Source organism: Enhygromyxa salina, assembly GCF_002994615.1.
In the GTDB taxonomy this organism is placed as follows: Bacteria; Myxococcota_A; Polyangia; order Nannocystales; family Nannocystaceae; genus Plesiocystis; species Plesiocystis salina_A.
Genome location: NZ_PVNK01000148.1, coordinates 57,672 through 115,342, shown reverse-complemented (window position 1 = coordinate 115,342; position 57,671 = coordinate 57,672). Strand labels below are relative to the sequence as shown.

Sequence of the window (57,671 nt, the reverse complement as noted above, 5' to 3'; positions counted from 1 at the left end):
CCTGGCGCAGGCCTCGATCGAGCGTCGAAACACCGGCGACTGATCGAGCAGCTCCCTGGCCATGCCGACCCACTGCGCGCCCTGGCCGGGGAACACGAACACGACCTTGCCGCCCGGGTTGACGCGGCCGTCGACGTAGGCGGCGTGGGGGACACCGCGCGACATCGCGTCGAGCGCAGCCTCGAGCTCGGCGGGCTCGGAGGTCACGATGCAGGCGCGATGCTCGAACTGTGAGCGGGTCGTGGCCAGGGAGTAGCCGAGGTCGACGAGGCGCGGCGTGTCGGTCTCGAGCCGCTCGCGCAGACGCTGGGCCTGGCCCCGGAGCGCGTCGGGGCTGCGGCCCGACAGCGGCACGAGCACCGGCTCGGCGAGCGGCTCCGCGGGCGCGGGCGCGGACCCGGACCTGGGCTCGTCCGCGTCGGTGGGGGCCGCGGGGGGCTCTTCAATGATCACGTGGGCGTTGGTGCCCGAGATCCCGAAGCTCGACACGCCCGCCCGGCGGAGGCCGGCCTCGGGCTGCGGCCACGGTCGCAGCTCGTCGACGATCTCGACCGGCAGCTGATCCCACTCGACCAGGGGGTTGCGCGGCTTTGTGTGGATCGTCGGGGGGATCGCGTCGTGGCGCAGCGCGACGATGACCTTGGCGATACCGGCGAGCCCGGCGGCGAGCTCGAGGTGACCGATGTTGGTCTTGATCGCGCCAAGCATCAGCGGCCGATCCGGCGGACGCTCGCCGAACACCGAAGCCAGCGCCTGAATCTCGATCGGGTCGCCGACCTTGGTCCCGGTCCCGTGGCACTCGACGTAGTCGACCTCGGCGGGGTCGAGCTCGGCGCGGGCGAGGGTGGCGCGGAGCACCTTTTGCTGGGAGCTGCCGTTTGGGACGGTGATGCCGCTGCTTTGACCGTCGTGGTTGATCGCCGTGCCCCTGACGATGCCGAGGACGTTGTGGCCCTTGGCTCGTGCCCGCGACAGCCGCTCGAGCGCGACCACGACCACGCCCTCGCCGCGCCCGTAGCCGTCGGCGTTGGCGGAGAAGGTCTTGGACCGCCCGTCGGGCGCCGACGCGCGCATCTTGGACAGCGCGATGAACACGTCCGGCGCGGCCATGACCTGGACGCCGCCGGCGAGGGCGACCTCGCACTCGCCGTCGAGGATCGCGTTGCAGGCGAGATGCATGGCGACGAGCGAGGAGGAGCAGGCCGTGTCCAGGGCGACCGCCGGGCCCTGGAGGCCGAGGTGAAAGGCGAGGCGGCCGGCGGCGAAGGAGGCGTGGGTCCCGAGCACGCCGTAGGCGTCCGCGCTCTTCATCGGGTTGAGCAGGCCGTAGTCGCCGTAGCCGGCCCCGACGAACACGCCCGTCGCGGAGTCGATCAGCGACGAGGGCACGATCCGCGCGTGCTCGAGCGCCTCCCACGAGGCCTCGAGCAGGAGGCGGTGCTGAGGATCGATGTTCTCGGCCTCGCGCGGGCTGATGTTGAAGAACTTGGGATCGAAGAGATCGATGTCGTCGATGAACCCCGCCTCGCGCACGTAGGACTTGCCGAGCGCGTCGGGGTTGGCGTCGAACACCGAGTCGAGGTCCCAGCGGTCGGCGGGCACCGGTCGGATCGCGTCGACCTCGTCGACGAGCAGGCGCCACAGCCCGTCGAGGTCGCGCACGCCCCCGGGCAGGCGCAGGCCGACGCCGACGAGCGCGATGGGATCGTCGGTCGTGCGCAGGCGCGGGCCAGGGGCCGAGGGGCTCGGCCCGGCGGACACGCCGGACAGCTCGTCGATCAAGAAGTCGCGCAGGCGCAGGGAGGTCGGGTGGTCGAAGGCCAGGGTCGCGGGCAGGCCGAGCCCGAGCTTGGCCTGGAGGCGGGCGCGGAGCTCGACGGCCATCAGCGAGTCGAGGCCGAGGTCGGCGAACCCGCTGTCGGGTCGCAGGGGCGCGGACGAGGGCAGCCCGAGGACCCCCGCGGCCTCGTCGAGGACGAGCTCGAGCACCCGCTGCGCGCGGTCCTCGGGGCGCATCGAACGCAGCTCGGCGGCGAGGGACTCGGGCGGGCGCGGCGAGGGGTCGGGCTCGGAGCTCGGCTCGGGTTCGGAGCTCGGCTCGAGGCCCGCGCTGTCCGACCCGGACGCGGTCGAGCTCGCGTCGATCCAGTAGCGCTCGCGGGCAAAGGCGTAGGTCGGCAGCTGCACGCGACGCGGGGCGTAGGGGGCGAAGAAGGCTCGCCAGTCGATGTCCACTCCCTCGCAGTGCAAGGCGCCGAGCGCCGCGACGAGGGTCTCGAGCTCGGGCTTGTCCTTGCGCAGCGAGGCGATCAGCGTCGTCGAGGTCTGGCGGTCCTCGGGCACGCACGCGGCGGCCATCGAGGTGAGCGCGCCGTGGGGCCCGAGCTCGAGCAGGACCGAGGCGCGGAGCTTGGCGAGGGTCCGGACGCCGTCGAGGAAGCGCACGGTGCCGCGAACGTGGCGGCGCCAGTAGCTCGGGTCACACAGCTCGGCGCCGACGACCTCGCCGGTGAGGTTCGAGACGACCGGCACCCGCGGCGGTCGGTACTCGACCGACGCGGCCACGCGCTCGAAGGCGTCGAGCAGCGTGTCCATGCGCCGGGAGTGGAAGGCGTGCGAGACGTTGAGCGCTTTGGTCTTGCGGCCGAGCCCGGCGAAGTGTGCGGCCACGGCCTGGGCCGGCTCCTCGTCGCCTGAGATGACCGCGGAGCTTGGACCGTTGAGCGCCGCGATGTCGACGCTCGGGTGGTCTCCGAGGTGCTCGATGAGCTCGGCCTCGGAGGCCTGAATCGAGACCATCGCGCCGCCGGCCGGGAGCGCCTGCATCAGCCGAGCGCGGGCCGCGACGAGCTTGCAGGCGTCGGCGAGGGAAAACACGCCGGCGACGTGGGCCGCCGTGATCTCGCCGAGCGAGTGCCCGAGCAACAGGTCCGGGACCACGCCCCAGCCTTCGAGCACGCGAACCAGCGCGACCTCGATCGCGAACAACGCGGGCTGGGTGTACTCGGTTTGATCGAGCCGCCGCGCGTCGTCGGTGCCGGCGTCCGCGAACACGACCCGGGCCAGGGGTTGATCGAGCAGGGGATCGAAGGCGGCGCAGACCTCGTCGAAGGCGGCGCCGAACCCAGGCAGCGCGGCGTGGAGCTCGCGGCCCATGCCCGGGCGCTGGGCCCCCTGACCCGTGAACAGCAGCGCGAGCTTGGCCGGGGCCTTGACGAAGCCGCGTCGCTGAGCGCCGCCGCGCTCGAGCGCGAGCGGCAGCTGCGAGGCCGGGACGAACATGCGGTGCTCGAAGTGCGAGCGGGTCGTGGCCAGCGAGAACGCGAGGTCGAGGGCCGACGCCTCGGTCGTGGCGAGGTGCTCGCGCAGTCGCGTGGCCTGGAGGTCGAGCGCGAGCTCGGACCGCGCCGACAGCAGGATGGGCAGCTCGGCCGGCGGCGCGACAGGAGCCGCCACGGTCGGCTCGGGCTGGAGCTCAGGCGGGCCTTCGAGGAGCACGTGGGCGTTGGTGCCCGACAACCCGAAGGACGAGACCCCCGCGATGCGTCGGCCGTCGATCGGCGCCCACTTCGTGGCTTCGCGGAGCAGGGTCAGCGGGGTGTCGTTGACGTTGATGCGCGGGTTGAGGTGGCGCAGGTGCAGGTTCGGGGGGAGCTGTCCGTGCTCGAAGGCCAGCAGCACCTTGATGACTCCGGTGACCCCGGCGGCCGCTTCGAGGTGACCGATATTGGACTTGACCGCGCCGAGCCAGACCTTCGAGCCGTCCTCGCGCGGGGCGCCGAGCACGGACTTGAGCGCCTCGACCTCGATCGGATCGCCCAGCGAGGTGCCGGTGCCGTGACACTCGACATAGCCGACCTCGCGGGCCTCGACCTGCGCGAGCGCGAGGGCGTCGCGGAGCAGGGCCTCCTGGGCGCGGACGTTGGGCGCCGTCAGGCCCGTCGAGCGGCCGTCTTCGTTGATCGCCGACCCGCGGATCAGGCCAAGAATTGTGTCGCCGTCGCGCTGGGCGTCGGCGAGTCGCTTGAGGACCACGAGCCCGCAGCCCTCGCCGCGCACGAAGCCGTTGGCCGCGGCGTCGAAGGCCTTGCAGCGGCCGTCCGGCGACAGGGCCTGGGTGTACGACAGGCTGTGCGTGGTCTTCTCGGACAAGATCAGGTTGACGCCGCCGGCCAGCGCCAGATCCGAGTCGCCGCTGCGCAGGCTCTGGCATGCGAGGTGGAGCGTGACCAGCGAACTCGAGCACGCGGTGTCCACGGTGATCGCCGGGCCCTGCAGACCCAGGACGTAGGACACGCGACCGGCGGCCGTGCTCATCATGTTTCCGGTCGTGTCGTAGGCGCCGCGGGCCAGGCCGTCCAGGCGGTGCTCAACCCGATCCTTGTAGTCGAGCGTGCACAGGCCCACGAACACGCCGGTCTTGGTCCCGCGCAGGGCATCGGGGAGCTGCCCGGCGCGCTCGAGCGCCTCCCAGGCGACCTCGAGCAGGAGGCGCTGCTGGGGGTCGAGAGGCAGGGCCTCGCGCGGCGCGATCCCGAAGAAGGCCGGATCGAAGCGATCGACGTCGTCGAGCAGGCCGCACCAGCGCGGGACGCCGTCGGGCCACGGCCCGATCAGGCGCTCGTCGGGCAGCTCCCGGATCATGTCACGACCCTCCATGAGGGTGAGCCAAAAGTCCTCCGGGGTCGGACCGCCGGGGACGCGGCACCCGACCCCGATCACGGCGATCGGAGCTCGCTCCTTGGACTCGAGCTCTGCGACGCGCTTTTTGAGCTGACGGACCGCGACGAGCGCGCGCTGGGTGATCTTGTCGACATCAGACATCGATGATGCCCTCCAATCCCTCGAGCTCTTCGAGGAGCAATGCGGCGGCGGCCTGGTCGCCGAGTTCGAGCGTGGTCTGGTCTTCGGCGCCCTCGTCGGCCTCGCCGTCCTCGCTCGCGTCGCCGCTCTCGGCGAAGCTCTCGGCGAGGAACTCGGCGAGCGAGCGCGGCTCCGGGTAGGTCCAGATGGCGGTCGACGGCAGCTGGACGCTGGTCGTGAGCTCGAGGCGGTTTCGCAGCTCGATGCCCATCAGGCTGTCAACGCCGAGCTCGGCGAAGGGCGTGGCGGGGTCGAGCTGGGCCGTGTCCATCCGGATGACCCGCGCGAGCTCGTCGAGCACGAGGTTGAGCAGCAGCTTGTGTCGCGCGGCCGGGCTCGCGGCCTCGAGCTGGGCGAGGAGCTCGCTGTCGGCCTCGCCGCCCGAGCGAGCGTCCTCGGCCAGGAGCTGCTCGAGGTAGGGCCAGCTGGCCGCCTCCGGATAGAACTCGACCCACTGGTGGACATCGAATGGGCAGGGCGCGACCTGAGTGAGCGAGCTGGACACGAGCCGCCCGAACAGCTCGACACCCTGGGCGGGGCTGAGCTCGGTGATCCCGCGACCGCTCATCCGCGCGCCACGAATGTCCGCCGCCGCGGCGAGGCCGACCTCGGAGAACACGCCCCACCCGAGTGACAGGGCCGGCAACCCGCGGCCAAGCCGATGGTGAGCGAGCGCGTCCAAGAACGCGTTGGCGGCGACGTAGTTGGCCTGGCCGGGGCTGCCGAGCAGCGACGCGGCCGAGCTGTAGAGCACGAAAAAGTCGAGCTCGAGCTCCGCGCTGAGCAGGTGCAGGTTCCAGGCGCCGGCGACCTTGGGCGCCATGACCCGCTCGAAGCTCTCGACGTCTTGGTGGACCAGCATCGCGTCGTCGAGCAGCCCCGCAGCGTGGACGATGCCGCGCAGGGGCAGCTCGGCGGGGAGCTCGGCGATGATCTTGGCGAGCGCCGGGCGATCTGCGACGTCGACGGGCGCGACGCTGACCCGGGTGCCCGCGGCCTCGATCGCGGCGATCGCCTCGCGCTGTTCGTCGCGCGTGACCCCGCGACGGCCGAGCAGCACGAGGTGTCCGGCGCCCTGATCGGCCATCCACCGCGCGAGCGCGAGCCCGAGGCCGCCGAGGCCACCGCTGATCAGGTAGCTGGCGTCGGCCGAGAGCGTCGGCTGGCTCGCGTCGATCTCGACGGCGATCACCGGGGGCTCGGGCTCGTCCGTGGTCAGCACGAACTTGCCGATGTGGCGGCCGCGGCCCATCTCCCAGAACACGTCCTGGGCCTCGGACAGCGGCGCGTCGCGGTGCGGCAGCGGGGTGAGGGTGCCGGCGCGGAGGTGTTCGAGGACCTCCTCGAAGACCTCGCGCACGCGCGCGAAGGAGTGAACGATCATCTCGCCGACGTTGACGAGGGTGTAGCTGAGGCCGCGGGCGAAGGGCCGCAGCGCGAGCTCGGCGTTGGCCAGGGCGTCGCGGAGCCCGAGGTCGACGTAGCGGCCACCGGGTCGGAGCAGCTCGATGCTCTTGCGCATCAGGTCGCCCGAGACCGCGCCGATCACCACGTCGACGCCCTCGCCCCTGGTCCAGCGCGCGAGGTCGGTCGCGAAGCAAGCCGAGCGCGAGTCGGACACGTGCTCGATGCCCTGCTCGCGCAGCCACGCGCGCTTGGCCTCGGTGCCGGCGGTCGCGTAGATCTTTGCGCCGACGTGTCGGGCCCACTGGAGGGCCGCGAGCCCGACCCCGCCCGTCGCCGAGTGAATCAGCACGCGCTCACCAGCGCGGAGGCGGGCGACGTGGTGGAGGCCGTAGTAGGCGGAGATGTGGACGATCGGCAAGGTCGCGGCGTCGGCCGTCGAGACGCCGTCGGGGAGCGCGAACACGTGGCTGGCGTCGAGCACGATCCGGGTCGCGTAGGCGTCGTCGGTGAGCGCGACAACCCGCTGGCCGAGCTCGAGACCCTCGACCTCTGGGCCGACCCGGACGACGGTTCCGGCGCACTCGAACCCGAGGCGCACGCGATCGGAATTCCCGCTCGGTGAGACGATCGGCGGTACGACGCCGGTTGCGAGCAGCACGTCGCGAAAGTTGACCCCGACAGCCTCGACCGCGACCTCTGCCTCGCCCGGCGCGAGGGCGTTGGGCTCGAAGGCGACGAGGCGCAGCGAGTCGAGGGAGCCGGGGCGCTCGACCTCGAGGCGGTAGGGCTCACCCTTGGCTCGACGCCGCTGGTAGCGGGCCGGCGCCGGGAGCTCGGCGTGTCCGAGGCGGGCCGCGAGGCGGGTCGGGCCGCGCACGACGATCTGATCTTCGTCGGTGTTCGAGACCGCGAGCGCGGCGAGGCTGGCGAGCTCGTCGTCGTCGTCGAGCTCGCCGAGGTCGACACGCAGCGGTCGCAGGGCCCCCTGCTCGGACCGGATCGACCCACCGAGGCCCCAGACCAGGGCCTGTTCGGGGCGTGTCGCCGCGCGGGTCGGCGCCTGGGCGCGGTGGGTGACCAGGACGAGGCGCGGGGGATCGCGCAGGCTCAGCTGGGCGAGGCGCTGGACCAGCGCGAGCGCGCCCGCCCAGCCCGCGCGCCCGGCCTCGAGCAGGGCCTCGGGGGCGAGTGAGCTCATCTCGGGCGCGTCGAGTGACCACAGGCAGATGATGCCCGCGAGGGGATCGCGGAGGGCCTCGTCGAGCGCGGCGTCGAGGCCCTCGCCGTCGAGGGGGTCGAGCTCAGTCGTGAGCGTCACGTCCACGCCGTGGGCTTGCAGGCGCGGCTCGAGCCGCGCGCCCACGCCGTGGCGATCGCCGAGGACCAGCCAGCACGCGCCCTTCGACGGGTTGGGCTCGGAAGCTTCGAGCGCGTGCCAGCTGACCTCGAGCAGCGAACGCGCGAGCGGGTCGCTCCCGCGATGAGCCGCGCCCGCGAGGGGCCGCATGTGCAGGCCCTGGACCCGGGCGATCGGCGCGCCGTCGGCGTCCCACAGCTGCAGGTGTGCGACGCTGCGCTGGCCCTCGTCGTCGTCGATGGCCTCGGTCGTGGCCGCGCACCACAAGGGCCCGGCCCCGAGGGGACGCCGCAGCTCGACGCGATCGATGCGTACGGGGACGGCCGGGCCGCGGTCTCGGTCTGCCTGCTCGCCCTCGTCGAGCATGCCGGCGAGGCAGACCTGAAAGCACGCGTCGAGCAGCGCGGGGTGGGCCATGAATTTGTCGGCTCGGCCTGCGGCTTCGGGCAGCTCGATGCGCGCGAGGGCGCCCGCGCCCTCGGGGGCGAGCCACAGCGCCTCGACGCCACGAAAGGCCGGCCCGTAGTTGAGGCCCATGCGCGACGCGAGCGCGTAGAGCTGGGTCGGATCGCGGGCGTCGGTGTGGCGTGCGCGGACCTCGTCGAGCGCAGGCGCGTCGCTGGCCTCGTCGAGCGCGAGCGCGATCCAGCCGGCGGCGAGAGTCTGCCAGTCGCCCCCGTCGGCCTCCGACACGGTCACGCGCCACGAGCCCGCGCCGCGCTCGCTCGCGGCGACCTGGATGGTCGTCGCCGAGTCGTCACGCAGGACCAGCGCCCGGCGCAGATCGAGTCGCTCGACGGCGAGCGCCTTGGCTCCCGACGCCGCGCGGCCGCTGGCGAGGGCGAGCTCGACGAACCCGGCCCCGGGGAACAGACACGCGGCCTCGACGTGGTGGTCGCCGAGCCACGCCGGGATCTCGGCTGAGAGCGAGGCGTCCGCGAAGATCGTCCCGGGCGCCGTCGACATGCGGAAGGTGGGCCCGGTCAGCGCCTGGCCGGTCGCGCTGACGGTCCGCTTCGAACGCGTCACGGCGGCCGGGTGCGGGGCGTCGAGCCAGAGGCGCTGGCGGTTGAACGCGTAGGTCGGCAGCTCGACGCTGCGGGCCTCGTGGGCGTCGAACAGGCGCCGCCAGTCGAGCTCGTAGCCCTGGCACAGGAGCTCGCCGAGCGAGAGCATCATCTTCGCCAGGCTGCCCTCGTTGCGTCGCAGCGTGCCGACGACCGCCGCGTCCATGTCGTGTGCGGCGAAGGTGCCGCCGAGCGCGACCGGCAACACGGGGTGCGGGCTGATCTCGACGAACAGCCGATGCCCGCTGTCGAGCAGGGCCTCGGTCGCCTGGGCAAAGCGGACGGGCTGGCGCAGGTTTCGATACCAGTAATTCGCGTCGAGCTCGGTGCCGTCGAGGGGTTTGACGTCGACGGTCGAGACCATCGGGATCGCGGCCGCGCGCGGGGTTAGATCACCGAGCACGTCGACCAGCGGCTGGCGGATCGACTCGATGTGCGCGCAGTGGGACGCGTAAGTTACCCGGATCTTGCGGGCGAACACGCCCTCGGCCTCGAGCGCGGCGACGAGCTCGTCGATCGCCTCGGGGTCACCGGACACGGCGGTCGAGGTCGGGCCGTTGTCGACCGCGAGCGCGAGGCGGTCGCCGAAGCGCGCGAGGTGGGGCTCGAGCTGCTCGGCCGAGAGCGAGAGCGCGGCCATGGCCCCCGCGCCGAGCTCGTCGGCGATCATCCGCCCGCGCAGGGCGACGATCTTGGCGGCGTCGGCGAGCGAGAGCGCGCCGGCGACGTGCGCCGCCGCGATCTCGCCCTGAGAGTGTCCGACGACCGCGTCGGGGATCACGCCGAGGGCCCGCCAGACCGCGGCCAGCGCGACCATGATCGCAAAGAGCACCGGCTGCACGACATCGACGCGCTCGAGCGAGGCCGCGCCGGGCTCGCCGCGCAGGACCGCGAGCAGCGACCAGTCGGTGTGGGGCGCGAGGGCGCGAGCGCAGGCCTCGATGGCCTCGCGAAACACCGGCGACTCGACGAGCAGCTGCTTGGCCATGTCGGTCCACTGCGAACCCTGGCCGGGGAACACGAACACGACCTTGCCGGATAGGTTGGCGACGCCGTCGACGTAGCGCGGCTCGGGCGTCCCGGCTGCGAGGGCCGCGAGGCTCGCCTCAGCCTGCGCGCGGGTCTCGGACACGATCGCCGCGCGGTGCTCGAAGGTCGTGCGCGTCGTGGCCAGCGAGTAGGCGACGTCGCGCAGCTCGACGTCAGCGCGGCGCTCGAGCTGCTCCTGCAAGCGGGAGGCCTGGCTGCGCAGCGCGGCTGCGGACTTGCCCGACAAGAGCAGCAGGGCCGGCCCGCTCGCGGGGGCGCGGGAGCGCTCGGGCTCGGGCTCGGGCTCGGGCGGCGGCGGCTCCTCGATAATTACGTGGGCGTTGGTGCCCGAGATGCCGAAGCTCGACACGGCCCCGCGCCGGACCCGTTCGCCGCGCGGCCACGGCTTCGGCTCACGGGCGAGCTCGACGGTGCCGTCCGACCAGTCGATGTAGGGGGAGGGCGAGTCTGCGTGGAGCGTCTTCGGCAGGCGCTCGTGCTCCATGCTCAGGACCAACTTCATGATCCCGGCCACTCCGGCCGCGGCCTGGGTGTGGCCGAAATTCGACTTGATCGAGCCGAGCCACAGCGGGCGCTCGGGCTCGTGCCCTCGGCCGTAGGTCGCGAGGAGCGCGTGGGCCTCGATCGGATCGCCGAGGCGGGTGCCCGTGCCGTGGGCCTCGACGACGTCGACGTCGCCGGGCGAGAGCTGGCAGTTGGCCAGCGCGGACCGGATCACGCGCTGCTGTGCGGGGCCGTTGGGCGCGGTGAGGCCCTGGCTGCGACCGTCTTGGTTCAGCGCCGAGCCGCGGATGAGCGCCAAGACCCGGTGACCGTTGCGCTGGGCGTCGCTGAGGCGCTCGAGCACGAGCATGCCGCCCCCCTCGGCCCAGCCGGCGCCGTCGGCCTCGGCCGAGAAGGCCTTGCAGCGGCCGTCGGGCGAGAGGGTCTTGAGCCGCGAGAAGGACAGCAGCGGCTCGGGGGTCGAGAAGGCCGTCGCGCCGCCGGACAGCGCGAGGTCGCACTCACCCTTGCGCAGGGCCTGGCAAGCGAGGTGCAGCGTGACGAGCGAGGTGCTGCACGCGGTATCGACGGTCAGCGCGGGGCCCTGCAGCCCGAGGGTGTAGGCGATGCGGCCGGAGCTGACGCTGTAGAGGTTGCCGAGGGTCGCGTAGCCGTCCTCCGCGTGCTCGGGCGCGGGCGCGAGGCTCAGGTAGTCGTCGTAGCAGACGCCGACGAACACCCCGGTGTTGGTCTCGTAGAGTGACTCGGGGACGATGCCTGCGTGCTCGAGCACTTCCCAAGACAGCTCGAGCAGCAGCCGCTGCTGCGGGTCGATGGCCGCGGCCTCGCGCGGGCTGATGCCGAAGAAGCCGGGGTCGAACAGGCCCGGGTGATCGATGAAGCCCCCGCCGCGCGTGTAGGTTGTGCCGACCTTGTTTGGGTCGGGGTCGTAGAGCCCGTCGAGGTCCCAGCCGCGGTCGGTGGGGAGGGGCGTGACGGCGTCGCGGCCTTCGTCGAGCAGCTCCCACAGCTGCTCGGGCGTGCGTACGCCGCCGGGAAAGCGGCAGGCCATCCCGACAATGGCGATCGCCTCGTTCTGTTTGGCCTCGATCTCCTCGAGACGTTGTTTCGTCTGTCGGAGCGCGGTGGTCGCCCGCTCGAGATATACGCGAAGTTTCTGCTCGCCAGCCTCACTCATGTAAATAACTCCTCGACGTCGTGGCGCTGAAATTGCGGGCCCAAGTCGCCCGAGCCGATCCTCGAACTCGCGGTCGTCGCTCGGACCCCTGCTCGGGGATTTCGCTGACCGTGGGGTCATCGGCGTTTCTCACGAAATGCGCGTACTTGTCTTGACGTGAAAAAGGTGCCTTGGCTCACTCGTTTGAGATCCGCCAAGGATGTTCGATCGAGTTGCGGTCGAGCCGCAGAGCGCGGGCAGCGGGCGAGATTCAGGGGACCGCTGCATGGCCTACTCGAGACTCAGGGTACCGCTGCATGGCCTGCGATTGCACCAAGATTAGCCGCTCAGGGCTCAATCTTAATCCGCGTACCACGCTGCGGTTGGTTTTGCGCACCACCTTGGGATGGTGCCTGCGTTGCGGCGCAAAAATGCCGAACTCTTGCGCCCTTGGGTTGGGAGGACATATACTTCCCGAAACACGTACGAGCGTCACAGAACGACACTCAGGGGGTGCATTGGCATTCGACGTGGGTACGGAAGGTGAAGACAGCGTGCCGCGGGTCCAGCGCCGCGTTACAAACGCCGGGAAAACACAGCTGCCAACGACAGCAACTACGGCCGTCTGGCCGTTGCAGCCTAATTAGCTGCACGCCTGCGTTTGAGGCGCCTCAGTAGGGCGTAGGCGTCAACACAGAGGCTAGCGAACCGGAGGTCCCGGTCGGTGCGCGAAACTCAGGGACTCGCTTCCGAGAGGGCCCGTCTGTGGGCATGCTCGGCGGTCAAACCCAAATCCGCAGACTACGCACGTAGACGTCCCATCAGAAGACTCGCGGACCCGGGTTCGACTCCCGGCGCCTCCAACCAAATCTGACACGCGCGCCTTCGAACTGTTGTAGAAGGACGAGAAACCAGCCCATGTCGTCCCTCACATTACCATCGGATCTCGACCCCAAAGTGATCCCGGGTGGGTCTGACGGAGACATCCTCCTCGACAACCGTTACTTCCCGATCAGCATCGCCAAGTTGCGGGGTAGTGACCCGGAGGAGAGCGTCGTCCATGGCTACTATCGATGGCGGGAGAAGGCGTCCGCGTTCGCGCATCGCGCCGGCGTCAAGCACGTCACGATCATGGAGTTCCATGAGTGGGGCGTGCCGAAGCCGACGATTCGCAAGCTGATCAGCGAGTACTCATCCAAGGACCTGACCGAGGTTGGGTTTCAGTGGCAATTCTTGATCGTGACCAAGCCAGTCATGCGCGGCGCCATCACGGCGATCGTCTGGCTGCGGGGTGACACGGGCAAGTACTCGTGGGCGTCTGACTATCCCGACGCCGTGGAAAAAGCCGTCGCCGAGTTCGTGCGGATCGGTATCGAGCCACCCAAAATCGATCCGCTGTCCTACGAGTTCCCGGTCGCCGAGCTGGCCAAGTTCGGCAGCCGCCGCTAGCAGGCCGGGGCAGGGACAGGCCTCGGGACAGGCCTCAGGGGTCGGGCAAAGAGGCGCTCAGGGCCCTGAGCTGCGGCGCGAGTTGTTCGTCGACGTCGTCGAAGTGGCGACCCTCCCGAGAGATGATCTCGACGGGGCCCTGGCACACGTCGGCCCAACGATCGACGGTGTGGTAGGACAGCCAGACGTCGCGCTTGGCTCGCAGGGCGGTCACGGGGCACGGCAGCTCTCGCTCACTCTCGACGGGGTAGGCTGAGCCAAGCCGGATCCCGGCGCGGACTTGGGCGAGAGACGAGGGGTCGGGTCGGGGGTGTCCGATCAGACGCAAGAAGGCGACGAGCTGGGGGTCGTCGAGGAGGTCGGCGAAGGGGAGGCCATAGTGGCCGGGCGGGACCCCGTTGACCGCGAACAGGTGACGAACGCGAGGGCCGAGCGCCGCCGCGATCTCGGCCGCACAGACGGCGCCGAAGCCATGGCCGAGCAAGATGAGCGGCCCGTCGTCTTCGCCTTCGAGCAGCTCGATGAAGCGCGCGATGACCTGGTCGGGCGGTCCCGGAGACCGGGGATCGCCGCGCTCGAGGCCGGGGTAGCTCAGCTCGAGTACCCGCCAGCTGGCGCCACAGGTCGTCGGGGAATGAAGCGGAAACCTGGCCCCGAGGAGGTCGGGGATCAGGACCAGGGTCCCGACCGCTGACTTTGCCGGTTGATGGACGCGGAGCCACTCGGCTCGCCGATCCCAGCCGTCGCGGGTGAAGGGCTCCGGGTCTCGGAGCGCGGCGTCCCACTCCTTCGCCGCGAGCGCGCGAATGACTCCATCGCTCCCGCGCTCGCCGGAGATCAACGACAGCAGCGCGGCGCGCTCGCTCTCGACGAAGTAGTGGTGCTCGTCGAGGAGCTCGAAGCGGACCTCGGCGGTCGTGAATTGGCGCCAGCCTGGCACGAAGCGCGGGGCGACGAACACGTCCCGTCGGCCGGCCAGGACCACGAGGGGGGCCGAGAGCGGGCGCCGCGGGCGGTAGTCGCGGCTGTGGTGGGCGACGGCCTCGAAGTCGGCGCGCAGCATCGGCATCAGCAGCTCGCGGAGCTCGTCATCCTCGATGAGCGCGCCGCTGTTGGTGAAGCCGATCATCTGCAGAACGAGCATGAGCTCGTCGTCGTCGAGGAGGTGGAGCAGCGGCGCTTGGTAGTGCGACGGGGGGGCTGCGGCCGAAGCGTAGACACGCTCGAGGATGACGCCGTGCTCGTGCTCGAGGCGCTCGGCGACGGCCATCATGACCATCGCGCCCATGCAGTGGCCGAAGAACGCCAGGGGCTTGTCTGCGAGGGGCAGGATCGCTTCGACGAGGGGCCCGACGGACTCGGCGATCGTGTGAAGGGGAGGCTCATCGAGGCGAGCGCCGCGGCCCGGCAGGTGCGCGACCGCGACCTCGATCGCGGGGTTGAGGGCCTGGGGCCACTGGGCGAACACGGTCGGCCCGCCCGCCGCGTAGGGAAAGCAGACAAGGCGAAGGTCTGCCGTCGAGCTCGGGTGCTCGATGTTGATCCAGCGCGAGGTCGGGCGCCCGGTCTCGCCGGTCTCGCTCGGTCCGCCCGAGCTCGCGATGAATCGCTCGGCGAGCTCGGCCACGCTCAGTCCGCGGAGGAAGTCTGCGGCCGGGATCGCTATGCCAGCTGCGGCGAGCTGCGTGCGCAGCTCGACGGCCATCAGCGAGTCGAGGCCCAGGGCCGTGAGCCCCTGGTCATGCTCGATCTCGTCGACGGACACCCGCAAGACCCGGGCGGCGAAGGCCCGAAGCTGCTCGCGGACGGCGGCGCGGCGCTCACTGATCGGGAGCGTGAGCAGATCCGTGGGCGCGGCAGCTTCAGTGGGGCTCGCGTCGTTGACCAGGTCGAGGACCGCGTCGAGGATCCCGGCCTCGCGCAGCTGGCTGAGGGACACGCGCTCGAGCGCGCGGCGGAGCTGGGCATCGGATGGCAAAGGCGCGAGCGCGCGCCGGGCCTCGGGGATGGCGGTCAGCAGCGGGCGCGGGCGCTGGCTGGCGTAGACCGGAGCGAAGCGCGACCAGTCGAGATCCGCGATCACCAAGCTGGGGTCGCGGCTGCGCAAGGCCAGCTCGAGGGAGGCGATCGCGTGCGCGGGAGCCATCGGGCTCAGACCATGGCTACGAAGGAGCTCGCTGAGTTCCTCGTCGGCCATGCCCGGGCCTGCCCACGGTCCCCAGGCGAGGGAGGTCGCCGGGAGGCCCGAGCTGGCGCGGTGCAGCGCGAGCGCGTCGAGGTAGGCGTTCGCGGCGCTGTAGGGCGCTTGCTGTCCGCTGCCCCAAACCCCGGCGATCGAGGCGAAGCAGATGAAGGCGTCGAGATCGCGGGTGAGGGTGAGCTCGTGCAAGGCTGCGGCGCCGCAGACCTTGGCCGCGGTGACCTCGGCGAGCCCCTCGATGCTCAGTTGATCGACGCTCGTTGGGGGCCCAGACACCCCGGCGGCGTGGGCGATGATGCGCAGCTCTTCGTCGCTCCCGTCGAGCTCGCTGAGCTTCGCGACGAGGGCGGCGATGGCCCTGGGGTCGGCGCTGTCACAGCGTTCAATCGACACCCGGGCGCCGAGGCTCTCGAGCTCCGCGCGCAAGCTCCTGGCTCCGGGCGCGGCCTCGCCTCGCCGGCTGGTCAAGACCAGGTGCGCGGCCCCACGCTTTGTCAGCCACCGCGCCGTGTGGGCGCCCAGGGCCCCGGTGCCGCCGGTGATCAGCGCGGTCCCCCGAGCCCGAAAGCGCGGGCCGAGGGCCTCGGCAGGCGCGCGCTCGAGTCGTCGGGCGAGCAGGCCCCGCGGACGAATCGCGAGCTGGTCCTCGTGACCCCCACGAAGGAGCGCGCGCGCGAGGGTCGAGACGAGGGCGTCGGGGACCTCGCAGGGGAGATCGACGAGGCCCCCCCAGCGCTGCGGCTGGTCCAGCGACAGCACGCGGCCGAGGCCCCAGATCATGGCCAGGAGCGGGTGCTCGAGGTGGTCGTCGGGTCCGGTCGAGACCGCGGACCGGGTCAGGAGCCACAGCTTCGCGTCGATCTCAGCGTCGGCCAATGCCTGCGCGAGGGTGAGCGCGAGCGCGAGGCCGAGGGGCAGCCCTCGGTGGCGTGGGTGGTGCTCGCTCGAGCCAAGATCGGCGATGACCCCGGCGAGTGGGCCGTCGCCCGCGGCCCGACGTAGGCGCCGCGCGAGCTGCTCGCGGCCCGCTTCGGGGTCGGCGATCACGAGCGTGGTCGGGAGCTGCGCGCCCAGCCTCTCGGCGACGCTGCCCGCGGCGTCGGTGGTAGCGATGACCAGCCACGGAGCCTGGCTGGCGGGCCCGGTGTCGACTGCCAGCGGGACCCAGGTCTCACGGTAGCGCCAGCTGTCCAGCGTCTCGCGCTCGCGGCTGGTGCCTCGCCAGGCCCGCAGCGCAGGCAGCACGCTGGTCAACGCGGTCTGGCTCTGGTCGTCGAGGTCGAGGAGCGCGCCGAGCTGGGCGTCGTCGCGGGCCTCGACCGCGGACCAAAACGCTGCGGCGTGGGGATCTTGCGCGGGGGCCTTGGTCGGGACCTCGAGCCAGTAGCGCGCTCGCTCGAACGCGTAGGTCGGCAAGCTCACCAGTCGCGCGTCGAGCGGGCGGTAGTAGTCGGCCCAGCTCAGCCCGGCGCCGGCGCAATGTAGCTGCGCGAGCGCGACGTGGAGGCTCTCGAGGTCCGCGCGATCTCGGCGCAGAGTCGAAACCAGGCGGACCTGATCGGGGTGCTCGAGGCAGGTCGCGGCGCTCGCGGTCAGGACCCCGTGAGGGCCGAGCTCGACGGCCAGCGTCACGCCCTCACGCTCGAGCTCGCGGACACCGTCGGCGAAGCGCACCGCCGCGCGGACCTGGCGAGCCCAGTAGTCTGGCGACCGAAGCAGGTCGGGGTCGGCCAGCCGACCGGTGACGTTCGAGACCAGCGAGGTGCGCGGCGCCGCGAAGGTCGAGGTCTCGGCCACGGCGCGCAGCTCATCGAGCATGGGCTCCATGTGGTGGGAGTGGAACGCGTGGCTCACCGCCAGCTGCCTGGTCTTGCGGCCCCGAGCTTCGAAGCGGGCGGCGACGCTTCGCGCGGCCTGCTCGTCTCCGGACAGGACCGTCGAGCGGGGGCCGTTGAGCCCCGCGATGTCGACGCCCGGGTCCGCGTCGACCAGGGGCCGAAGCTCGTCCTCGGACGCCTGAATCGAGATCATGACGCCGTCCTCGCGCATCGACTGCATGAGGCGTCCACGCTCCGCCACGAGCTCGCACGCGTCGGCGAGCGACATGACCCCGGCGACATGCGCCGCGGCCAGCTCGCCGATCGAATGCCCGAGCACGAGGTCCGGAGCGAGGCCCCAGGACTCGAGCAAGCGGAACAAGGCGACCTCGAGGGCGAACAGCGCGGGTTGGGTGTAGGCGGTCTCGCCGAGGAGCGCGGCGTCGTCGGAGCCCGGCTCGGCGAAGATGACGGCGCGCAGAGATCGCTCGAGGTGAGGGGCGAAGCGCCGGCAGATCTCGTCGAAGGCCGCGCGAAAGGCCGGGAAGGCGGCGACCAGATCCGCGCCCATGCCAGGGCGCTGCGCGCCCTGACCCGTGAACAGGAAGGCGCTGCGGGGCGCGGCGCGGGCTCGGCCGACAGACACCTCCGGCGGCGTTTGACCGCGGGCGAGGGCGTCGAGGGTCGTGACCGCGGCGGCGAGCGAGTCGACGACCAAGACCACGCGATGCTCGAACTGGGTCCGGTGCGCGGCGAGGGTGTAGGCCACGTCCGTGAGCCGAAGCTGGGGGTTGGCGCGGAGGTGGTCGCGAAGGCGCGCGGCCAGGCCCGGCAGGGCGCTCGCGGACGGGGAAGAGAGCAGCAGGCAGCGCCAGCTTTGGGCGTGCTCCTCGTCTCGCTCGCGCGGGCCTTCCGCGATGTCCTCGACCGGGGCCTCTTCGACCAGCACATGGGCGTTGGTCCCCGAGATGCCGAACGAGGAGACCGCGGCGCGGCGTTGCCGTTGCCCGCGTGGCCAGGCCTGGGGCTCCGTCAGCAGACGGAGCGCGCCGCTCGACCAGTCGACGTGGGGCGTCGGCTCGGTGACGTGGATGGTTCGGGGGATGTGCTGGCGCTCGAGCGCGAGCACGACCTTGATGATGCCTGCGACACCAGCCGCGGCCTGGGTGTGACCGATGTTGGACTTGATCGAGCCGAGCAGCAGCGGCGCGTCGCTGCTGTGGTGAGGGCCGTACACGGCCGCGAGGGCCTGGGCTTCGATCGGGTCGCCGAGTTTGGTCCCGGTGCCGTGGGCCTCGATCAGGTCGACGTCGGCAGGCGACAGTGACGCGGCCGCGAGCGCGGCCCTGATCACGCGCTGCTGCGACGGCCCGTTGGGCGCCGTGAGCCCCTGGCTGCGGCCATCTTGGTTGATCGTCGAGCCCCGGACCAGCGCCAGCACCGGGTGGCCGTGGCGGCGGGCGTCGGACAGCCGCTCGAGCACGAGCATGCCGGCGCCTTCCGCCCACGCGACGCCGTCGGCGTCGCTCGCGAAGGACTTGCAGCGCCCGTCCGGAGCGAGGGCGCGCTGACGGCTGAACTCCACGAACATGCTCGGCGTCGCCATGACCGTCGCGCCGCCGGCGAGGGCGAGGTCGCACTCGTGGTTGCGCAGCGCTTGCGCGGCGAGGTGCAGGGCCACGAGCGATGAGCTGCACGCGGTGTCGACCGACACCGCCGGGCCCTCGAAGCCGAAGGTGTAGGAGATCCGACCGGACGCGACCGATGGCGCGCTGCCGATGCCGACGTAGCCCTCGAGCGCCTCGGGGCTGGCGAAGAGTCGGCCGCCGTAGTCGCTGTACATGACGCCGACGAACACGCCGGTCGGTGAGCCACGCAGGGAGTCCGGGGGGATCCCCGCGCGCTCGAGCGCCTCCCATGAGGTCTCGAGCAGGAGGCGCTGCTGCGGATCGATCGCGGCGACCTCGCGACCGCTGATGCCGAAGAAGGCCGGGTCGAACGCGGCGGCGTCGTGGAGGAAGCCGCCGCGCGCGGTGACCGACTTGCCGGGCTTCGCGGGGTCGGGGTTGTAGAGATCTTTGGGCCAGCCACGATCGCTCGGGAGCTCGGTGCTCGCGTCGAGGCCCGCGTCGAGCAGGTCCCACAGCTGCTCCGGGCTGTGGACACCTCCGGGCAAGCGACAGGCCATCGCGACGATCGCGATCGGGTCCCGCTCGTGGGGGACGCGGGGCGGGCGGGGCGTGGCCGCTGGCGGCGACTCGTGCTCGGTCTCGGTCGCGAGGGCGAGCAAGCGCTCTCGGAGCATGTCGGCGAGCGCCGTCAGCGTGGGATAGTCGAACAGCAGCGTCGAAGGCAGCCGGAGCTTGGTCGCCGCCTGGAGCTGGTTGCGCAGCTCGACGGCCATCAGCGAGTCGAGCCCGAGCTCCTGCAGGGGCAGCTCGGGGCCGAGCGAGCTCGGGTCGCTGAGGCCGAAGATCGTCGCGGTCTCACGGGTGACGAGGTCGAGCAGCTCGCTGCGTTGCTCCGCTTCGCCGAGGCCCACGAGCCGCCGGGCCAAGGAGCTGTCCTCGGACCGCCGCCGCGGGGAAGCGCGGGGGACCAGGTCGCGCAAGAGCGGGGACAGCTCATCGGAGCTCGCGCCGAGGGCCCGGGTGTCGAGGCGGACGGGGACCTGGAGCGCCGCGGAGCGCTCGAGCGCGGCGTCGAGCAGCCTCGCGCCCTGCTCGAAGCTCAGGGCGAGGAAGCCCTGCCGCGCCATGCGAGCGCGATCGACCTCCGAGAGGCGCGCGGCCATGCCCCCTTCGGCCCATGGACCCCAGGCGAGGCTGGTCGCCGGCAGACCGCGGGCGCGGCGATGGGCACACAGCGCGTCGATGTAGGCGTTGGCGGCGGCGTAGTTGGCCTGGCCGGCCGAGCCGAGCAGCCCCGCGAGTGACGAGAAGACCACGAAGCAGACCAATTTGTGGCTGGCGGTCAGCTCGTGGAGGTTGCGGCTGCCCCTGACCTTGGGCGCGAACACCCGCGCGAGGCGAGCCTCGTCGAGGCCCGCGACGGTCGCGTCGTCGACGACTCCCGCGGTGTGGAAGACCCCGGTCAGAGGGTGCGCGGCATCGATCGACGCGAGCGCGTCCGCGAGCTGAGCCCGATCGCCGACGTCGCAGGCGAGCAGCTCGACCTCGGCGCCCGCGGCTTGGAGGTCCGCGACGAGCTCCTCCGCGCCCGGCGAGTCGGGCCCCCGGCGCGAGATCAGGAGCAAGCGCCGGACCCCGTGGCGCGCGACCAGGTGCCGGGTCAGGGCCGCGCCGAGCCCACCCGTCGCCCCGGTGACCACGACCGTGGCGTTGGCATCGAAGGCGGGCGGCGGCCGCTCCGAGGCGGACGGCGCTGGAGCGAGGCGCGAGGCGAGGACCGACTGGCGGCGAATCGCCAGCTGCGACTCCTCGCAGCCAAGCGCGCGGGCGAAGGGGGCGCTCGCGGCGGGCTGGTCGTCGTCGATGTCGATGAGCCGGATGTCGCGCTCGGGGTGCTCCGCCATGACCGAGCGGACCAGACCCCAGATCACTGAGGCCGCGAGATCGAGGGCGCTCGGTCCGGGGTCGACCGCGACGGCGTCGCGGGTGACCAGGACCAGGCGCCGATCGGACAGCGCGCTGGCGCTGAGCCAAGCTTGAACCAGCTCGAGGGTCGCGCTGGCCGTGGCCAGGGGCGACTCGCCCGGGCCGCAGCTGACGACGACGGTCTGCGACTGCCCGGCGATGACGCTGGCGAGGTCGGGGTGGACGGCGTCGAAGGCGTAGAGCTCGGCGAGCCCGAGCGGGTCGCCCCCGAGCCGGGCGACCGGGGCGACCGGGGCGACCGGGCGGCTCGCCTCGTCGAGCGCCACCCAGCTGACGATGTAGAGATCTCGGCTCGCCCGTGGCGGCAAGAACCGTTCGATCGGCGCGGGTCGGGTGCTGAAGCCCTCGATCCAGGCCAGCGCGCGTCCGTCAGCATCGTAGTAGGTGATGTCGGCGGTCGAGCTCGTCTGCGTGGTGCTGCGGGCCTGGTAGCGCGCGCGCTGGGGTGGGCGACGCTGGCCAAGCCAGACGACCCTCCGGGCCGCGAAGGGCAAGCGCGGGGTGCTGCCCTGCTCGTAGCCAGCCGTCCACGTCGCGAGGGCGAATGAGCTGTCGATGAGCCCACCGGGGACCGGCCCGTCATCGCCCGGCACGCCGGCCTGAGCGTCGAAGCGACCGAGGACGGTGTCCGGGCCGAGCGCGGCGGTCTGGCGCAGCCACCACCACTTGGGGCCCCAGTCGATGTGCATGTCACGGAGGCGTCGATCGAGCCGCTCGGAGTCGTCGACCCAGCTCGCGCCGCGCAGATCGAGGGGCTCGGGGGCCGGGGGATCGTCGCTTGGGGTCGCGAGGATCGAGCTTGCGTGGGTGGTCCACTCGCCCTCGCTGCGGGTCGACAACGAGGCCGCGTACTGGCTCAGGTCGTCGCCGAGGGGGTCGAGCTGGACGCGGAGTGTGACGTGGTCAGCGGGAGCTTTGAAGGTCAGGGCCCGAATGAACTCGAGCTCGCGCAGCTCGACGGCGCGGTCCGGCCAGGTCGACTCGGCGACCGCGAGCAACACGGCCACGTAGAACGCGCCAGGGACGACGATCGTGTCGTAGACGATGTGGTCGCCGAGGTAGCGCTGGATCGCCGGGCCGATCTCGAGGGTGTGCAGGGCTCCACCGTGGGGAAGCTCGGTCCGGTGTCCCGACAGCGGATAGCGCCCCGCGAGCGCGCCGGTCGCGGGGCGGGGCCGGGGCTCCAACCACATCCGCTCGCGCTGAAAGGGGTAGGTCGGCAACGCGACACGCGGGGGCCGCTGGAGCTCGAACACCGCGCTCCAATCAAGGGACACGCCGTGGACATGCAGCCTCGCCAGCGCGGTCATGAGCGCGAGGGGCTCGGGCGCAGACTTGCTCAGAGACGGGATCAGCGGCAGCCGCCGGGCCTGAGCCTGGTCGGACAGGCACCCGGCGGCGATCGCCGAGAGCACGCCTTGCGGCCCGAGCTCGAAGGTCGCGGTCGCGCCGTGGGTCTCCAGCGCGCGCACGCCATCGACGAAGCGCACGGCCTGGCGGACGTGGCGAACCCAGTAGGCTGGCGTTGCGATCTCGGGGCCCGCGATCGCGCCGCTGAGGTTGGACGCGATGGGGATCCGCGCGTGCTTGAAGCGAAGCGCGGCGATCCGGGCCTCGAACTCGGCCAGCATCGGCTCCATGCGGCGCGAGTGGAAGGCGTGGCTGACGGCCAGCTGCTTGACCTTGCGACCGCGGGCCTCGAACTGCTCGGCGAGCGCTCGGGCGGGGGCCTCGTCACCGGAGATGACCGTCGACATCGGGCCGTTGAGCCCCGCGATGTCGAGGGCGCCGGGCTGCTCGGCGAGCGCGGCGTCGACCTCGGCTTCGCTCGCCTGGATCGACCACATCGCTCCTCCAGGTGGCAGCGCGGCCATCAGCTCCGCGCGTGCGGTGACGAGGGCGCAGGCGTCGTCGACGTCGAGCACACCTGCGACGTGGGCCGCCGCGATCTCACCGACCGAGTGACCGAGCAAGAGCTTGGGTCGCAGGCCCCACGACTCGAACAGCCGGTAGAGGGCGACCTCGAGGGTGAACAGCGCCGGCTGAGTGAACTCGGTCCGATCGAGGAGCGCGGCGGCCTCGGAGCCCGCGGCGGCGTGCATGACCTCGAGCAGGGGGCGGCGGCGCCTCGCGCTGCCGGCTCCTGGGGGCCGATCGAGCTTCGAGCACAGCTCGTCCACGCTCGCGCGGAACACCGCGAAGCGCTCGTACAGCTCGCGGCCCATCTGCGGGCGCTGGGAGCCCTGGCCCGTGAACAAGAGCGCGAGCTTGGGCGTGACCGCGGGGGAGGAGCTGCCGAGCTCGAGGGCGGCGAGGGCCGCTTTGGCGCTCGCCGAAGCGGGGGAGATGGCGACCGCCCGGTGCTCGAAGTGTGTGCGCGTGGTCGCGAGCGCGGCGCCGAGCTCGAGCGTCGAAGGGCGACCGCGGGGGTCCTCGACTCGCGCGAGCAGGCGCGCCGCCTGGTCCCGCAGCGCGGCCTCGGTCCGGCCCGAGAGCAGCAGCGGCACGTACTCGAGCGACGCGATCGGCGGCTTGGCGGGCGCGGGGCTCGGCGCGTCTTCGAGGATCACGTGGGCGTTGGTGCCCGAGAGGCCGAAGCCCGACACGCCCGCGCGCCGCGGACCTTCGCCGCGCGGCCACGGGCGCGCGTCACGGATGATCTCGACCGGCAGCGCGCCCCAGTCGAGGTGGGGGTTGGGTGACGCGCAGTGAAGCGTGGCCGGCAGGGTGTCGTGGTCGAGGGCGGCGATGACCTTGGCGACCCCGGCGAGGCCCGCGGCGGACTCGAGGTGGGCGATGTTGGTCTTGATCGCGCCGAGCAGCAGCTTTCGCTCGGGGCGGCGCTTGGCGCCGTAGACCGCCGCGAGCGCCTGGACCTCGATCGGATCGCCGAGCGCGGTCCCGGTGCCGTGGCACTCGACCATGTCGACCTCGTGGGCTTCGAGGCCGGCGTCTGTCAGGGCCGCGCGCAGCACCTTTTGTTGCGAGCTGCCGTTTGGGGCCGTGATCCCGCTGCTGCGCCCGTCATGGTTGACCGCGGTCCCGCGGACGAGGGCCAGCGGCTCTCGGCCGTGGGCACGCGCGTCGGCGAGGCGCTCGAGCGCGAGCACGACCACGCCCTCGCCGCGTCCGTAGCCGTCGGCGTCGGCCGAGAAGGTCTTGCAGCGGCCGTCGGGCGCGAGGGCTCGAGTCCGGGACAGCTGCACGAAGGGCTCGGGCGAGGCGAGGACCTGCACGCCAGCCGCGAGCGCGAGCTCGCACTCGCGGGCGCGCAGGGAGCTGGAGGCCAGGTGCAGGGCGACCAGCGACGACGAGCACGCGGTGTCGACGGTCATCGCCGGACCCTGGAGGCCGAGAGCAAAGGCCACGCGCCCGGCCGCGAACGAGCTGTGGGTGCCCATGACCGCGTAGGGGTTGTCACCCGCGTCGTCGATCAGCCGCGCGTAGTCGCTGGGGCCGATGCCGACGAACACGCCCGTCTGCGAGTCGACGCGCGTCGCCGGGACGATGCCCGCGTGCTCGAGCGCCTCCCAGGCGCCCTCGAGCAGCAGCCGGTGCTGCGGATCGATGCTGGCGGCCTCGCGCGGCGTGATGTTGAAGAACGCGGGATCGAAGAGGTCGACGTGGTCGAGCAGCGCGGCCTCGCGGACGTAGCTCTTGCCGGGCGCGTCGGGGCTCGGGTCGTAGCAGGCCTCGGCGTCCCAGCGCGTGGCCGGGATCGGCGCGACGGCGTCCTGGCCTCGCTCGAGCAAGGACCACAAGCTCGCGAGATCCACGACCCCGCCCGGCAAGCGAAGCCCGATACCGACGATGGCGATCGGCTCGGTCGACGGCCCCTCGAGCTCGGCGAGCTTGGCCCGCAGGCGCTTGACCTCGGTCAACGCGCGGCTGAGCGTCTTGCGCAGCTTGGCCTGTGCGGGGTCGGTCATGCTCGGGCTGCTCAGAGACCGTCGAGCAAGGAGTCGGCCGCGTCGAGGAGCTCGTCGTCGGACAGCTCATCAAAGTCGGGCTCGTCGTCGGCGCTGTCGTCGGCCTGTGCGCTGGCGAGATCGAGGAGCGCGTCGAGCAAGCCCGAGCTGCGCAGCGCGTCGAGGGGGATGCGCTGGAGCGTGCTGCGCAGCTCCTCGTCGTCGGTCGTGTCGTCGGTCGTGTCGGCGCTCGGCTCGGCCAACGCGTCGGCGCACAGGTCGAGCAAGAGCTGCGCGGCCCGGGCAGGTGAGGGGTAGTCGAAGGTCAGGGTCGCGGGCAAGACGAGGCCGGTCGCGCATTGCAGTCGTTGACGGAGTTCGACGGCCATCAACGAGTCGAGGCCGAGGTCGGAGAAGCCCGCGTCCGGGGCGAGGGTCGAGCCTGCGGCGAAGCCCAACACACCCGCGGTCTGCTCGACGACGACGGCGAGCGCGTGGTCGGGGCGATCGAGCTCGGTCAGCGGGCGCAGCTGGGTCAGCAGCGGTGGCTCGGCCCCGTCCTCGGCGTCGCCCTCGCTCGTCGACGACAGCGGCACGAGCTCGTCGAAGGCTGGACGCCGACGCATGCTGGCGAGGGCGGGGATCAGCACCGACCAGTCGGCGTCGACGACCGTTGCGGTCGGCGTCTCGCGGTCCGCGATGAGGTCGAGGCCATCGATGGCGAGGGCGGGGTCCATCGCCGTGAGCCCGGCACGGGCGAGCTGTTCGCGGGCGCGCTCGTCGGCCATGCCGCCGTCGGCCCACGGGCCCCAGGCGATCGACGTGGCCGGCGAGCCGGCGCGAGCGCGATGGAGGGCGAGGGCGTCGAGGTAGGCGTTGGCGCTCGAGTACGCGGCCTGCCGTGCGCTGCCCCAGACCCCGGAGATCGACGCAAAGAGCACGAAGGCGTCGAGCTCGTACCCGAGGGTGAGCTCGTGGAGGTTGCGGGCGCCCGCGACCTTGCCGGCTGCGGTGTGCTCAAACTCGGCGAGGGTCAGCTGTGACAGCGGCGTGAACGAGCCGGCGAGGCCGGCGGCGTGGACGATGGTCGAGGGGCGCGCGTCCTCGGCGTCGAGCGTGGCGAGCAGCGCGGCGAGCTGCTCGCGATCGCCGACGTCGCAAGGCGCGATCGTCACCCGCGCGCCGAGCCCCTCGAGCTCGGCCCGGAGCTCGGCGGCGCCCGGCGCATCGGGACCTCGGCGGCTGGTCAGGACCAGGTGTTGGACGCCGCGCCGGGCCAACCATCGGGCCGCGTGAGCGCCGAGGGCACCCGTGCCGCCCGAGATCAGCGCCGGGCCGCGGCCACGGAAGCCGGGCGCGGCCGGGGTCACCGACGCACGCACCAGGCGTGGCTGGTAGAGGCCGTCGCGCCGCAGCGCGAGCTGATCTTCCTCGCCCCGCGCGGCCAAGATCGCCGCCAACGCGCGCGCGCTTTGGGTGTCGAGCGTCGCGGGCAGGTCGATGACGCCGCCCCAGCGCCGGGGATGCTCGAGCGAGGCCACCCGGCCAAGGCCCCAGCTGAGCGCCTGGGCCGGGGACTCGAGCGCGTCGTCCTCGGCGACCGACACGGCGCCGACGCTGAGCAGCCAGAGCGCTCCGTCGATCGTGGTGTCGCCAAAGGCCTGGATCAGCGCGAGGTTGTGGGCGAGCCCGACCGGCAGCGCGAGGTGGTCAGCGTGAGGGCGAGTATCCAGCGCAGCCAGGGAGATGACCCCCGCGATCTGCTTGCCGTGGGCGAGCTGGTCGAGCGCGGGGGTGAGCTGCTCGCGCGAACTGGTGGGCGTGAGCGGGAGCTCGAGGACCTCGCCACCAGGGCGCTCGAGCGCGGCGACGAGGGCGTCGAGGAGCTCTGGGCGGGGCCTCGCCTGTGGTACCGCCACGATCCAGGTGCCACGGGCGGCCGGGGCGGCCGGAGCGGCCGGGGCGGTCAGAGTGGTCGCGGGTCGCCACTCGACACGATACCGCCACGCCGCGTGGGTGGCCTGGCGTCGCAGGCCCTGGTGCCAGCTGTCGAGCGAGGGCAGCAGCGACTCGAGCGACGCGCGACCGGCCTCGTCGACGGCGAGCTGCTCAGACAAGGAGCGGAGGTCGCCGCGCTCGATCGCCGCCCAAAACGCGGCCTCGGGCAGTCGTTGGTCGGCGTCGACCCGGGCGAGAGACCTCGAGCTTTGACGGTCGAGCCAGTGGCGCTCACGCTGGAAGGGGTAGGTGGGCAGCTCGACGACCTGCGCGTCGAAGGCCTCGAAGTAGGCGCCCCAGTCAACGTCGAGGCCGCGGCAGTGAAGACCGCCGAGCGCGAGCGCGAGGGTCTCGGGCTCGGGCCGATCGCGGCGCAGCGCGGGCAGCAGCGCGACGTGGTCCTGGCCTTGGTCGGACAGACAGCCGGCCACCATCGACGAGAGCACGCCCTGCGGCCCGAGCTCGAGCCATGCTCCGACGCCCAGCCCTTCGAGGACCCGGACGCCGTCGACGAAGCGGACGGCGGACCGGGCCTGACGGACCCAGTAGTCTGGGTCGCACAGCTCGCCTTCGGTGGCGAGCTGACCCGAGACGTTGGAGACGATCGGGATGCGCGGCGGGTTGAAGGAGACGGACGCGGCGACCTCGGCGAAGTCGGCGAGCATGGCGTCCATGCGGTGGGAGTGAAAGGCGTGGGAGACCCTCAGGCGCTTGGTCTCGCGGCCCCTGGCTTCGAACTGCGCGGCGAGGGCGAGGACCGGGGCTTCGTCGCCCGACACGACCGTGGACCGCGGGCCGTTGAGCCCGGCGATATCGACGCCCGGGTGGCCGGCGAGGAGCGGGAGCAGCTCGTCCTCGGACGCCTGGATCGAGATCATCGCGCCGCCGCCGGGCAGCGACTGCATCAGCCGGCCGCGGGCCGCGACGAGCTTGCACGCGTCGTCGAGCGCCAGGACCCCGGCGACGTGGGCGGCCGCGAGCTCACCGATCGAGTGACCGAGCAGGAACTCGGGCACGACCCCCCACGACTCGAACAGGCGGAAGAGCGCGACCTCGAGGGCGAACAGCGCGGGCTGGGTGTAGGCGGTCTGGTCGAGCTTCGAGCCGCGCTCGGCGAACATGAGCTGCATGAGCGGCTCGTCGAGGACCGCGTCGAATCGCGCGCAGATGTCGTCGAAGATCGCGCGGAAGCTCGGGTAGGCTTCGCGCAGCTCACGACCCATGCCGAGCCGCTGTGCGCCCTGGCCGGTGAAGAGCACCGCGAGCTTGGGCTGGGTCGCGCTCGCGCTGATCGGGCCGCGCCCGCTGGCGAGCTCGTTTAGCCCGTCGCGCGCGGCCTGGATCGATGCGGCGACGATGGTCGCGCCGCGCTCGTGGCGTGGGCGGGTCGTGAGCAGCGAGTAGGCGGTGTCGACGAGCGAGTCCGCGAGCGAGGACTGCAGCCGCGCAGCCTGGGCGCGGACGGCCGCGTCGGTCTTGCCGCTGAGGACCAGGGGCATGTACGCGGCTGCGAGCGTGTCGGGGCTGGCCGGGCGCCGCTCCTGTGTCGGCGCCTCCTCGACGATCACGTGGGCGTTGGTCCCGGAGATCCCGAACGAGGACACCGCGGCTCGTCGCGGGGCCCCCTCGCTGGTCCACGGCCTGGCCTCGCGCAGGAGCTCGACCCCGCCCTCGGCCCAGTCGATGCGTGGCGATGGCTCGTCGGCGTGGAGGGTCTTGGGCAGCAGCCGATGCTGGAGGGCGAGCACGAGCTTGATCACGCCGCCGACCCCCGCGGCCGCTTGAGCGTGACCGATGTTCGACTTGATCGACCCGAGCCACAGCGGCGCCGCGGCGCCGTGCTCCTGGCCGTAGATGGCTTGCAGGGCCTGGGCCTCGATCGGGTCGCCGAGCGGGGTGCCCGTGCCGTGAGCCTCGACGAGGTCGACCTGCGCGGCCGTCAGCCCAGCCGAGGCGAGGGCCGCCCGGATCACGCGCTGCTGCGAGGGCCCGTTGGGCGCCGTCAGGCCCTGGCTGCGGCCGTCTTGATTGATCGCGGAGCCCCGGACCAGCGCGAGCACGGGGTGGCCCTTGGCGCGGGCGTCGGACAGGCGCTCGAGCGCCAGGATCCCGGCGCCTTCGGACCAACCGGCGCCGTCGGCCTGGGCTGAGAAGGCCTTGCAGCGCCCGTCGGGGGACAGGGTCTTGAGCCGACTGAAGGTGAGGTAGGGATCGAGGGTCGCAAACACCGTCGCGCCGCCGGACAGCGCGAGGTCGCACTCGCCGTTGCGCAGCGCCTGACAGGCGAGGTGCAAGGTCACCAAGGAGGTGCTGCACGCGGTGTCGACTGTGATCGCCGGGCCCTGCAAGCCGAGCGTGTACGAGATCCGGCCGGACGCCACGCTGTCGATGTTGCCGAGGGTCGCGTAGCCGTCTTCGGCGTGCTCGGCGTCGGGGGCGAGGCGGAGGTAGTCGTCGTAGCAGACGCCGACGAACACGCCGGTCAAGCTCTCGCGCAGGGAGCTTGGATCGATCGTCGCGCGCTCGAGGGCCTCCCACGAGAGCTCGAGCAGCAGGCGCTGCTGAGGATCCATGGCCGCGGCCTCGCGTGGGCTGATCCCGAAGAAGCCGGGATCGAACAGGTCGTAGCCATCGATGAAACCACCGCCGCGGGTCGCGAGGGTCCCGGGCACGGCGGCGTCGGCGTTGAAGCGCTCGTCTGCGCTCCAGCCACGCTCACGAGGGAAGGGCGTGATCGCGTCGACCCCGTCGACGATCAGCTGCCAGAGCTGCTCGGGGGTCTCGACGTGACCGGGGAAGCGGCAGGCCATGCCGACGATCGCGATGGGATCGTCGGCGCTGTCCTTCGAGGGCTGTGGGCTGGTCTCTGGGCTCGGCCGCGGCTGCGCGTCGGGGTTGGGGTCGAGGTCGAGCTCGTCGCGCAGCATCCGGGCGATCGCGGTCGCGGTCGGGTAGTCGAACAGCAGCGTGGCCGGGAGTCGCAGCCCCGTCGCGTGTTGGAGGCGCCCGCGCAGCTCGACGGCCATCAGCGAGTCGAGGCCGAGCGCTTGCAGCGGCCGGTCTGGATCGAGAGAGCTCGCGGGCGCGCCGAGCACGACGCTGGCGTTCGCGCGGACGAGCTCGACCAGCGCTCGGTCCTGCTCGATCGCGGGCGTCGCCGCGAGACGCCGCGCGAGGGCCGAGGCGCCGTCCTTGCTGCTCGCCGACGCGCGTCGCTGGGCCCGGCGTCGAACCAGGCCCCGGAGCATCGAGGGGATGTCTCGCTCGCCGCGCTCGAGCGCGCGCGTGTCGAGGTGGGCGGCGACCCGCGCGGGGCTGCGACGGGCGAGGGCGGCGTCGAGCAGCGCGAGGCCCTCGTCGGGAGACAGCGGGACCAGCCCGCGACCTCGGAGTCGCTCGCGCTCGGCGTCGGACAGCCGCGCCGCCATCCCGCCTTCGGACCATGGCCCCCAGCCGAGGCTGGTCGCGGGCAGCCCGTGCGCGACCCGATGTTCGGCGAGCGCGTCGAGCCAGGCGTTGGCGGCGGCGTAGTTGGCCTGGCCGGGGTTGCCGAGGGTGGCGACGACCGAGGAGAAGAGCACGAACGCGGCGAGCTCCCGGTCTTGGGTCAGCTCGTGGAGGTTCCAGGCCCCGTCGACCTTGGGTCGAAACACGCGCGCGAGCTTGTCGGCGTCGAGCGAGGCGAGCGCGCCGTCGTCGAGGACGCCGGCGGTGTGGAACACGGCGGTCAGCGGGTGCTCGGCGGGGATCTCGGCGAGCAGCTCGGCGAGCGCGTCACGGTCTGCGACGTCGCAGGCGACGATGGTCACGTGCGCGCCCGCGGCCTCGAGGGACGCGCGGAGGTCGAGGGCGCCCGGAGAGGCCTCGCCGCGGCGCGAACACAAGAGCAGCCGACGAAGCTGGTGACGGTCGACGAGGTGCCTGGCGAGCAGGGCGCCGAGGCCCCCGGTGCCGCCGGTGATCAGCGCGGTCCCGTTCCGATCGATCGTCGGGGGGATCTCCAGCACGACCTTGCCGATGTGCTTGGCCTGGCCGACGAAGCGCAGGGCCTCGGGAGCCGCGCGCAGATCCCAGGTCCGAAGCGGCAAAGGTCGCAGCGCGCCTTGTTCGAACAGCTCGACGAGCTTGGCGAGCATGGCCTGGATCCGCTCGGGCTCGACCTGGGTCAGATCGAAGGCCTGGTAGACGACGCCCGCGTGCGCGGCTGCGACGGCCTCGGGCTCGCGCAGGTCGGTCTTGCCCATCTCGACGAAGCGACCGCCGCGCGGGAGCAGACGCAAGGACGCGTCGACGAAGTCGCCGGCGAGGCTGTCGAGGACGACGTCGACGCCCCGGCGATCGGTCGCGGCCATGAACGCGGGCTCGAACGCGAGGGTGCGCGAGCTCGCGATGTGAGCCTCGTCGAAGCCGAGCTCGCGCAGCGTGGCCCACTTGGGCTCGCTCGCGGTCCCGAACACCTCGGCGTTGAGGTGGCGGGCCAGCTGGGTCGCGGCCATGCCGACGCCCCCGGCGGCGGCGTGGATCAGGATCCGCTCGCCAGCTTTGAGCTCCGCGAGCTCGACGAGGGCGTAGTAGGCGGTCAAGAACACGGCCGCGACGGAGGCCGCGTCGGTGAACGACCAGCCCGCGGGGATCGGCGCGATCCGGCGGCGGTCGGCGATCGCGAGCGGGCCGAACGCGGCCGGGAACATGCCCATGACGCGGTCACCGAGCTCGAGGTCCGTGACCGCGCTGCCGAGCTCGATCACGACGCCAGCGCCGTCGAGCCCGAGCGGGCCGGCCTCGCCGGGATACATGCCCAAGACGTTGAGCACGTCGCGGAAGTTGAGCCCCGCGCTGCGGACCGCGATCCGGACCTGGTCGGGCTCGAGCGGCGCCTCGGCCTCGGGACGCGGGGCCAGCTCGACGCCGTCGAGCGAGCCCCGGGCCGCGACCGCGAGGTGCCACGCGCGGCCCGGCGGGGGCGTGAGCGCGTCGGTCGACGCGCGGACCAGGCGGGGGGTGCTCAGGCGACCGCGCCGAACCGCGATCTGTGCGTGGCCGGCTGCGATCGCCGCCGCGAGCGTGGCCGGGGCCTCGCTGTCAGCGAGATCGATGATCGAGAGGCGCGCGTCGGGGAGCTCGAGCTGGGCGCTGCGAACGAGGCCCCACAGCGGGGCGGTCGCGAGGCTGTGGACGCCCTCGCTCTCGTCGGTGGCCACGGCGCCGCGAGTCAGGAACGCGAGCGCGCTGCCGTCGAGGCGCGGCTCCGCCTGCCAGCGCTGGATGAGCTCGAGCGCGCGGGTCGTGTTGGCGAGGGGATCGTCCTCGGCCTCCACGAAGTTCGCGAGGATGATCGAGGGGAGCTCGGTCTGGGCGAGCACCGAGTCGAGGCTCGCGTGGGCCGTCGCGTGGGCGATGTGGACCCCGGCACCCGACCCGATCGTCACCCAGTCGATCTTGGTGTCGGTGTCGGTGTCGTCGAGCTCGAGGGCGACCCAGCGTTGGTCATAGAGGTGCTCGACACGAGGGCTCGCCGCCGAGCTCAGCTCGGGGGCCGAGACGGGGCGCAGGGCGAGGCGCTCGACTGAGGCGAGGGCCCTGCCGTCACCGTCGGCGAGGACCAGCGAGACCGCGCCCTCGCTCGGGCAAAGCCGCGCGCGGAGGACCGAGGCGCCGACCGCCTCGACGCGGACCCCCGCCCACGAGAAGGGCAGCGGCGCCCGGCCCTCAGGCAAGGACTCATCGAGGGCGAGAACATGCAGGACCGCGTCGAGCAGCGCCGGGTGGATGCCGTAGCGCTCGGCGTCGGTGGCGGCGTCCGGGCGGTGAAGCTCGACGAAGCGATCGTCGCCGCGGCGCCACGCGGCGGTCAGGCCCCGAAAGGCGGGGCCGTAGACGAGCCCGCGGGCGCCGAGGCGCTCGTGGGCGTCGGCGAGATCGATCGCTTCGGCGTCCGCGGGCGGCCAGGCGAGGAGCTCGTCGGACACCGATCGCGTCGCCGCCCCGAGCACGCCGTGAGCGTGCCGGGTCCAGCTCTGACCGTCGTCGGCCTCGCTGCGCGAGTGGATCGAGATCGAACGACGCCCGCCGTCGTCGGGCTCGCCGACGTAGATTTGTAGCGAGGCGGCCTGGCCTTCGCTGAGCTCGAGCGGCGCCGCGAGGGTCAGCTCGTCGACGACGTCGAGCCCGACCCGCTCGGCGGCCGCGCGCGCGAGCTCGACGAACGCGGCCCCGGGCACGATCGTGCGCCCGAACACCACATGGTCGGCGAGCCAGGGGTGGGTCGCGGTCGAGATGTTGCCGGTGATCAGCAGCGCGTCGACGTCGGCGAGGGCCACGATCGCGCCCAGCATCGGATGGTCGGCGCCGCGCAGCCCTGCGGAGCCGAGATCGGCGGGCCGAGACCCGGCGTCGAGCCAGTGTCGCTCGCGCTCGAAGGGGTAGGTGGGGAGCTCGACGGCCGGGGCCCGGGCCGGCCCAAACAGCGTCGACCAGTCGAGGGTCTCGCCCGCGCAGTGCAGACGCCCGAGCGCCGCCGCGAGCGACTCGGGCTCAGCGCGATCCGGGCGCAGCGAGGAGATCCGCGCGATGAGATCGGCGCCCGAGTCCGAGAGGCATCCGCTCGCGATCCCGGTCAAGGTCCCCTGCGGTCCGAGCTCGAGCATCGCCGAGACCCCCGCGGCCTCGAGGGTCCGAACCGCGTCGAGGAAGCGCACCGGCTGCCGAAGCTGGCGGACCCAATACTCGGGGGACGTCAGCTCATCCGCGCTCGCGAGCTCGCCGGTGACATTGGAGACGATCGGGATCGTCGGGGGCCGATACTCCAGCGTCGCCGCGATGCGCGAGAATTCGGCCTGCATCGGCTCCATGCGCGGCGAGTGAAAGGCGTGGCTGACCCTCAGCCTCCGGGTCTTGCGAGCGCGGGCGTCGAAGCGCCGCGCGATCGCCAGCGTCGGCTCCTCATCGCCGGAGATCACCGTCGACAGCGGCCCGTTGAGCCCGGCGATGTTCACTCGATCGCGATCGTCGCCGATCGCGTCACGGAGCTCCTGCTCGGACGCCTGGATCGAGACCATCGCCCCGCCCTCGGGCAGCGCCTGCATCAGGCGCGCGCGCGCCTCGACGAGCTTGCACGCGTCGGCGAGCGAGAAGACCCCGGCGACGTGGGCCGCGACGAGCTCACCGATCGAGTGGCCGAGGAGCAGCGCGGGCCGGACCCCCCACGACTCGAACAGGCGAAAGAGCGCGACCTCGACGGCGAACAGCGCGGGCTGGGTGTAGCGGGTCTGATCGAGGCGGGCCGCGGCCAGAGACCCGGGCTCGGCGAACACGATCTCGCGCAGGGGGTGGTCGAGGTCGACGTCGAAGTGGGCGCAGACCCGATCGAAGGCGTCGTGGAAGACCGGGTAGGACTGATAGAGCTCGCGGCCCATGCCCGGGCGTTGGCTGCCCTGGCCCGTGAACAGGACCGCGAGTCGAGCCTCGGTCTGGACCCTGCCCTCAACCATGTCGTTCGGCGTCGAGCCACCCGCGAAGGCTTCGAGGGCGAGCCGCGCTTGCTGGTGGGTTGTCGCCACGACCGCGGCGCGGTGCGCGAATTGGGTGCGGGTCGTGACCAGCGCGCTGCCGAGCTCGGTGAGCGCGAGCTCGTCGTGCTTGGCCAGCCAAGCGGCGAGGCGCCTGGCCTGGGCTCGGGTAGCGGTCGGCGTCTTGGCGGAGATCGGCAGGATACAGACCGGGGGCGGGGCCGCGCTCGACCTGTCGACCGCGACCGCTTCGACCGCTGGCGGCTCCTCGATGATCACGTGGGCGTTGGTGCCCGAGATCCCGAAGGACGACACGCCCGCGCGCCTCGGCTGGTCACCGCGGGGCCACGCTCGGGCTTCGTGCGCGAGCGCGACGGTCCCGTCGTCCCAGTCGATCTGCGCCGAGGGCTCGTCGGCGTGGAGGGTCTTGGGCAGGCGCCCGTGCTCCATGCCAAGCACCAACTTCATGACCCCGGCGACCCCGGCTGCGGCCTGGGTGTGGCCGAAATTCGACTTGATCGAGCCCAGCCACAGGGGCCGCTCGCGGGTATGCGCGCGGCCGTAGGTGGCCTGGATCGCGTGAGCCTCGATTGGATCGCCGAGCCGGGTCCCGGTCCCGTGGGCCTCGACCGCGTCGACGTCGGCGGCGCTCAGCCCGGCGTTGGCCAGCGCCGCCCGGATCACCCGCTGCTGCGAGGGCCCGTTGGGCGCGGTCAAGCCCTGGCTGCGGCCGTCTTGGTTGATCGCCGAGCCACGGATCACCGCCAGGACCCGATGACCGTTGCGCTGGGCGTCGCTGAGCCGCTCGAGCACGAGCATGCCCGCGCCCTCGGCCCAGCCCGCGCCGTCGGCCTCGGCCGAGAAGGCCTTGCAGCGGCCGTCGGGGGCCAGGGTCTTGAGCCGCGAGAAGGACAGCAGCGGCTCGGGCGTCGAGAAGGTCGTGGCGCCGCCGGAGAGCGCGAGGTCGCACTCACCCTTGCGCAGCGCCTGGCAAGCGAGGTGGAGCGTGACCAGGGAGGTGCTGCAGGCCGTGTCGACGGTCAGCGCGGGGCCCTGGAGGCCGAGGGTGTAGGCGATGCGCCCGGAGCTGATGCTGTAGAGATTGCCGAGGGTCGCGTAGCCGTCCTCTGCGACCGCGGGCGCGAGGCTCAGGTAGTCGTCGTAGCAGACCCCGACGAACACCCCCGTGTTGCTCTCGTAGAGCGACTTGGGAACGATGCCCGCGCGCTCGAGCACCTCCCAGGACAGCTCGAGCAGCAGCCGCTGCTGGGGGTCGATCGCGGCGGCCTCGCGGGGGCTGAGGCCGAAGAAGGCGGGGTCGAACAGCCCGGGATGATCGAGGAAGCCGCCGCCACGGGTGTAGGTCGTGCCGACCTTGTTGGGGTCGGGATCGTAGAGCCCGTCGAGGGCCCAGCCGCGGTCGGTGGGGAAGGGCGTGACCGCGTCGCGGCCCTGATCGAGCAGCTCCCACAGCTGCGCGGGCGTGTCGACCTTGCCGGGGAAGCGGCAGGCCATGCCGACGATCGCGATCGGCTCGCTGTGTTTGGCCTCGAGCTGCTCGAGGCGTTGTTTGGTCTGACGAAGTGCGGTGGTCGCTCGTTCGAGGTATGCGCGAAGTTTCTGCTCCCCCGCCTCGCTCATCAACTCATCCCCTTGATCTCGCTGTCGATCATGTCGAACAGCTCGTCGTCGCTCACGCCGGCGAACTCCTCTGCCTTCGCCTCGCCGCCTTGGTTGAGCTCCGACTCATCCATGAAGGGGGCCACGAGCTTGCGCAGCCGCGCGCTCACGCCCGAGCGCTCCAGATCCGCGTCGGACATCGCCCGGACCATGGTCTCGAGCCGGTCGATCTCGTTGTTGATCGGCGAGCTGATCGCGACCGCGACCGCCTGATCGAGGTTGAGCTCCTCGCGGATCATCTTGGCCAGCGCCCCCGACGTTGGGTAGTCGAAGAGCAAGGTCGAGGGCAGCCGCATGCCCGTGACCGCCTGGAGGCGGTTGCGCAGCTCGACGGCGACGAGCGAGTCGAGGCCCAAATCCTTGAGCGGACGATCGGGGCCGAGGCTCTCGGGCCGCCCGAGGTCGAGGACCGAGGCGATCTCCGTGCGCACGAGGTCGAGGACCGCGCGCTCGCGGTCGACCTCGGGCAGCGCGGCGAGGCGCTGCTCGAGGGTCACCGTGGTCGCCCCGGTCGCGATCGCCGCCCGTGGTCGCGGCGCCGCGCGGACCATGCCCCGGAGCATCGTCGGCGGGGCCTCGGACTGGGTCGCGACCGCGCTGGTGTCGAGGTGGGCGGGGACCAGCATCGGGTCCGGGCGCCCGAGGGCGGTGTCGAGCAGTGCGAGCCCGTCGACGGGCGCGAGCGCGACCAGACCGCGGCGACGCATGCGGGCCCGATCCGCGTCGGACAGGCGCGCGGCCATGCCCTCACCGCCCCAGGGGCCCCACGCGAGGCTCGTCGCCGGGAGCCCGCGGGCGTGGCGGTGGCTGGCGAGCGCGTCGAGGTAGGCGTTGGCGGCCGCGTAGCTGGCCTGACCGGCGTTGCCCATCACGCCGACGATCGACGAGAACAGCACGAAGGCGCTGAGCTCCCGGTCCGCGGTCACCTCGTGGAGCACGGTCCCGGCGCCGACCTTGGGCCGGAAGACCTTGTCGATGCGCTCGGCGTCGAGCGAGGGGAGCACGCCGTCGTCGAGCACGCCCGCGGTGTGGAACACGGCGGTCAAGGGGTGCGCGGCCGGGATCGCGTCGATCACTCGGGCGAGGGACTCGCGCTCGGCGACGTCACAGGCGGCGAACTCGACCTGGGCGCCGAGCAGCTCGAGCTCGACGCCGAGGTGCTTGGCGTTGGGCGAGTCTTGGCCCCGGCGCGAGACCAGGAGCAGGTGACGCGCGCCGTGACGCTCGATCAGGTGCTTGGCGACCATCGTGCCGAGGGCCCCGGTGCCGCCGGTGATCAGCACGGTCCCGTCGGGGTCGAAGCCGCGCGGGAGCTCGAGCACGACCTTGCCGACGTGCTTGGCCTGGCTGACGAAGCGGAACGCGTCGGGGGCCTTGCGGATGTCCCAGACCGTGGTCGGGAGCGGCTTGAGGGCCCCGTCTTCGAACAGCTTGCTGAGCTTGGTGAACATCGCCTGGATGAGCTCGGGGTCGAGCACCATCAGATCGAACGCCTGGTACTCGACGCCCGGGTAGTCGGCGGCGACGCGCGCGGGGTCGCGGACGTCGGTCTTGCCCATCTCGAGGAAGTGGCCGCCCTCGGGCAGGAGGCGCAACGACGCGTCGACGTACTCGTGGGCGAGGCTGTCGAGCACGAGGTCGACGCCGCGGCCCCCGGTCGCGGACAAGAATTTTTGCTCGAAGCCGAGGGTCCGCGAGCTCGCGAGGTGAGCTTCGTCGTAGCCGAGCTCGCGGGCGGTCGGCCACTTGGGCTCGCTCGCGGTCCCGAACACCTCGGCGCCGAGGTGGCGGGCGAGCTGGGTCGCGGCCATCCCGACGCCGCCGGTCGCGGCGTGGATCAGGACCTTCTGCCCACGCTCGAGCTTGCCGAGCCCGACGAGGGCGTAGTAGGCGGTCAGGAACACGATCGGTACGGTCGCGGCCTCTTCGAAGCTCCAGTGCTCGGGGATCTTGGTGATCACGCGGCTGTCGGTCACCGTGACCGGCCCGAACGCCGCGGGCATCATCCCCATCACCCGGTCGCCAACCGCGAGGTGCCGAACCCGCGAGCCGAGCTCGGTGACCAGGCCGGCGCCTTCGATGCCCAGCTCCCCCGCCTCGCCCGGGTACATGCCCAGGGCGTTGAGCACGTCGCGGAAGTTGAGCCCGGCCGCGCGCACGGCCACCCGGACCTCGTCGGGTCCGAGCGGGCCCATCGCCTGGGGCCACTCGTCGAGCATCAGGTTGTCGAGGGTCCCCTTGGTCGAGACCGCCAGGTGCCAGGTCGCGGACCCGGTCGGCGGGGTCAGCTGATCGAGCGCCGGGGGCCGGGCCAGGCGCGGGGCCAGCATCATCCCCTCGCGCAGGGCCAGCTGGGGCTCGTCGCAAGCGAGGGCGGCGGGCAGGGCCCACAGCGAGACCTCTTCGTCGTCGAGATCGACGATCGTCAGCGAGCGGTCGGCGTTCTCGACCTGGGCCGTGCGCACGAGCCCCCACAGCGGCGCCGCAGCGAGATCGCGGACGTCCTCGCGGGTCTCGGTCGAGACCGCGCGGCGGGTCAGGAAGATCAGCCGGCTGTCGACGAAGCGCGAGTCGCCGAGCCAGGTCTGGAGCAGCGCCAGGGCCCGGTGGGTCGAGGTGTAGGGATCGGCGGCGGCGTCGGCCTGGAACCACGGGACGAGCACGACCTCGGGCGCGGGCTTGCGCTTGTCGAGCTCGTCGACGATCGCGTCGAGGCGAGGGTACTCGCTGACATCGACCGAGGCGCGCGAGAGCGTGTCGGCCAGCTCGATGCCGCCGTCGTCACCGACGATCGCCCAGCGCCCGGCCGAGTCGACGGCGCCGGTGTCGAGAGGGATCGACCACTCGACGGCGTAGAGCCCGTCAAAGCGCTGCGAGACCAGGGCCTCGCGGACGTGCTCGGCCGCGGCCGGGCGGGTGACGAGGGTCTCGATGAAGGCGACCGGCTCGCCAGCGGCGTCGGCGATCGCGATGCTGACGGCGCCCTCGCTCTGCTTGGGGGTGAAGCGGACGCGCAGCGCCGTCGTGCTGGTCGCGTAGAGCTCGACGCCCTCCCAGCTGACCGGCAGCTGGACGGCGTCGCTGTCGTGGTCGAGGTACTGCAGGACCAGCGGGTGCAAGGCGGCGTCGAGCAGCGCGGGGTGGAGGCCGAAGCGATCGGCGTTGCGGGCCGGACGCTCGGGCAGCTTGACCTCGACGAGGAGCTCGTTGCCGTGGGTCCAGGCGCGCACGAGCCCGCGAAAGTCGGGGCCGTAGGCGAGCCCGGCCTCGTCGAGGGTCGCGTAGGCCGTGCGCGCGTCGGGCCCGAGGTTGATCGGCTCGGCGCCCGGCGGCGGCCACGAGTGAAGATCGAAGTCGGCGATCCGCGGGCCCTGACCGATGAAGCCCGAGGCGTGGCGCCGCCACGGCGCGTCGCGCTCGGTCTCGGCCCGGGTGAAGAAGGTCAGCGCGCGGCTGCCAGCCTCGTCGGGCGACCCGACCGAGAGCTGGATCAGCACGCCGCCCTTGCTCGGGAGCGCGAGCGGGCGCTCGATCGTGAGCTCGTCGACGCGATCGAGGCCGACGCGCAGGGCCGCGACCTGGGCGAGCTCCAAGAACGCGGTGCCCGGCAGCAAGGCCGCGTCGAAGACCACGTGGCTCGCGAGCCAGGGGTGCTCGGCGAGGGCGATCCGGCTCGTGAACAGCACGCCGTCGGAGTCGGCGAGGCGGATCGCGGCGCCGAGCAGCGGGTGCTCGGCGTCGGTCAAGCCCGCCGAGCTGACGTCGGCCGCGCGGGTCTCGCTGCGATCGATCCAGTAGCGCTGACGCTGGAAGGCGTAGGTCGGCAGGCCCATGCGCTTGGGCCCAAAGGGGGCGAAGAAGGCCTCCCAGTCGAGCTCGTAGCCGTGGACGTGGAGCCCGGCGACGGCCATGTTGAGGGTCTCGACCTCGGGCTTGCGCTTGTGCAGGGTCGGGAGCACGACCGCCTGGCGCAGGGCCTTGTCGGACAGGCAGGGCGGGGTCATGCCCGAGAGCACCGCGTGGGGTCCGAGCTCGACGAAGGTCGTCACGCCCTCGGCCTCGAGGGTGTGGACGCCGTCGAGGTAGCGCACGGCCGAGCGGATGTGGCGGACCCAGTAGTCGGGCGAGGTCAGCTCGTCGGAGGTGGCGCGCTCGCCGGTCACGTTGGACACGATCGGGATCTTCGGCGGCTTGAAGTCGAGCCGGCTAGCGATCCGCCGGAACTCGTCCATCATCGGCTCCATCCGCGGCGAGTGGAACGCGTGGCTGACCGACAGGCGCAGGACGTTGCGGCCCATGGCCTCGAAGTGGGCGGAGATGTCGGCCGCGGCCTGCTCCTCGCCGGAGATGACGATCGCCATCGGGCCGTTGATGCCGGCGATGCTGATGCGCGCGTCGAGCAGCGGGCGGACCTCGTCTTCGCCGGCCTGGAGCGAGACCATCGCGCCGCCCTCGGGCAGGGCCTGCATCAGGCGGCCGCGGGCGGCGACGAGCGTGCACGCGTCTTCGATCGAGAGCACCCCGGCGACGTGGGCGGCCGCGAGCTCGCCGATCGAGTGACCGATGAGGATGTCGGGGGTCACGCCCCAGGCGTTCCACAGCCGGTAGAGCGCGACCTCGAGCGCGAACAGAGCCGGCTGGGTGTAGCCGGTCTGGTTGAGCAGCGCGGCCTCGGCGGTGTCGGGCTCGGAGAACATCAGCTCGAACAGCGGCCGATCGAGGTGGCGGTCGAGGTGGGCGCAGACGGTGTCGAGGGCGTCGCGGAAGGTCGGGTAGCGGTTGTAGAGCTCGCGGCCCATGCCCGGGCGCTGGGCGCCCTGGCCGGTGAACATGAACGCGAGCTTGCCCTTGCGGTGGTCGCGGGGCGTCATCGCGCCGTCGCGCGGCTCGGCGCCGGACTTGGCGAAGTTGTCGAGCACGTCGATGATCAGATCGGCGGGCGCGTCGCTGTCGATCGTCAGCGCGAGGCGGCTCTGGAAGTGGGTCCGCGTGGTAGCGAGGGAGTAGCCGAGGTCGAGGGCCGAGACCTGCCAGTCGAGCTCGGGGCCGATCTCGCGCAGGTGCTTGGCCAGCGCGCTGGCCTGGGCGACGAGGTCGACCTTGGTCCGGCCCGAGAGCACCAGCGGCAGCTCCGGCGGGGTCGGCATCTCTGGCGCGATCACGTGGGTGTCGTCGGCCGGCGCGGCCTCGAGGATCGCGTGGGCGTTGGTCCCGGACATGCCGAAGGACGACACGCCCGCGCGGCGCGGGGGCCCGTGCTCGCGCGGCAGCCACGGCCGATGGCCGTCGACGACGTCGACCGAGAGGCTCTGCCAGTCGATGTGGGGGTTGCGGGGCTTGGTGTGGAGCGTGGCCGGGGTCGCGTCGTTTTGGAGGCAGGCGACGAGCTTGGCGACGCCGGCGAGCCCGGCCGCGGCCTCGAGGTGGCCGATGTTGGTCTTGATCGCGCCGAGCAGCAGCGGCCGGTCGGGCGGGCGGCCTTCACCGTAGACCGCGGCGAGGGCCTGGACCTCGATCGGATCGCCGAGCGAGGTCCCGGTCCCGTGGCACTCGACGTAGTCGATGTCGGCGGGCGCGAGCTGGGCGTCCTCGAGGCACTGGCGGAGCAGCTTTTGCTGCGAGGTCCCGTTGGGCGCCGTGATCCCGCTGCTGGCCCCGTCGTGGTTGACGGCGGTCCCGCGCACGAGCGCGAGGACCTCGTGGCCGTTCTTGCGCGCGTCGGACAGGCGCTCGAGCGAGAACACGATCACGCCCTCGCCGCGGCCGTAGCCGTTGGCGTTGGCCGAGAAGGTCTTGCAGCGGCCGTCGGGCGCGAGCGCGCGGGTCCGCGAGAGCTGCACGAACACGTCGGGCGCGGCGAGGATCTGGACCCCGCCCGCGAGCGCGAGCTCGCACTCGTGGTTGCGCAGGGCGTTGCAGGCCAGGTGAAAGGCGACGAGCGAGGACGAGCAGGCCGTGTCGACGGCCAGCGCCGGCCCCTGGAGGCCGAGGGTGAAGGCGAGCCGACCGGCGGCGAAGGAGGTCTGGGTGCCGGTGAAGGTGTAGGCCTCGCCGGGGCCCTGGCGGAGGTGGTCGTAGTCGCTGGGCCCGAGCCCGACGAACACGCCGGTCAGCGAGTCGCGCAGCGAGCTCGGGACCACGCCCGCGCTCTCGAGCGCCTGCCACCCGGCCTCGAGCAGCATCCGGTGCTGGGGGTCGATGTTCTTGGCCTCGCGCGGGCTGATGCCGAAGAAGGCCGGATCGAATTGATCGATCTCGTCGAGGAACGAGCCCTCGCGGACGTAGCTGTGGCCCTTGGACTCGGGGTCGGGGTCGTAAAACTCCTCGACGTTCCAGCGCGTGGAGGGCAGGGGGCCGACGGCCTCGCGCCCGGCGGAGAGGAACTCCCACAGCGAGCGCAGATCGACGATCTCGCCGGGCATCCGGAGGCCGACGCCGATGATCGCGATCGGCTCGTGGCTCGGGGCCGCGTCGTCCTGGGCGCGGCGATCGTCGCCGAGCTCGGCGGCCATGCCGAGGGCCGGGGCCAGGCCCTCGAGCAGGAAGTTGGCCACGTGCTGGGGTGAGGGGTGATCGAAGGCGAGGGTCGCCGGGAGGCTCAGGCCGGTGTCGCGCTGGAGCCGACGGCGGACCTCGACGGCCATCAGCGAGTCGAGCCCGAGGTCGACGAAGCCGGTGTGGGCGTCGAGGCGCGAGGCGTCGTGGTAGCCGAGGACCGCGGCGGTCTCGCCGAGCACGAGGTTGACGAGGGCGCGGAGGCGCTCGCTCTCGGACAGCCCGCGGAGGCGCGCGAGCAGCCGGGCCTCGTCGGGCTCGGACGAGCTGTCGCTCGTGTCGAGGGCGGCCTGGGCCTCGGCGATGTCGTCGAGCAGCGGGCGCGGGCGCGCGGCCGCGAAGCTCGGCGTGAACCGGCCCCAGTCGATGTCGGCGACGATCATGTTGACGTCGCCGTGGTCGAGGCCCTGCTGCAGGGCCTGGATCGCGAGCTTGGGATCCATCGGCTCGAGCCCGCGCCGGCGCAGCTCGTGCTGCGAGGCGTCGTCGGAGCTGCCGCTGGCCCAGGCGCTCCAGGCGACCGAGACCGCGGGCAGATCGAGGCTCGCGCGGTGCTCGATGAACGCGTCGAGGTAGGCGTTGGCGGCCGCGTAGACCGCCTGGCGGCCGCTGCCCCAGACCCCGGCGATCGACGAGAAGGTGATGAACGCGTCGAGGTCGTGGTCTTTGAGGAGCTCGTGGAGGTAGCGGGCCCCGGACACCTTGGCCCCGGCCACGCGGACGAGCTCGTCGAGGGAGGTCTCGTTGATCGAGGTCGTCTGGGCGACGCCGTCGGCGTGGATGACCGCGGTCAGATCCTCGCCCTCGGCGTCGAGCTGATCGAGCAAGGTTGCGACGGCCTCGCGGTCGGTGGTGTCGCAGGCGACCAGCGAGACCCGGGTGCCGAGCTCCATGAGCTCGGCGTCGGGGCCGTGGCCGCTGGTCAGGACCAGGTGCTCGGCCCCGGCCGCGGCCAACCACCGGGTCACGCGAGCGCCGAGGGTCCCGGTCCCGCCCGTGACCAGGATGGTCCCGCGCGGCTTCCACGGCTTGTGGTCGCTGAGGTCGGTCAGCGGCGCGCGCACGAGCCGACGGACGAACACGCCAGTGTTGCGGATCGCGAGCTGATCTTCGCGCGCCTCGTTGCTCAAGATCGCGAGCAGGCGGCGGGTGGCCTTGAGGTCGAGCTGCGCGGGCAGATCGACGAGCCCGCCGAAGCGATCGGGGTGCTCGAGCGCGGCCACCCGGCCGAAGCCCCAGGCCATCGCCTGGAGCGGGTGCGAGAGGGTGTCGGCGCGGCCGATCGAGATCGCGCTCGAGGTCAGGAGCCACAGCGGCGCCTCGATCCCCGCGTCGCCCAGCGACTGCGTGAGCACGAGGTTGAGGGCGAGGCCGCCGGGCAGCATCGGCTGCTCGGCCATCGGCTCCTCGACCAGGGCCAGGAGCGAGATCACCCCGCGCGGCGCGGCGCCGTCGAGCTTCGCGCGCAGCAGCCGGTTGGTCACGTCCTCGCGGTCGGGCTCGTCCTCGTCGACGGGCACGCGCACGACCGTGCCGCCGGCCCCGGAGATGCCCTGACAGATGATCTCGATGACCTCGGGATCCTCGGGCTCGGACGCGCTGACGATCAGCCACGTGCCCGTGAGGTTGCCGAGCGTCGGTGGGGTCGGGGCGGGCTTCCACTCGACCCGGTAGCGCCAGGCGTTGAGCGTGGTCCGCTCCTGGTGGTTGCGGCGCCAGGTGGTCAGGGCCGGGAGCAGCGACTCGAGCGAGCCGCGGTGGGCGTCGTCGGCGATGTTGAGCGCGTTGGCGAGGGTGTCGAGATCGCCGGACTCGATCGCGCTCCAGAACCCGGCGTCGGCGGCCGGGAGCTGGGCGCGGACGGCGTCGGCCACCGGTCGCTGCTTCGGAGCGGTCTCGACCCAGAAGCGGTTGCGCTGGAACGCGTAGGTCGGGAGCGTGACCCGACGCCCGACCGAGATCTTGTGCCAGTCGATCTCGAGCCCGCGGGTGTGGAGCTCGCCGAGCGAACGCATCAGCCGCATCGGCCCGCCCTCGCCGCGCGCGAGCGAGTCGACGGCGACGCCGACCACGTCGGCCTTGGCCAGGCAGGCCTCGAGCGCCTCGCGCAGCATCGCGTCGGGGCTGACCTCGATGAAGAAGCGGTAGCCGTCGGCCAGCATCTTCTCGATCGTGTCGGCGAAGCGGGTCCGCATCCGCACGTTGCGGTACCAGTACTCGGCGTCGAGCTCGCGGCCGACGAGCTTCTCGGCCCGGACCGTCGAGTACAGCGTCGTGGCCACGGCCCGCGGCGCGATGCCCTCGAGCGCCGCGAGGATCTCGTCGCGGACGGTCTCGATCTGGGTCGTCGCGGGGGCGTAGTCGATCGGCAGGCGCCGGGCCGACTCGATCTCCGCGACCAGGGTGTCGATCACGTCGGGCTCGCCGGCGAGGAGGGTCGCGCCCGGGCCGTCGTGGGCGCAGATCGTCACCCGCTCGCCCCAGCGCTTGAGGTGGGGGTCGAGCTCGGCCGGCGGGAGCGGGACGACGGCGACGGTCCCGCGGCCGGTCAGGCGTCCGAGCGCGCGGCCCCGCAGGGCGATGATCTTGCAGGCGTCGTCGAGGCTCAGGGCGCCGGCGACGTAGGCCGCGGTCAGCTCGCCGACGCCGTGGCCGACGATGCCGTCGGGCTCGAGCCCGACCCGGAGCCGCCACAGGGTCGTCAGCGCCGAGCTGACCGCGAACAGGACCGGGTGGATGACGTCGGTGCGGTCGAGCGGCGGGGCCCCCTCGACGCCGCCGAGGACATCGAGGAGCGACCAGTCGACGTACATCGACAGGGCGCGATCGCAGGCCTCGAGCTGCTCGCGGAAGCGGTCGGAGATCTGCAGCAGGGTCCGGGCCATGTTCGGCCACTCGGAGCCCTGGCCCGAGTACACGAAGGCGACCTTGCCCTCGACCCGGGCCTCGCTCACGACGATGCGCGGATCGGAGTTGGCGTCGCCGCGGGCGAGGGCGTCGAGGGCCTCGAGCGCGCTGTTGATGTCGTGCGCGGTGATCGAAGCCCGGCGCTCGAAGTGCGCGCGCGTGGTCGCGAGCGAGTGCGAGAGATCGGCGAGGGTGACGTCGGGGTGCTCGAGCAGGTGAGCCTGGAGGCGCTCGGCCTGGGCCTGGAGGGCGATCTCGCTCTTGGCCGAGATCAGCAGCGGGACCCGGTAGCGGCTCTCGACCTCCCAGACCTCGACCTCGTGGACGCCGACCGTGTCGAACATCCGCTCGGCGATCTCGGGCCGCAGCATCTCGAGCTGCGGGGCGTGGGCCCAGACCGCAGGCCAGCCGGGATCGAGGCCGAGGGCGAACAGGCGCGAGAGGCTCTTGAGCATGGCCCCGCGCTCGTCCTCGTTGCGCCAGCACGAGGGCAGGGCGGTGAACGAGCCCTTGGCCCCGTCGAGGGTCTGCTCGATCGAGCCGAGCAGGGTCGGGTGCGAGCTGAGCTCGACGAAGGTCGTCGAGCCCTCCTCGGCGAGGAGCTCGATCGCCTGGCGGAAGCGGACCGGGCTGCGGAGGTTGCGGCCCCAGTACGAGGGCGTGCACTCGGGCCCGGCGATCGGCTCGACGAGGACCGTCGAGATCATCGGGATCTTGGCCGGGCGCGGGGTGATGCCTTCGAGCGCGGCCTCGAGCGGCGCGATCAGGGGCAGCATCTCGGGGCTGTGCGAGGCGAAGTCGATCTCGACGCGACGGATCCGGACGCCGCGCTGGGCGAGCAGCGCCTCGGCGTCTTCGATGGCCTGGCGCGGACCCGAGAGCACCGTCGAGCGCGGGCTGTTGTGGGCCCCGATGACCAGGTCCTTGGCGGCCTCGCCGAGGCGCTCGAGCAGCATCGACTCGGGCAGCGAGACCTGGAGCATCGCGCCGCGTCCGGCGGCGAGCTCACCGACGATGCGGCCGCGCTCGACGACCACGCGGGTGGCGTCGTGGAGCGAGAGCACCCCGGCCAGGTACGCGGCCGCGATCTCGCCGACGCTGTGGCCGACGATCGCGTCGGGCTCGATGCCCCACGAGGTCCACAGCGCGCCGAGCGAGACCTGGACCGAGAACAGCACGACCTGGACGACCTCGGCGTTGTCGAGGCGCGAGCGGATGCTGTCGGCGAGGAGCTCGTCGATCACCGACCACCCGGCGAGGCTCTGGACCTCGCGGTCGACGGCCTCGAGCGCGCCGCGGAACACCGGCTCGCCGAGCAGCAGCGTCCGGGCCATGCCCAGCCACTGCGAGCCGTGGCCCGAGCACACGAACACCACCCGCGGCCGCTCGGGCGCGGGCTCGAGGCTGCGCAGGCCCCCGGCGAGCAGGCCCGAGAGCCCGTCGATCAGCTGCTCGGGCGCGTTGAGCATCAAGCTGACCCGGTGGCTGCCGGGCCCGGTCCGCTCGGACAGCGCCCGGCACAGGGCCGCGGTCTCGTTCCAGGTGCTGAGCTCGAACGCGAAGTCGAGGGCCGCGAGGACCTGACGGCGCAGGCCCGCGGCGGTGACCGAGCCGAGCGGGAGCAGCAGCGCCTCGGACTTGGGCGCGGCCTCGAGCACGGTGTGGCAGTTGGAGCCGCCGAAGCCGAAGGAGCTGACGCCCGCGCGCGGGACCTGGTCGGCGACCGGCCAGCCCTCGACCTCGGTCTGGACCTGGAGCCGGAGCTGGTCGAAGGGGATGTGCGGGTTGGGCTGCTCGAAGTGCAGGTTGGGCACGAGCATCCGGTGGTAGAGCGAGAGCGCGGTCTTCATCAGACCGGCGATGCCCGCCGCGGCCTCGAGGTGGCCCATGTTGGTCTTGATCGAGCCGAGCCGCAGGGGCTGATCGGGGGTGTGGGCCGAGCCGATCACGGCCCCGAGCGCGCTGGCTTCGAGCGGGTCACCGAGGATCGTGCCGGGCCCGTGGGTCTCGACGTAGTGGACCGTGGCCGGGTCGACGTGGGCGTTGGCCAGGGCCGCGCGCAGGACCGACTCTTGGGCCTTGGGGTTGGGCGCGGTCAGGCCGTTGGAGAAGCCGTCGTTGTTGGCCGCGCTGCCGCGGATCAAACAATAGATCCGGTCGCCGTCGGCGATCGCGCGGCTGAGCGGCTTGAGCACGACGAGCCCGCCGCCCTCGGCCCGGACGTAGCCGTTGGCGCCCGCGTCGAAGGCCCGGCACTGACCGGCGGGGTTTTGGGTCCCGAGCTTGGTCATCACGACCGAGCCGTGGGGCGTGATGATCAAGTTGATGCCGCCGGCGACGGCCATGGTCGTCTCGCCGGCGCGCAGGCTCTGGCACGCGAGGTGGACCGCGACCAGCGAGCTCGAGCTCGCGGTGTTGACCGTGAGGCTCGAGCCCTCGAGCCCGAGGGTGTAGGAGATGCGGCCCGAGATGATCGAGGTGTCGGCCCCGGTCCCCGTGTGCTGATCGATGATCGTCGGGTCGTCGGAGCTCAGGCGCGCGTAGTCGCACCACATCGCGCCGACGAACACGCCGACGTTGCTCCCGCGCAGCCCGAGGGGATCGATGCCCGCGTCCTCGAAGGCCTCCCACGACAGCTCGAGCCCGAGGCGCTGCTGCGGGTCCATCTGCTGGGCCTCGCGCGGCGAGACGCCAAAAAAGGTCGCGTCGAACTGATCGACCTGGTCGAGGAACCCGCCCCAGCGGGTGGTCATCTTGCCCGGCGCGGCCCGGTCGACGTCGAGGTAGTCCTTGACGTCCCAGCGGTCGGTCGGGACCTGCTTGACCGCGTTGCCGCGGTTGCGCAGCAGGTCCCACAGCTGCTCGGGGTTGGACACGCTGCCGGGCAGGCGACAGCCGATCCCGACGATCGCGATCGCCTCGGTGCTCATCGAGGCGCCGAGCCCGGGCCCGCGTCCGCCGAGGTTGGCGCCGCTGGTCGTGGGCGCGCGGTTGTTTTGAACGGCGACGGCGTGCTGCGCGAGCGCGAGCGGGGTCGGGTGCTCCCAGGGCGCGACCGGCGAGAGCGCGTGACCGATGTGGCTGGCGAGGCGCGCGACCAGGGCAGTGATCTGCTCGGAGTCGAGGCCGAACTCGCGAAAGCGCGTGTTGGGGTCGATGCGCGCCGGCGCGAGCCCGAGGGCCCGGCTCATCGCGTCCTTGAGCCAGGTCAGGACCGGCTCGTAGTTATCGGCGGGAGCCTTCGCTCGGGGATCACGTTGACTTTGGATCATCGCGGTCCTTTAGGTGCTTGGCCATGAACGATCGCGGGCGTCGGACCGCGATAGCGAGGAGTGGGGAATGTCGGAGAGGAGCACCATGCGAGCGAGCTTCCGACCGCGAGGGCGCGATCGTCGACCAGGGTCGAGCCGGGGGTGGCGGCGAGGAGCACACGATACCGCCGTGGGGCCAGCGGTTGCACTACGTTTCAGCAGCTTGTGCCGCGCGGATCTCGAGCTCTTCGAAGGCGAGTGAGCGGCGCGTCACCCAGGCAATGCGCTCGAGCGCGCATCGGAGCGCGGCACGGAACAAAAGATCACAATGGTTCGCGACCGCTCGCAATCCGGTCTTTGCGGACGATCGTCAACAAACGCAGACCACGCGACCCCCAGCTCGGATGGCGCTGCGGTCGCGGATCCCCATCGATCACACACACCTGCGCAGTCCGCCTCCCGCGTGCGAGCGATCCCGTCGTGCAGACCTCGGGTTGGGCTTGACAGCGAGCGCGTGGCCCCGATCGGTGCAGCGCCGCGGGCTGTTCCGCGCACAGCGCTCACGGGATCGCAGCGCCGTCGCAGTAGCAGCGGTTGAAGTCGGCCGTGGTCATGGTCCCGGTCCCACACCAGTAGGCGCTCCAGTTGTTGGGCCCGATCTGTTTGGCCTCGGGGTTGTCGACCGGGTTGAACGCGATGTACTTGGCCCGGATCTCGCTGTCGGCGTGGATCGCCTCGCGCACGCGGGTGAGCGCGGCCAGATCGTAGCTGCGCTCGACGCCGTAGGCGGCCCGGAACTCGTACTCGGGCCGCCAGCTCGGCGCGGGCTGGGCGAGGTCGAGGACGTAGGTCGTGAAGTCGCGGATCGAGCCGTCGGCGGCGTCGAGCTCGAAGGTCTGGAACCCGGGGTTGTTGCCGAACATCGGGCTGATCGCTGGCGTCAGGTGGACGAAGCCGCTGGCCGCGCCGGGCTCGGCGCCGGGGTAGGTCAGGCGAAAGTCGTCGGTGTGGATGTGCCCGGCGAATGAGGCGAGGATAATGTCGTGGTATTGATCGACGAGCTGCAAGAACGCGGTCGAGGCGTCGTCACGCCAGAAGGTCTCGCTCGTTTGAGCGCAGGCGCCGGCCTTTGAATGTAGCGATGAGTAGACGTTGATGCCCGGCGGGATGTGATAGATGAGCGAGACTTTTTCATTGGCGCCGCGGGCCGCCTCGAGCCGCCGCTCGAGCCACGCGAGCTGCTCACCGGTCGGATCTGCGGGCTCGGCGCCGGGCTCGTCGGCGCCGCAGGCGTCGCGGTAGTTGCGCGAGAAAAACACGGTGTTGAGCACGATCAGGCGCTGATCTGCGCGCCCGGGGTGCGCGGCCTCGTACCAGCCCCCGGCCGCGAAGGTCTGGGCGAACTCGGGCCCGCCGCGGGCCATCGGCGACCACGCGCGCGCGAGCATCGTGAGAAACTCGCCCCTCGGCTCGAGCAGGTAGTCGCCACAATACGAGTCGTTGTTTCCGAGCGCCGGGAACACCGGGATCTTTGGAAAGGTCGCGCTGATCTCGGCGGTCAGGAATTGCAGGGTCTTGTCGACGAAGGCGTGATAGCCGGCGTCTGTCTTGTCGCCGGTCGCGGCCTCGTAGCGCGCGCGGTAGGAGTGGGCCAAAAAGTCGCCAGAGATGATCACGAACTGAGGTGGCCACGGCCCGACGCTCGCGGGCGCGGCGAGGGCCGACTTCAAGACGGCGTAGCTCGTGTCGCGGCCGTGGCCGCCGAGATCCTTGGCCGCGCCGTTCTCGAGCAGGGGGCCCCACTCGGGGGCCTCGGCGGCGGCGAGCTGGGGGACGAGCTGCGGGTCGAGGAAGGGGTCGAAGTGGATGTCCGAGAGGCTGACGAAGTGGGTGGAGCTCGGCTCGGGTGTCGGGGGCTCGGGCTCGGGCGTCGGGGGCTCGGGCTCGGACGTCGGGGCGGCGGGCGCCTGGGCCTGGAGCGGGGCCTCGGCCTCGGTCGGCTTCGGGCGGGGCTCCTGGCGGCCGCACGCGAGCACGGCCAGCGCGACTAGGCAGACAACGCGGGGCGACACGCTAGCAGCCCGGGGTGCAATGCCTCGCGCCGCCCCGCTTGGCCTTTTCGCCGAGGGCTTTGTCGCCAAAACTTGCAGTACGCCCGGTACAGCGGCGTTTTGGCTTCGCGCCCTCGGAGAAAATTCCGGCGCGAGGCGACACGATGCATTGCACCCCGGGCTGCTAGACATGGCGACGATGGTACGCTCGGCCTACAAGGGCGCGAGCGATCGTTTGCCGCAGCGCCCGGGCGCCGACATTTGCGCTCGCCGCGCAATCCGACTCGAGAAGAGAGCGACAATGGCCAAGTGGACCCACGCTGACATCCCCGATCAGACCGGCAAGCTCGCGATTGTGACCGGGGCCAACAGCGGGATCGGCTTCGAGGCCGCCCGCGCGCTCGCGGGCCGGGGCGCGAGGGTCGTGCTCGCGTGTCGGAGCGTGGCCCGGGCCGAGCGGGCCGAGGCCAAGATCCTCGCCGAGCACGGTGCGGCCGAGCTCGTGGTCATGGAGCTCGACCTCGCGGACCTCGACCAGGTCCGGAGCTTCGCCGCCGCCGCGCGCGAGCGCTTTGAGCGGCTCGATCTGCTGATCAACAACGCGGGGGTGATGGTCCCGCCCGCGAGCACGACCAAGCAGGGCTTCGAGCTCCAGCTCGGGGTCAACCACCTCGGCCACTTCGCCTTGACCGGCCTCGTCCTCGAGCTCCTGTGCGCGAGCCCGGGCGCGCGGGTCGTCAGCGTGTCGAGCCAGGCCCACCGCCAGGGCCGGATGAATTTCGACGACCTCGACTTCGAGGCCCGGGGCTACGATCGCATGGCCGCCTACGGCCAGAGCAAGCTCGCTAATCTGCTGTTCACCTCGGAGCTGGGCCGGCGGCTCGCGGCCGCCGGGCTCGACGTGATCGCGGCCGCCGCCCACCCGGGCTGGACCGGGACCAACCTCCAGCAGCACTGGAAGCTCGCCAACTTGCTCAACCCGCTGCTCGGGATGGCCCCGGCCAAGGGCGCCCTGCCCACGCTGCGGGCCGCGACCGACCCCGGCGTGAAGTCCGGCGACTACTACGGTCCGCGCGGGCTGTATCAGATGTGGGGCTACCCCAAGCGGGTCAGCCGGAGCCGGGCCGCGCGCAGTGAAGCGGACGCCCGGCGCCTGTGGGAGGTGTCCGAGCTGCGCACGGGGGTCCACTATCCGAGCGCCGCGGCCCTCGCTCGTGGGGATTGAGCGCGCGGCCCGGGGTCAGTTGTCGACCAGCGGCGACAGCTCGCACTCGGCGATCTGATCGAGCAGCGCCGCGTGGCGGTCGGGGACCTTGTCCCCGGTGATCTCCTCGACCCCGTCGACGAAGCGCTCGTAGTCCCACAGCGGATCGGCCTTGATCAGGTCGTTGAGGGACGGCGCGGCGAGCCCCTCGAAGGGCTTGGCCGCGAGCCGCGGCCGTTGGCGTAGATCGCTCACGCGCGAGCTGACCGCCTCGGGGTTGAAGTATTGTTCGACGAAGGCCTCGGCGGCCGCGCAAAACTCCGAGCGAAAGGGCGGCTCTCGCAGCCGATTGACCAGCTCGGGGGACGCGCCGTCCTCCCAGATCCGGCCCAGGATGTGACACGGGCCCGTGTGGTTGTTGCCCTCATCGTCGTTCTTGTAGCAATCATCCTTGAACGCCCGGTCGACGTCCCAGGGGAAGATCACGAAGCGCCGCGGCGTGTCCTCGGGGCCGTAGTGGTAGAGCAAGAAGTTGGCGCTGCTCGGCGCCCAGCCGTCCATGTCGGAGATCGCAAAGTGGGCGGCCATCGCCCGATGCCACTCGTCGAGGTGAATGTGGTCCTCGATGCACGGCACGAAGTCCTGATCTGGCGCGCTGGCGCAATGCATGAATGGGATCAGGTCCGACAGCATGTCGACCTCGTCGGTCCCGGCCTCGAGCTGGTAGGTGTCGAGGTAGGGCTCGAGATCGGGGCCGAGGTCAGCGAGCGCGTCTTCTTCGTCGCCCCAGCAGTCGCCGAATTCGTAGAGGCTGCCGTCGGGGTCGTCGGGGAAGCGGTTCTTGGCGTAGCTGCGGTCGTCGCGTTCCTCGACGTGGGCGAACACGCCGACGTAGTCATCGTTGACGTACACGCCCGCGAAATTGCAGCGCGGGGCGGGGATGTTGAAGTCGCGCAGGAGCTCGTACACCAGGCACTGCTTCATGAGGGTGTCGTCGCGCTCGGATGACAAGAAGTTAATCCGCTTGTGGCCATGAAAGCGCCGCCCCGGCGTGTAGCGGACAAAGGACATCTTGAAGCCGTATCGCTCGTCGGGCTGGGCCAGGATCTGCTCGGGCAGGTCGTGGCCACGAATGCGAAATCCGACGTCATCGTAGAATTCGGTCTCGCCCGACCACGGGTTCTCGAACGCCACGTCGGCCTCGCTGAACGGCCGCGCGTCGCACTTGGAGTCGGGGCTGATCTGGGTCATGAGATGGTCCCACGCCTCGGGCCAATTGGCTCCTTGCATGGTGACTCGATAGACCGGCAGGTAGTCGTGAGAGAACAGGTTTGCTGACGCGTCGGGATCGGGCGGGGGCTTCGGGCTGGGGCCTGAAGAGGTCTCGCCGTCGTCGGTCTCGTCGGCGTCCGCGCCGTCCTCGGTCTCGGTCGTGCTCGCGTCATTGTTGCTGTTGGTGTCACTGTCGCTGATGTCGATGCCATCGCTGCCGGTCCCGGGGCCCGGGTCGATATCGGGGGGTGCCTCCGGGCAGCCCAGTAAGAGCAGTCCAGGCCCAAGCAGCGTGAACCGTGCTGCGAACGATCGGCTTATCGTGTTGTTACTCTTTGTCATGATGTCCAGCCTCAAATGTCGCGGGGCGACTCCACCGTAAATTCGAGGATAGCCTGAGATGACCGAGGTGCAGCCTGGCGTGGGGGCTGCCGAAAGGATTGCGGGAGCGGGGCAGACCAGGCCAGGCCTAGCAGCCCGGGCTGCTAGCAGCCCGGGGTGCTAGCAGCCCGGGGTGCTAGCAGCCCGGGCTGCTAGCCCGCGCGGTGCATGATCAACGTGGCATCGTGGGCGCCGAGGTAGTGCTGGTAGAAGATCACCTGCGGGGTCCGCTCGAGCGCCCAGGCGAGCCAGCGCTTGGTGTCGCGTCGCGGGAGTCGGGTCGGTGGCCGCTCCCAGTCGTCTCCGCCCGACAAGAAATTGAACCCGAGCACGCCCGCGGGGCGCGAGGCCAGGGCCGTCCACGCGCGCTCGAGCACGGCGAGGGCCCGCGCCTCGTCGAGGGTGTTGAGTGAGCCGTTGAGCACGATGGTGTCGATCGAGCGCTCGCGGACGAGGGCGTCGAACAGCGCGGTCTCGCGGACGAAGTCCCCGCGCATGAAGGTCGCGCGGGGCAGCTCGCGGGCCGCCGCGCGCTCGCGGGCGATGGTGTCGAATTCGGCGACGGCCTCGACCCCGACGTAGCTGCCGTAGTCGAGGCCCTGCTCGTCGAGCCAGGCGAGCAGATCGCCGTGGCCGCTGCCGAGATCGGCGATCCGTCGGCCGGCGAGGGCGATGCTCCCGGTGAACACCGCGAAGCGCCGCTGCTGCATGTCGCGGGAGCCGTAGAGCAACGCGGGGAAGCCGGGTCCGTGACTGGCGACGGCGCGGAGGTAGGGGCCGAGGTAGTCGGGCTCGTCGGCGGTCATGCCGGGCCATGGTCGCGCATCCCGGGCGAGGCTGCAGGACCCGGTGTTCGCGGCCCGATGCGCCGGGTGTTATAAGGACGCATGTCTCGCCTGCGCCTGTGCTCTTGCCTCGTCACTGTGCTGTGTTGCTCCGTGTCGGCGTGTACGGATGATCTGGCCGGCGAGGGCGACACCCAGGGCGCGGGCGACGGCGACGGCGACGGCGACGCCGAGACCAGCGGCGGCGACGGCGACGGCGACGGCGACGTCTGCAAGATCGCCGAGACAAGCGAGATCGAGGGCTGCGCCGAGATCATTGGCGAGGGCTTTTGCAGCGAAGGTGGGATTCACGTCGAGCAAGGCAGCGACATCGAGTGGACCAACAACCCGCCGCATTCGGGTGATCACTACCCGACCTGGGAGACCTGGGGGGAGCACGAGACGCCCGTGGCTCGGGGCCATTGGGTCCACAACATGGAGCACGGCGCGATCGTCTTGGTCTACAACTGCCCCGAGGGCTGCGAGGCGGAGCTCGAGCTGCTCCGCGAGGTCATGGCGGCCGTGCCCGACCGGCGCATGTTGATGACCGAGGATCCCCTGCTCGACGGGCCCCGCTTCGCCGCGGTCGCCTGGAATTGGGTCTACGAATTCGACGCGCCCGACATGGACGCGCTCGTGTGCTTCGTCGAACAGCACTACAACCACGCGCCCGAGAGCGTGCTTTGACGGCGCCTGCGCCGGTTGCGAGCCGGGGGCGGAATTCTCCGCGCGGCGGCCCGACCTGGTCTACCTTCGTCGCGTGACCCCCGAGCCCGAGCCCGGAACGCCGACGATCGCGCTGCGCCTGAACATCGCTCGTGAGCTCGGCTGGCGCGTCGAGTGCCTCGACCCCGAGACCGGCTGGCTGTGGCTGCTCGAGCGCGACGGGCGAAGGCGGGTGCTGCACGGCGCGCACGCGTCGATCAACGACCACGCGGCCGCGGCGATCGCCCTCGACAAGGACTACACGGCGAGGGTCCTGGCTCACTTCGGCGTCCGCGTCCCCGTCAGCGCGCGCTGCCTCGGGCCCGAGGTGATCTTCGACTCGCTCGGCAACGACCCCTACCCCGATCAGCGCGGCCTCGCGCCCGCGCTCGCCTTGGCCTCGAGTCACGGCTTTCCGCTGATCGTCAAGCCCAACCGTGGTTCGCGCGGGCGGGCCGTGATCGTGGTCGAGGACGAAGAGGGCCTCGCGCGGGCGCTGAGCGAGGCGTGGAAGGTCGGCCGCCTCGCGCTCGCGCAGGTGCCCGTGCCCGGCTTCGACCTGCGCGTGGACGTCCTCGATCGTGAGCTGCTGCTGGCCTATGTCCGGCGTCCGCTCGCGCTCGTCGGCGACGGGCGGTCGACGCTGATCGAGCTCCACGAGCGCGCCGATCCCCGCGCGCGCAGCCCGAGCTTCGCGGCCAAGCTGCGGGCCAGCGCGCCGTGGATCGAGACCTTGCGCGGGGCCGAGCTGAGCCCCGACTCGGTCCTCGCGGATGGGCGGCGCCTCGACTTCGCGACCACGATCTACAACTTGCACCACTGCTGCGTCGGCGAGCTCGTCCCCGAGCTGCCGCAGCGCTGGGTCGAGCTCGCCAACGAGATCGCCGGGTACATCGGGCTGCGTCACGCGGGCGTGGATCTGCGCCTGCCGCTCGTCGACGGCGGCGACCCGCTCGATCAGCCCGTCGAGGTCGCGACCGTGCTCGAGGTCAACGCGTCACCGGCGGTCGGGCAGATCGCCAGGCTCGGCGCTCGGGCGGAGGCCGAGGCCGCCGAACGCCGCGTGGTCAGCACCATGCTCGAGGAGCTCGGGCCCGCGTAGCTCTTGTTCGTCCGCATCGGGCCGCATCCGCCGAATCCGGGCAAAATCCGGGGGTTTGGGTGCACAGCGGCGTCGGCGTGGCCCTGGGCCCTGACGCATGCCATTCTCGGCGTCCGTGCCGCCCCGTCCTGCCACCCGCATCCTCGCCGCGCTCGCGCTCGTGGTCGCTGCGTCCGCCTGCACCAAAGACGAGTCCAACCTCGCGAAGCTCGCGGAGGCCGACGAACAGGCCGAGGCGGGGGCCGACGCCGGGCCGAGCGCGCCCGAGGTCGTCAAGACCACCGAGGCCGACGGCGCCGACGCCGAGGGGGGGAACGCGCCCGAGCCCGAGGAGCCCGAGTGGGAGCTCGACGCCAACGGGATCCCGATCCCGGCCCAGGACGGCCCGGCCCGGCTCCTGAGCCCCGGCGCCGAGGACAAGCGCGTCGAGCTGCGCCTGGCCCTCGACGAGGGCGCGCGCTACCGCGTGACCACGATCGGCATGCTGCAGCTGCCGCTGATCGACAGGCCGACCGGCTTCGCGCGCGAGGAGGACGTCACGCTCAGCGACTGCGAGGGCGAGGGCGCGGCGCGGACCTGCCTGGCGACCCACGCGTACCGCAACTACGAGGCCGAGCCCCCGGCCGGGTCCGGGCTCGAGGCCGACGAGAAGCAGGTCGCCGGGATCGGGACCTCGCACCGCGTCGACGCGAGCGGGCTGCGGATCACCGACACCGCCGTCGTCGGCGACGCCTCGCCGAAGATCGGCGAGATGCTCGGCCAGGTCCACCGCCTCTACTGCATTCGGCTGCCCGCCGAGGCCGTCGGCGTCGGCGCGATCTGGAAGGACGTGTGCCGGACCCGTCAAGGCGGCGCGCTCGTGACCCGCGAGCTGACCTGGCGCCTCTCCAAGCTCGAGGACACGGCCGAGGGCGCCCGCGCCGAGCTCGAGTACGCCGGCCGCGTGCGCCGGGTCAGCCCCAAGGGCGAGCTGATCAACGGCGAGATCAAGGGCGCGCTGTACTTTTGGGTCGACGCGGGCGAGCCCCACCTCATGCGTGAGCGGATGGGCTTCATGCTCGACGCGGGCAAGGGCGTGAGCACGGGGACGGACTTTCGCTTTCAGTTCGCCAAGGTCGTCGAGGGCGGCCGCGATGGCGAGGACGAGCTGATCCGGACCGACGGCAAGGCCTTCGAGCATCCGCCGCAGACGCTCAACGACCCCCGCACGGTGCCCGCGGGCGCCACCCGCGACGCCGAACTGCCGGCCAAATAGATCTTGGCGGGCACGCCGTGACCCCAGCTGTTACTGTGGGTCGAGCAGGAGCGCGAGACCACGATGGGCTTTTCCGACAAGATGCGTGAGACGCTGGGCAACGAGGGCGCCCGCGTGGAGTTCATGGACGACGACGAGGGCTGGACCGCGCAGGTCGCCCCCGGCGGCACCGCCGAGGCCCGGCTCCAGATCCGTGGCGGGACCAAGACCGCGCGGGTCGAGGGCATCGTGCTGCGGGTCATCGTCCGCCACCGCCACTGGGCCGACGCCCAGGGCCTCGCGCTGACCGAGGAGCAGGCCCGCGAGCTCGAGGAGCGCAACCACCTCATGCCCGCGTGGAGCCGCGACCTGCTCGGGCAGACCCGGGTCGAGGTCGAGCAAGACATCGGGCCCGGCGACGAGCGCGAGCTGACGGTCCAGGTTCCGGTGCCCGAGCACTGCGACACGACGACGAGCGCGTGCACGATCACGCTCCACGCTCAGGCTGACATCCGCGGTCAGATCGACCCAACCGCGACCGGCAAGTTGTTCGTGCACTGAGCCCGCCCGCGCCGTCGGCACGACACTTGCTCTCGTTTGCGTC

At 72.0% G+C, this 57,671-nt stretch carries 13 protein-coding genes, 1 other RNA gene and 1 pseudogene (1 of these 15 only partly in view); 7 read left to right on the top strand and 8 right to left on the bottom strand.

Annotated elements, in window-relative coordinates:
• On the bottom strand, positions 1-4,824 hold the 5' portion of the coding sequence (locus ENSA5_RS15860; protein ID WP_106392505.1) for a type I polyketide synthase. 4,785 nt of this gene lie to the left of the window's left edge; the window shows 4,824 of its 9,609 coding nt (coding positions 1-4,824); it begins with the start codon at positions 4,822-4,824; the stop codon falls past the left edge of the window.
• Positions 4,817-11,329: pseudogene (locus ENSA5_RS15855) on the bottom strand (SDR family NAD(P)-dependent oxidoreductase); the annotation flags it as partial. The gene ENSA5_RS15860 and the pseudogene ENSA5_RS15855, both read right to left, overlap by 8 nt.
• Positions 11,330-11,913: 584 nt before the next feature.
• Here ENSA5_RS15855 and ssrA point away from each other — a divergent pair.
• Positions 11,914-12,270: a transfer-messenger RNA gene (ssrA, locus tag ENSA5_RS15850) on the top strand.
• Positions 12,271-12,322: 52 nt separating this feature from the next.
• Positions 12,323-12,853, top strand: coding sequence for a hypothetical protein (locus ENSA5_RS15845; RefSeq protein ID WP_146155746.1), 531 nt, complete (start codon positions 12,323-12,325; stop codon positions 12,851-12,853).
• Positions 12,854-12,887: 34 nt separating this feature from the next.
• On the opposite strand, the gene ENSA5_RS15840 is transcribed toward ENSA5_RS15845, so the two are convergent.
• From ENSA5_RS15840 to ENSA5_RS15825, 4 genes are all read right to left on the bottom strand, one after another.
• On the bottom strand, positions 12,888-24,416 hold the full coding sequence (locus tag ENSA5_RS15840; RefSeq protein WP_106392502.1) for a type I polyketide synthase: 11,529 nt from the start codon (positions 24,414-24,416) through the stop codon (positions 12,888-12,890).
• An 11-nt stretch (positions 24,417-24,427) separates the two neighbouring features.
• A complete protein-coding gene (locus tag ENSA5_RS15835) occupies positions 24,428-35,545 on the bottom strand; it encodes a type I polyketide synthase (RefSeq protein ID WP_444843369.1) in 11,118 nt (3,705 codons plus the stop codon).
• The gene (locus ENSA5_RS15830) at positions 35,542-48,315 is read right to left on the bottom strand and encodes a type I polyketide synthase (protein ID WP_106392500.1); all 12,774 of its coding nucleotides are present in this window, start codon (positions 48,313-48,315) and stop codon (positions 35,542-35,544) included. Before ENSA5_RS15830 ends, ENSA5_RS15835 begins: the two co-directional genes overlap by 4 nt.
• A 539-nt stretch (positions 48,316-48,854) precedes the next feature.
• Positions 48,855-50,366 (bottom strand): metallophosphoesterase, encoded by a 1,512-nt coding sequence (locus ENSA5_RS15825; protein ID WP_181197797.1) that lies wholly within the window; start codon positions 50,364-50,366, stop codon positions 48,855-48,857.
• Between the two features lie 280 nt (positions 50,367-50,646).
• On the opposite strand from ENSA5_RS15825, the gene ENSA5_RS15820 reads away from it, so the two are divergent.
• Positions 50,647-51,570: an oxidoreductase gene (locus ENSA5_RS15820; protein ID WP_106392498.1), complete on the top strand. Its 924-nt coding sequence runs from the start codon at positions 50,647-50,649 to the stop codon at positions 51,568-51,570.
• A 15-nt stretch (positions 51,571-51,585) separates the two neighbouring features.
• On the opposite strand, the gene ENSA5_RS15815 is transcribed toward ENSA5_RS15820, so the two are convergent.
• Positions 51,586-53,163, bottom strand: coding sequence for a CotH kinase family protein (locus ENSA5_RS15815; RefSeq protein ID WP_146155745.1), 1,578 nt, complete (start codon positions 53,161-53,163; stop codon positions 51,586-51,588).
• 191 nt (positions 53,164-53,354) lie between these two features.
• Positions 53,355-54,008 carry a class I SAM-dependent methyltransferase gene (locus ENSA5_RS15810; protein ID WP_106392496.1) on the bottom strand — a complete coding sequence of 218 codons (654 nt, stop codon included), beginning with the start codon at positions 54,006-54,008 and terminating at the stop codon, positions 53,355-53,357.
• Positions 54,009-54,089: 81 nt separating this feature from the next.
• On the opposite strand from ENSA5_RS15810, the gene ENSA5_RS15805 reads away from it, so the two are divergent.
• The 4 genes from ENSA5_RS15805 (at position 54,090) to ENSA5_RS15790 (ending at position 57,628) form a co-directional block, all read left to right on the top strand.
• Positions 54,090-54,713, top strand: a complete 624-nt coding sequence (locus ENSA5_RS15805) for a thioredoxin-like domain-containing protein (protein WP_181197796.1) — start codon at positions 54,090-54,092, stop codon at positions 54,711-54,713.
• Positions 54,714-54,786: 73 nt separating this feature from the next.
• Positions 54,787-55,833 carry an ATP-grasp domain-containing protein gene (locus ENSA5_RS15800; RefSeq protein WP_106392494.1) on the top strand — a complete coding sequence of 349 codons (1,047 nt, stop codon included), beginning with the start codon at positions 54,787-54,789 and terminating at the stop codon, positions 55,831-55,833.
• A gap of 115 nt (positions 55,834-55,948) precedes the next feature.
• Positions 55,949-57,088 (top strand): hypothetical protein, encoded by a 1,140-nt coding sequence (locus ENSA5_RS15795; protein ID WP_106392493.1) that lies wholly within the window; start codon positions 55,949-55,951, stop codon positions 57,086-57,088.
• A gap of 81 nt (positions 57,089-57,169) precedes the next feature.
• Positions 57,170-57,628: a sporulation protein gene (locus ENSA5_RS15790; protein WP_181197795.1), complete on the top strand. Its 459-nt coding sequence runs from the start codon at positions 57,170-57,172 to the stop codon at positions 57,626-57,628.
• Positions 57,629-57,671: the final 43 nt, after the last annotated feature.

Bases quoted from the DNA above. Each gene is read 5' to 3' on its own strand.
- ENSA5_RS15845 (WP_146155746.1), top strand. From the start codon at position 12,323: ATGTCGTCCCTCACATTACCATCGGATCTCGACCCCAAAGTGATCCCG.
- ENSA5_RS15840 (WP_106392502.1), bottom strand. From the start codon at position 24,416: ATGACCGACCCCGCACAGGCCAAGCTGCGCAAGACGCTCAGCCGCGCG.
- ENSA5_RS15830 (WP_106392500.1), bottom strand. From the start codon at position 48,315: ATGATCCAAAGTCAACGTGATCCCCGAGCGAAGGCTCCCGCCGATAAC.
- ENSA5_RS15820 (WP_106392498.1), top strand. From the start codon at position 50,647: ATGGCCAAGTGGACCCACGCTGACATCCCCGATCAGACCGGCAAGCTC.
- ENSA5_RS15815 (WP_146155745.1), bottom strand. From the start codon at position 53,163: ATGACAAAGAGTAACAACACGATAAGCCGATCGTTCGCAGCACGGTTC.
- ENSA5_RS15810 (WP_106392496.1), bottom strand. From the start codon at position 54,008: ATGACCGCCGACGAGCCCGACTACCTCGGCCCCTACCTCCGCGCCGTC.
- ENSA5_RS15805 (WP_181197796.1), top strand. From the start codon at position 54,090: ATGTCTCGCCTGCGCCTGTGCTCTTGCCTCGTCACTGTGCTGTGTTGC.
- ENSA5_RS15790 (WP_181197795.1), top strand. From the start codon at position 57,170: ATGCGTGAGACGCTGGGCAACGAGGGCGCCCGCGTGGAGTTCATGGAC.